Below are 52,676 nucleotides of genomic sequence, written 5' to 3' on the forward strand. Positions count from 1 at the left end.
GCCGCCGTCGAGATCAAGGGCCGGAAGGGCACGGAGACCTTCCTGCGCGACGAGGCTCCCCGTCCCGAGACAACGGCCGAGACCCTGGCCAAGCTGAGGCCTGCCTTTCGCAAGGACGGGACGATCACGGCCGGCAACGCGCCGGGCCTCAACTCGGGTGCCGCGGCAATGATCGTAGCCGAACGCGGCTTCGCGGAGGCCCATGGCCTCGACGCCTACGGTCGGCTCGTGGCCTACGGCGTCGGTGCCTGCGAACCGGGCCTGTTTGGGATCGGCCCCGTGCCAGCCGTCCGGCAGGCTCTGGAGCGCGCCGGCTGGTCCCTCGGCGACCTGGAGCGAGTCGAGATCAACGAGGCTTTCGCGCTCGTGCCCCTCACGGTCGCGAAGGAACTCGGCCTGCCGGAGGACATGGTCAACGTCGATGGCGGAGCCATCGCGCACGGTCATCCCATCGGGGCGACGGGCGCGGTCCTCGCGACCCGCCTTCTCCATGCCATGCGCCGCGACGGCGTCCGGCGCGGGCTCGTCACCCTTTGCATCGGCGGTGGCCAGGGTATCGCCTTGGTACTTGAATCCGCGTGAGCGGCGCGTATCGCGACCCTATCTCCTCGGACAACCCCTCCCTCTTTCGAGAACTGGCCGTCGCCGGACCGCTCTCTCGATCCACGTTTAGGGGATCGGCGAGTTTCGACCCAACCCAGCCGTCCGGACCGCCGTTGGAGCTTCCGGGAGGCAGCCATCCGCAGATTTCTGCCGCTCCGGATTGGGGCAGCGTGATGATCCTCATGGAAGAGGCGGGCGCGAGCCAAGAGCATCGGGAAGGATGCGGAGACCAACTAGCGCCCCATTAGCGGATGCTTGGCCGAGTTGCGCGTTCACGGCCGTGTTGACGAAAGCGCAGCCCCGGAACTTGGCGAGGCCGAATCAGGCTCGCGCCGCGTCGAGCACAAGCCCCAGGGGAGCCTCCCGGCGCTCTGCCTCGGACTGTGCGGTGCGAGACGACGATAGGGCCTCCTGGAACCATCCCATCCAGGCCGCATGCCGCCGCTCCAAATAGGCCCGGATGAGGTCGTCCTTGGAGGGGAGGTGCCGGTAGAACGTCACCTTCGTCACCCTTGCCTTCGCAATGAGCGGTCGATGCCGGTGGCGCGGATACCCTGTCGATGGAACAGGTCCTGTGCCGTACGCAGGATGCGTTCCCGCGCTGGCATGGGGGCCGAGGAGATCGGGTTCGACGTCTTCTCTCCTATGTCTGGCCTGCTGCCGGTTTCACGGACCCCCGGTTTGGGTGTGAGTTTCGTGATCAGAGCGGCGACATGTTTCCCTGTTGCGATTGGCGGGTCCTGTGGTCTGGGAATGCGTGCCAGGACCCGCCACCATCAAGGCGCGTCGGCTACGGCTTGTTGGCCGGAGCCGGATTTGTCGTCGTTGCCGGAGGCGCGGGGTTTGCCGGTGCAGTGCTTGCAGGAGGCGGAGGAGGCGTGGGGTTTTCGGCCTTCTTCTCGTCCTTGCAGGCCGTGAGCGCGAGCAAGCCGACGAGCGGCAGCAGATAGCGAATACGCATGAGCGTTCCTCCTGTTTGGCCTGTGTAGGCTGTGAGGAACGTCACTCGACCCCTGTTCGATCCGGCGCGCAGCTGATCTGCTTCCGGATCTGTAGTCTGCTGCGCTGGGCGGCATGGCGTGTCAATCACAAGAGGGTCTTCCACCTCTGCAAGCAAGCCGACCAACAACCCGCTGGTCGCGTCGTTCAATGGCCGACTGCGTGACGTGTGCCTGAACGCGAACTGGATCTTGTCGTCGGCCGATGCTTGGAGCAGGATCGAGGCGTGGCGGCGCCCGTACAACGAGAGCCGTCCTCACACAGCCCTGGGGTGGTTGACGCCTCAGGAATTTGCCGCGGCGGCCGCCGAGCAGGCCGCCAAATGACGCCCGGAGGCTTACCCTTCGGCCGGGCCAAGATCCGGCGGACCGTCACACAGTCCGCGACCTTGCATCGGTCGTGAACCACAAACGGGGTCAACTCCAATGGGCGCTCGGCGCATCAAGGCAGCTGAGGAAGATCCATCTCCTTGCGGAAACTCCTGTCGAAAGCGCCCGCCGGAACGAACCTGCGAAGGAAGCTGACCTGACGCGCCTTGGATCCGGCAGCGTAACGGCGCTTGGGCGTTGACGCCGTGGCAGCCTTGACGACGACCTTCGCAACGACGTCGGGCGCATCCGCGCTCTCCATGGCCTCGCTCAGGAAGCGATCCCGCGCCGCGCGTTCAACGTCGTAGACGTCAAGCGGCGCATCGGACCGGACGAGGTTCCGGTCGAACGCCGTGCGCGTGAAGGCGGGCTCGACGAGCACCACTCGCACGCCCTGGCCGCGAATTTCATGGTCCAGGGACTCGGAGAAGCCTTCGACTGCATGCTTGCTCGCGCCGTACAGCGCCATATAGGGCGCCGGGATCAGCCCCATGACCGAGCTGATGTTGACGATGCGACCGGCCTTCTGAGCCCGCATGATAGGTAAAACGGCTCGGGTCGTGCGGATGATGCCGAACAGGTTGACGTCGAACATGGCGTGGGCCTGCGCGATCGAGGATTCCTCCGCAGCCCCGCTGATGCCGAAGCCGGCATTGTTGACCAAGAGGTCGATCCGGCCCGTCTCATCGAAGACCGTCTCGATCATATGGGCGACCGACACGTCGTCGGTGACGTCGCAGGTGAGCATCCTGATATCGCCGCTCGCGGCGACGGCCGGCTTCCGGCTCGTGCCGAACACACGGTATCCGGCAGCCCGCAGGGCCTTGGCGGTTTCGAGGCCGATGCCGGAGGCCGCCCCGGTCACGATGGCGGTCTTGCTCGAGGTCTGGTTCACGATGCTCTCCTTCCGAGGGCCGCCTGCGGGCGACCCTCGCTTATAAATTACGAACATAATATATGATGGCAAGGCGCGAATTGCATTGGGGCGGGTTGTCCGGTGCGCCAGGGCACCGGAATGCGCATCCGCCCGTCCAAGTCCCCTCGACGGAGCATATGCTGCCACTGCATCTGGGGACCTCCCTTCCCCGCAGGCGCAGAGCATAATCCCGCCCACCGATAGCAGGGGGCGGCGGCCGGAACTCGGTCCTCATCGCCGTGTGGCCCCGAGGCGTGTACCGACGCCGCGCGTCAGGAGGCGAGCGCCGGGTCCGGTTCGGGCATCCCTGCGCACCAGCTCGTTCGGGGGCAGCCTCGGCCGAGAACAGTCTTCTCGCCGCAAAGGCCGTCGCGTTCACGCGGGCATGGTGATGATCCCCGCCGAAAGGGCAGCGAACATCCCCGCGACGCTGAGCGCCGCCGCGATCATGGCGCCACCGGGTGTGCCATGCCCATCCGCGGAAGGCTCCCGGCGAGCGGACAGCGAACGACGCGGCCTGCGCCCTGAGCCGCGAAGGACAGCCTGCAGAAGGAAGAGGAGCTGTCCGGCCGATGGCTTCCGGCAGGACCCCCGCCGCTGCTTGCAGTCGCCCGGCCCGGAAGGCCGATCGGGCGAAGGGCCGTCAGGGCGCGACGGAATCCTGCGCCGCCTGAAGGAGTTCCTCCGCCAGGGCCTCGTTATCAACGGCGCGCGCCAGGACGACCGCCCCGACGAGCGTCGCCATCGTCGCCAGGGCTCGCTGCCGACGGCGCTCCTTCAAGGCCCCGGGTGTCAGGCCAGCCAACAGGGACGCCAGTCGCTCCACGCCCTGCGTGAACCGCGCCCGGACGAGGCTGCCCGACAATTCGCGGGAGACATCGTTCGCCAGAGCCGCCAGGGGACAGCCCTTCCCGGGCGTCTGGACATGGCCCAGGGACAGGTAGTTCGCGACCACGGTATCCGTGGTGCCCCGGTGTTCCTCCGCGAGCGCCGCGTCGAACGCCTCGGCCGCCAGCGCATCCTTGTTGGCGAACTGGCCATAGAAGCCGCCATGGGTCAGTCCGGCGGCCGCCATGATGTCCACGACCCCGACACCGTGGAGTCCCCTCTCGCGGAACAGGGCCGCGGCGACCTCGACCACGCGTTGCCGGTTGATCCTGGCCTGCTCCTGCGAAACTCTCGGCATGGCCCGATCCCTCCGTGCGCCCGACACCAATATAGATGCGCGCCGTCATCTAAAGAAGGTCGTTCACATCGCGCGCGCGAGCGCGATCCCTGAGGGCAGTCGACCGGCCTGCGCGAGGGGGCGAAGCGCAGGCCGGTCGCCGTACCGGGCACGCACCGGGTGAGCGCCCGATCCTCCAAGGCCTCGGGGCCGGGGCGTCACGCTTGCGCGTGGTGCGGCACCGCGCCCGGACCGGCCGGAACGTCCGTTCCACGCGGCTCGCGTGCGACCCGGAACCAGAGGGCATAGAGGGCCGGCAGGAACAGCAGCGTCAGGAGCGTCCCGACCCCGACGCCGCCGATCAGCACGTAGGCCAGAGCCCCCCAGAACACGGAGTGGGTCAGCGGGATGAAGGCGAGCATCGCGGCGGCCGCCGTGAGGATCACCGGGCGGGCTCGGCGCACCGTCGACTCGACGATGGCCTCGTAGTCCGACAGCCCCGCCGCGCGGTCGTGGTGGATCTGGTCCACCAGGATCAGCGTGTTGCGCATCAGGATGCCCGACAGCGCGATCAGGCCGAGGATCGCGTTGAAGCCGAAGGGCTGGTGGAAGACGAGCAGCGTCGGGACGGCGCCGACGAGGCCGAGCGGCGCGGTCGCGAACACCATGAACATGGTGGTGAAAGAGCGCACCTGCAGCATGATGACCGTCAGCGTCACGATCAGCATCAGCGGGAAGACCGTCACCAGCGCCTTCATGGCCTTCTCGCTCTCCTCCACCGACCCGGCCGTGTCGATGCGGTAGCCGGGCGGCAGCTTCGCCCTGATCGCCGCGAGTTCAGGGACGATCTGGGCATGGATGTCCGGCGGCTGCTTGCCGTCGATCACGTCGCCCTGCACGCGGATGTAGGTCTCGCGGTTGTAGCGCTTGAGCACCGCATCCTCGGCGCGGCTCTCCAGGTGGGCCACCTGCGAGAGCGGGATCTGCCGCCCGTCCCTGGTGGCAAGCGTCAAGTCGCCGATGTCGCCGAGCGAGCGGCGCTCCGGGCCAGGGCTACGCAGGAGCACGTCCACGGAGCGCAGGTTCTCGCGCACCTGGGTCGCGGGGGTGCCGTTGAGGTAGCTCTGCAGCTGCTGGCCGGCCTCCTTCGGTGTCAGGCCGATCAGGCGAAGGCGCTCCTGATCGAGGGCGAGGTGCAGGGTCGGCGTTCTGTCACCCCAATCGAGATGGACGAGGCGCATATTGGGGTTGGCCATCATGACGTCGCGCACCTCCGCGGCAATGCCGCGGATGACGTTGAGGTCCGGTCCGACCACCCGGAAGGCGACGGGGAAGCGCACCGGCGGCCCGAACACGATCTGCAGCACGCGCACCCGCGCCTCGGGGAAGAGGCCGGCGTCGACGAGCTGGCGCACCTTGCCGCGCAACACGTCGCGGGCATGGGAATCCGCGGTCTGGACGACGATCTGCGCGAAGGCGGGGTCCGGCAGCTCGGGGTCGAAGGACAGCACGAAGCGCGGCATGCCCTGACCGATGTAGCTCGTAATCGCGCGCGCCTCGGGGAGCGCCCGCACGGCCGCCTCGACCTTTCTCACGCTGGCCTCGGTGGTCGCGAAGGCGGAACCGGTCGGCAGCGTCACCTCGACGATGAGTTCCGAGCGCTCCGAATTCGGGAAGAACTGCTTCTCGACCTTACTCATGCCGACCAYGGCCGCCGCGAACAAAGCCACGGTGATGCCGGCCGCCATCCACTTGTGGTCGACAGAGGCCCGCACCACGCGGCGCAGGCGCTGGTAGTTCCTGGTGGCGTAGATCGCCGCGTGGCCGCCCTCGACCGTCTTGATGTCGGGCAGGAGCTTGACGCCGAGATAGGGCGTGAAGGTCACGGCCACGATCCACGAGACGACCAGAGAGAACGCCACGACCCAGAAGATGTTGCCGGCATACTCGCCCGCCGTGGAGGCGGCGAAGCCCACGGGCAGGAAGCCCGCGATGGTGACGATGGTGCCGGTGAGCATCGGCGCGGCGGTGGCACTCCAAGCGTAGGTGGCCGCCGAGATCCGGTCGGCCCCTTCCTCCATGCGCACCACCATCATCTCGATGGCGATGATCGCGTCGTCCACGAGCAGACCGAGGGAGATGATCAGGGCGCCGAGCGTGATGCGGTCGAAGTCGCGGCCGGTGACCATCATCACCACGAACACCGCCGAGAGGGTCAGCGGCACGGCCAGCGCCACCACGATGCCGACCCGGAAACCCAGCGCCACCAGGCTCACGAAGATCACCACCGACAGAGCGGTGAAGAACTTCACCATGAATTCGTGGATGGCGTCGTCGATGACCTTCGCCTGGTCGGTGATCTTGGTGAAGGTCACGCCGGTCGGAAGCGCGTGGTGGATCGCCACCTCCTCGGCGTTGAGCGCCTCGCCGAGGCTGAGGCCGTTGAAGCCCGGCTTCATCACGAGGCCGAGCACCAGGGCCGGCTCGCCGTCGTTGCGGATCGCGAAGGCCTTCGGATCCTCGTAGCCGCGCTTCACTGCGGCGATGTCGCCGAGCTTGAGGCTGCGGTCGCCGGCCGCCACCGGCAGGTTGCGGATCGCGTCGAGGCCATCGATGGCTCCGTCGAGCCGCAGGTAAACGCGCGGCCCGTCGGCCTCGACGAAGCCCGCCGGCGTCACGTCGTTCTGGTTGGCCAAAGCGGCCAGGAGCTGCTGGCCGGTGATGCCGAGCGTCGCGAGACGCTGGTAGGAGACCTCGACGAAGATCTTCTGCGCCTGCTCGCCCAGGATGTTGATCTTCTCGACGCCGGGCACGCGCAGCAGCCGCTGGCGAAGGTCCTCGGCGCGCAGAACGAGGTGCCGGTGCGGCAGACCCTGCGCCTGGAGGGCGTAGAGGGCGAAGTAGACGTCCGAGAACTCGTCGTTGAACAGGGGTCCGAGCACGCCGCGCGGGAGGGTGGAGGCTTGGTCCGAGAGCTTCTTGCGCGCCTGGTAGAATTCCGAAGGGAGCTTGGCCGGCGGCATCGAGTCCTTGAAGAACACCTTCATCAGCATGAGGCCAGGACGGACCGTCGTCTCGACCCGGTCGTAGTAGTCGAGTTCCTGCAGGCGTTTCTCGAGCGGGTCGGCGACCTGCCGCTGGATCTCGTCGGTGGTCGCGCCGGGCCACGCGGCGGAGACCGCCATCGTCTTGACCGTGAAGGTCGGATCCTCTGCCCGGCCGAGCTTTTCGAAGGCGAAGATGCCTGCGGCGGTGACCGCGAGCAGGAGGAACAGCGTGACGGCGCGCTCGCGCACCGCCAGGGCCGAGAGGTTGAAGCGGGAGGCGGTCATCGGCCGGCCTCGGCCACGCTCGAGCCGGCCAGCCGGACCTTCTCCCCGGCCTTGAGGAGATGGGCGCCGAGGGAAACGATCCGGTCGCCCGGATTCAGGCCGGCGGCGACGTCCGCGCTCTCCTCGGACAGGCGCGTGACGGTGACGGGCTGCGCCGTGACCGTCTGAGTCCGGGCATCGTAGCGCCAGACGGCCGAGCCGCCGCCCTGATCGAACAGGGCGCCGAGCGGAACCGACACCGAAGCCGTCGCCTGCGGCTGGACGGGGCACAACCGGAGGGTGACCGTCGCCCCGAGCGGCGCGGTCTCGCCGCCGCCGGAGAGGATGTAGCGGGCGCGGTAGGTTCGGGTCGCCGGGTCGGCCGTGGCCGAAAGCTCCCGGAGCCGGGCCGGATAGGTGGTCTCCCCCTCCGCGTAGAGGGTCGCCGAAGCCGTGCCCTTCGCCCGCTGCCGGCTCCCTTCCGGCAGGAACACCTCCGCCTCGCGGGCGCCGTCGCGGGCGAGCTTCACCACCGTCTGGCCGGCGGCGACGACCTGCCCGGGCTCGCTGGGCACTTCCATCACGACGCCGTCGGCATCGGCCAGAAGCTCAGAATAGCCGGCCTGATTGCCGATCTGGCTCGCTTGTGCCTCGGCGTTGGCGAACTGGGCGATGGCCGCGTCCGCCGCGGCCTTGTTCTGATCGTAGGTCTGCTTGGAGGTCCAGCCGTCGCCGACGAGCTTGCGGCTGCGCTCCTCGTCGGCCTTGGCCTTGATCATCTGCGCGCGGGCCGCCTCGACCGAGGCGCGGGCCGCGTTGAGCGCGAGGGTGAAGTCGGTGCGGTCGAGCCGCATCAGGGACTGCCCGAGGCTCACGTGGTCGCCGGGATCGACGAGGCGCTCGAAGATCTTGCCGCCGACCCGGAAGCCGAGATTGCTCTCGGTGCGGGCGCGGATCACGCCGGTGTAGCGCGCGACGCTGCCCGCGGCGGGCGCGACCGCGATGGTCTGGACCAGCGGCGGCTCGGGCGTCACGGCGGTCTCGGCCGGGGAGCATGCCGCCAGGGCCAAACCGGCGAGCCCGATCATCCATCGCGCGTCCATTGCAGATTCCCGTCGCCGTCCGAGCATCATAAAAATTATGATCGTCATCTATTATGGTGCGGCGACGTCGTCAATGGCCCCCGCGGCCGACGTCGCCGACGTTGCCGATTTTAGCGGCCGAGCGGACGAACAATGGAGCGCTGACGACGCTCAAATCGCGTCCCGCGGGCACGAGCCATGCTAAGGTCGGTGCATCCTGCGTGTCTGGACGTGCCATCGGTGCGCCGCCGTTCTTGCGCGCATGTTCTGCAGGCAGCCATCGACCGGGACCGCAATCGCTATGACTGCAATCGCCGAACCGCAGGGAAAATCACTGCTCGAACGGATCCCGGCCGCTGTCATGGGCGCCAGCCCTACGATCTGGATCAATCCCGCCCTTGGCAGCAGCGCGTCCGTTTTGCCGAGCCTGGCGTTCGGTCATGCCGATGTCGAGCAGGCGGTGGCGCGCTGGCGGCGTTTCGCGCCCTTGCTGGCTCACCTGTTCCCCGATGAGGGCGCGGGCCGGATCGATTCGCCGTTGATCCCCATGGCGGTGGACCTGTCCGAGAGGATGATGCCGGGCGCCGCCATGGGGCGCGTGCTGGTCAAGGGCGACCACGCGTTGCCGGTGACGGGCTGCATCAAGGCGCGGGGCGGCGTGTACGAGGTTCTGGCCTACGCCGAGGTGCTCGCCGGCCGCGCCGGGCTGCTCGCGGAAGGCGGATCCTACGCGGCCTTCGCCGGGTCGGCGTTCCGCGACCTGTTCGCCCGGCATACCATCGCGGTCGGCAGCACAGGCAATCTCGGCTTCAGCGTGGGCCTGATGGGGCGTGCGCTCGGGTTCTCGGTCGAAGTGCACATGTCGCACGATGCCAAGGCCTGGAAGAAGGCACGCCTGCGCGCTCTTGGCGCCCGCGTCGTCGAGCATCGTGGCGACTACGGAGCGGCGGTGGCGGCAGCGCGGGCTGCCTTTTCCGGACGCGACGACGCGCATTTCGTGGACGACGAGAATTCGGTCGACCTGTTCCTCGGTTACGCCGCCGCCGCCCACGACCTGGATCGGCAACTCGCGGCGGCGGGGATCGCGGTGGAGCCCGCTCGCCCCCTGTATGTCTATCTGCCCTGCGGCGTCGGCGGCGCACCGGGGGGGGTCGCCTTCGGGCTCAAGCTGCTGTTCGGTGACGCCGTGCATCCGGTCTTCGTCGAGCCCGTCGCCTCGCCCTGCATGCTGGTGCAACTCGCCGCGGGCCTCGAACGGTCGGTGAGCGTCTATGACGTCGGCCTGGACAACCGGACCGCAGCCGACGGGCTGGCGGTCGCCACAGCCTCCATGCTGGTCGCGAGGACCCTCGAGAGGCTCGTCAGCGCCGTGGTCACGGTGACCGACGACGCGTTGTACCATTGGCTCAAGGTGCTCTGGACGGAGGCGAACATCCGTCTGGAACCGTCCGCCGCGGCCGGCTTCGCCGCCGCGGAGCGGTTCGCCGCACAGCTTCCGGCGGAGGCGCGCGCCGGCGCGACCCACGTGATCTGGACGACCGGTGGCGAACACCTCCCGGTCGGCGAATTCGAGGCTGCTTTGGCCCGGGGTTAGAGGGTGCCCCGACGGGTCCAGCTCTGCGAGTCCGTTGAGGCGATCCCTCGACGTCTCGTGGTCCAGGCCGCCCGCGCGACCGCGTGGCGTATGGCAGGGTGACCGGCTGACAGCCGCGTGCAGAGACAGGCGGGCGGCGACACGCCTGACCACAATCCTCTGGCCGGCTGAGATCACTCCATGAGATCGGTCAAGGCTCCGATCTCGTCGGCATTCTTCCACACCGTCTCGCAACCGATCACCTTGTCGGTGGCGTCGATGGTCAGCGTGAATTCGGACGGTATCCGCTCCGTGCCTACGAGCCGGAGCCGAACGCCCCACCGTGACATGTCATGCACCACGCAGGGGATCGCCGGGTGGCCTGCCACCGCGATCCGACCCTGCAGGTTGATGGCGACGCGCCGGGAAATCCGCTGGTTTTCCATATGTACAAAGCCCTAAAGCCACGCACGTTACACAGCGATCTTCAATGAGCCGTTGACGCGTAAGGCGAAATTGCGCGGAACAACCGGACACGACGGCTCGAATTGGATCATCCGGTCTGCCGGTTCGGCAGCCACCGGGAGACGAAGTGCAATGGACGCGCCACGCTGGCGCCAGCGCTGCCATCCCTGACGGGTTCGTCGTCGGGCACCAGCGACGCGATCAACCGCAACAGATTCTCCCGCTCCTCGCCGCTGAACAGCACGAGGAACGAACCCAGTTCCAATTCCACCTCCGGTTCGTCGTCTCCGGTTCGGTGCAGAACATAGGGTTGGCCGGTCTTCACATCGCGCGTCAGCGCCCATCGGTCGCCGGCGGCGCCAATGTGAAACTCCCGAACGACACGGGGCGCCTGTTCAATCATGCCTCAACCAACGCGCAGTCAATCACGCAACGCACGGCCGATTAGCACCAAATTACGGGCGCGAATATAATCTGCTTCCGTATTCCACAATCTTGCGTTTCAGGATCGTGCATCCAAGACGGCGTTGGCGGCCGCACGGTCTGTGATTCGAACTCGCTCGCGTGCCGTAGACGGCTTGAACCCGGTGCGGCCTCGGCAGATCTGCCGGGTGAAACGGCGGTCTCGCAAACCGGCATTGTCGATCGGCTTATCCCCTGTGAGATCCATTGAGAGAGTCGCTGCCGATCGGTCGCCGCCGTGTCTCTCGGCTAGGGATAGGCGTGTCTGCGTGAGCGCTCGAACGCATCCGCGCAGGGTTTGTCGAATAACCTGCAGGGCGGATCGGCGTCGCCCGGCTCTGCCAACAGCGGTTGTCCTCCGACGTCGCCGGTGGAATGACGCTGCGAATATCGCGATCTCGGATCGAAATAGGGGTCCGAGGTGTAGCTGTTCATGAACGCGCCGCCTGCAGGCATCTCGCTCTCGGCTCTGGCCATGCCGATCAGTCGTGGAATCGTAAGCGCGGCCATTGCAAGCCACAGGCATCGTCTGACCATTGGCTGGCCTCTCTTCGTGTCGGCATAAAGGACGGTACGGATCGGGATCGGAACAAATGTGTCGGGACAATAGAAAGATAATTGAAGCTGATAGAAATTCGTATGCGAGAGATACAACGCGGAATGATTTTTATCAGATTGAAAACTAGAGATTTGCCGTCGACTCAATCATTGAACTTAGAGAGTCAGTGCTGATGGATGGCGCCGCCGAAATCCATTCCGACAGGGACGCCAACGCACGTTCACGCGATCGAGAAAAGGTTGCGTCCGCCATAGATCACCGAACCCAGCGCCTCCGCACCACGCCGTAGAGACGCGACCTTCTGCGGCCTCAGACGGTCGTGGATCGCGCCGCATCCCTGACGTGTAGATCGCGTGAGTTTGGCGGCCATGACAATGAAACAACGATTTCTCAAGTAAAAATAATAATACTTCTTGAATAATATTTCAATTTCCAATCGTCGCGATTGCGAGGTTCGATCGAGTCCGACCGGCCGCTCGTCTCTGGCTTCCCCGACTTTATGAAACCGGGCGCGATTTTAAGTTTCTTAAAGACGCTTTTAGTTTATCGCGCCGAATTCATTCGAAGAGTGGTTTCGTGCGGACTATATCGCTTTCCAGCGGGGCCACCGCTCGGCGTCCTCTTAGCAAACAAAGCTCAATCCGCGCATAATCCTTGCGGCCCACTGGCCGAGGACATGCGCCGGATCGGGGTGGGACATCGGCTAGGTAGCATGGAACTCGTCCGGTTCGCTCTCAAGTTCCGCAAGAGCTTCTATGTTCTTGCCATCCTTATGTTCCTGTCCGGCGTCGGGTCGATCGCGGTGGCGCCCAAGGATGTTCTCCCCGCCGTCGATATCCCGGTTGTGGTGGTGGTCTGGACCTACAGCGGTCTCGACGCGACCGACATGGTTCAGCGCATCACGAACTACAGTGAGTTCTCGCTCTCCAGCAACGTGAACAACATCAGGCGGATCGAATCGACCTCGATCCAAGGCACTGTGACCGAGCGGATCTACTTCGATTCCGCCGTGAGCATCGATCTGGCGATGACCCAGGTCGACTCGGCCATGAACGCGATCCGCTCGCGCATGCCGCCGGGCGTGCAGCCGCCCGTGATCATGCGCTTCTCCGCCTCGTCGGTGCCGGTGATCCAGCTGGCCCTGTCCTCGTCGAAGCTGACGCTCACCAACGTCTTCGACTACGCCCAGTATCGGACACGCAGGCGGCTGGCCGAGGTGCCGGGCTCCACCCTGCCATCCCCCTATGGCGGTGCGCCGCGGCAGGTGATGGTCGATCTCGATCCCGCGAAGCTGCGCGCCCTCGGCATGACGCCGCTCGACGTTCTCGACGCGGTTCTGAAGCAGAATCTCGTGGTGCCCTCGGGTCTCGCGAAGATCGGGACACAACAATACACGGTCCGGCTCAATTCGAGCCCGCAGCTGGTCGACCAGCTCAATCGCATCCCGATCAAGGTCGAGAACAATCAACCGGTCCTCCTGCGCGATGTCGCCCATGTTCGCGACGGGGCGCCCCCGCAGATCAACATCGTGCGCGCCGACGGGACGCATTCCGTCCTGCTGCAAGTTTTGAAGAACGGCGCGGCCTCGACGTTGGACGTCGTGAACGCCGTGAAGGCGGCGCTGCCCGACATCCGCGCCGCCGCGCCAAAGGGCATGACGATTACCTCGCTCTTCGATCAGTCGGTCTTCGTCTCCGACGCGATCTCCGACGTGGTCCGCGAGGCGGTGATCGCGGCCGGCCTCACTGGCTTGGCGATCCTGCTGTTCCTGGGGTCTTGGCGCTCGACCATCGTGGTCCTCGTCTCGATCCCCCTCTGCATCCTGACCTCCCTGTCGATCCTGGTCGCCCTCGGGCAAACCATCAATGTGATGACCCTGGGCGGCCTCGCCCTGGCGGTTGGCATCCTGGTGGATGACGCGACCGTTGCCATCGAGAACACCTACCGGATGTTCGAGGAGGGCTTCCCGTTCCGGCGGTCCGTGGTCGAGGGGGTCGCCGGTATCGCCAAGCCCGCGCTGATCTCGACGCTGGCGATCTGCTCGGCCTTCTCGGCAGTCTTCTTCCTCACCGACGCGCCCCGCTACCTTTTCGTCCCACAGGCCGAGGCGGTGGTGTTCGCGATGCTCACTTCCTACCTGCTGTCGCGGACGCTGGTGGCGATCCTGATCGACGTCCTGGTCGCCCCGGAATATGCCCGGCATCACGGCGGCTCGCATCCGGATGTCAACGGGTCCGTGGCGCCCCGCCGACGCACGAGACTGGGTCGCCTGCTCGGTGCGGTGGCGTGGCCGGCCCTCTGGCTCCTCCGGATTCCGGTGCGTGGCGCCCTCGCCTTTCGGGCCGCCTTCGAGCGGGGCTTCGCGCGCTTCCACGCCGGCTATGTCGGGCTTCTCTCCGCCGTGCTCCACCATCCGCGCCGGGCTTTGCTCGGCGGGCTCTCCGTCGTCGCCGTGACCGCGTCGATCTTTCCCTTCGTCGGGCAGGATTACTTCCCGATGATCCAGTCCAGCCAGATGACGCTGCATATCCGCACCCGGCCGGGCCAGCGGATCGAAGAGGCGGAAAAGACCTTCGCGCAGGTCGAGGATGTCGTCCGGCAGGTCGTCCCAAAAGAAGAAATTGGCCTGATTCTCGACAACATCGGTCTCCCGGCATCGAACTATAATTTCGCCTTCATGGATGCGTCATTCGTTGCGTACAACGATGGGCAAATGCTCATCAACCTGAAGGGCGAGCACAAGCCGATCGCGTTCTATCAGAAACGCCTGCGCAAGGTCCTGCGCGACGCGTTTCCCGAGGACACCTTCTACTTCCAGCCGTCCGATATCATCACGCAGATCCTGAACTTCGGCACCGTTGCGCAGATCGATGTGCAGGTGGCCGGTCGGCATGATGACAAGGACCTCGCCGTCGCCCGCGACTTGGTCCGCCGGATCTCCGCGGTCCGAGGCGCCGTCGACGTCCACCTCCACCAGATCGTCGACGCGCCGCAGATGTACGTGAATGTCGACCGGAGGCTGGCGTCGGAGATGGGTGTCAGCGAGCAGTCCATTGCGCAGAACCTCAACGTCTCGCTCTCCGGCTCCTTCCAGGTCAGCCCGAACTTCTGGGCCGATCCGAAGTCCGGGATGCCCTATCAGCTCTGGGTTCAGACACCGGAATGGCGCAACGCTGATATCAATCAGCTCATGAACACTCCGGTCTCCGTGCACGCGACCACGCAGAACCGGCCCGGGATTCCGATCCTGCTGTCGAACATCGCGACGATGCAGCGTCAGCCGGAGCAGACGGTCATCAACCACGTCAATCAGCAGCCGACCTTCGATGTGCTCGCCAACGTTCAGAACGCCGATCTCGGCAGCGTGCGCACGGACGTAGAACGGATCGTGGCCGAGGAGCAGGCTCAGCTTCCGGCCCCGGACAAGATCCTGGTCCGGGGCCAGATCGAGAGCATGGAGAGCGCGTTCTCGCATATCGAACTCGGGCTCGGGATCGCGCTGGTGGCGGTCTACCTGCTCCTCGTCCTGAACTATCAGACCTGGGTCGATCCCTTCGTCGTCATCGCCGCGCTGCCGCTCGCCTTCTGCGGCATCGTGATGAGCCTGTTCATCACCAGCACCGCGTTCTCGATCCCGGCCCTGTTCGGGGCGATCATGTCGGTCGGCGTCGCGAGCGCGAACTCGATCCTGCTCGTCACCTTCGCCAAGGAGCATCGGGAAGCCACGGGCTGCTCGGCCCGTGAGGCCGCCCTGATGGCGGGCCATACCCGGCTCCGACCGGTCCTGATGACCGCCTCGGCGATGTTCCTCGGCCTGATCCCGATGGCGATCGGTGCGGGCGAAGGCGCCGAGCAGAATGCCGCCCTGGCCCGCGCGGTGATGGGCGGGATCGGGATGGGCACCGTCTCGACCCTGTTGTTCGTCCCCCTCCTCTACACCCTGCTCCGGCGCAGCCCGATCAAGCCCCTCGAGGATTATTGATGCACGCTTTCACCGACGCCCCCGGGAGCGGCGCCGAGGCTGCCGCGCGGGCGCACCAGCACGCGGTCGAGGTCGATCCGCTGCGGCAGGACAGGGCCGGCGAGGTGCTTGCCCATGCCTCACCTCCGCCGCCGCGCAAGCGGCCCTTCCTGGTGGCGCTGATCGCCCTCGGCAGCGCCCTAGGGCTCGGCGCCTGGCACCATTGGCAGGCCTATCAGGCCTCCCTGGAGACGCAGGCCGAGACCGTCAACTTCGTCCCCGAGGTCCGGACCGGGCCGGCCAAGGTGGAGGACGGCCCCCTTACCCTGACCCTTCCGGGCCAGACGGAGGCCTTCGACCACGCCGACATCTTCGCCCGCGCCACCGGCTACATCGCCGAACGCCGGGTCGACATCGGCTCGCGGGTCAAGAAGGGCGACCTTCTCATCCGCATCGCCGCCCCGGATCTGGACCAACAGGCGCGTCAGGCCGAGGCCCAGCTAGGCCAGCTTCGCGCCCAGCTCGCGGTCGCGAATGCGGACGTGCAGCAGGCCAGGGCCAACGTCACCCTCGCGAACGCCACGGACGCGCGCACCTCGACGTTGGCCGGTCAGGGCTGGGCCTCCAAGCAGAACGCCGATCAGACCCGGGCCGGGATGCTGACCGCCTCCGCGTCCCTGACGGCCGCGGAGGCGAAGGTGAAGGTCGCCGAGGCCAACATCACCGCGCAGCAGGCCACCGTCGACCGGCTACGAACGCTGACGACCTTCGAGAACGTCGTTGCTCCGTTCGACGGGATTGTCGTCGCCCGCAAGGTCGATGTCGGGGATCTGGTTCATGGCGATGCCGGCGGCGGGACGCCGCTCTTCTCCATCGACAGCACCGACGTCCTGCGCGTTGCCGTGCAGGTGCCGCAATCGGCAGCGGTTGGCATCCACGACGGCGTCAAGGCCCACGTGAAGGTTGCGCAGATGCCGGATCGCACGTTCTCCGGGACGGTGTCGCGGAGTTCCGTCGCCCTGCAATCGTCGGTGCGGACGCTGGAGACCGAGGTCGACGTCGCGAACCCGGAGGGCATCCTGCGACCCGGCCTCTATGTCGCCGTGACGTTCGAGGTGCCGCGCATACATCCGCGCGTGACGGTGCCGGCCGAAGCGCTGATCTTCAACGCGGACGGGACGCGCGTGGCCGTGGTCGGCGCGGACGATACCGTCCGTCTCCGTCCGATCACGATCGCGCGCGATCTCGGCACGCGGCTCGAACTGCGCAGCGGCCTGACCAGCGACGACACTGTCGTCCTCAATCCGCCCGCCGACCTTCGGGATGGCAGCCGGGTCATTCCCAAGGGCAGCGCCGCCGCCCGGAACCCTCAAGCCAAGCTCTCCGAGCAGGCGAGTGCGGAGTGAGGCGCATGGTCCATAGCCCTCGCCCCCCGGTAAGCTTTGCCGCACCTATGACGCCTTCCAGCAGCCGCGGTCGGAGCCCATTTGACTCCGGGACAGAAGAGGATATTTCCGGCGCTCCCTCCGGGCCGCAGGAGACCAGACAAAGCCGGCGAATACAAAATAAGAAGGAAAAACGGATGGCTAGCGTATTGGTTGTAGAGGACGACCGCCGCGTTGCAGCCGAGATCGGGTCCGCGCTCGCGGAATACGGCTTCCAGGTGGATGAGGCGCCGAGCGGCAGCATCGGACTACGCAAGGCCATGGACGGTAACTTCGACGTGATCGTTCTGGATCGTATGCTGCCGGAGATCGACGGCCTGTCGTTGCTGACGAAGCTGCGTGCCGCGAAGGTCTCGACGCCGGTTCTCATCCTGAGTGCGCTGTCGGCCGTCAATGAACGCGTGGACGGCTTGCGAGCAGGCGGTGACGATTATCTCGCCAAGCCTTTCGAATTCATCGAGCTGACGGCCCGCGTTGATGCGCTTGCCCGGCGCAAGATGGCTGCGGAGGCGGTCAGCGAGCTGGTGGTCGGCGATCTCCGGCTCGACCTGATCGAGCGTGTGCTCGATTGTGCCGGCCGCGAGATCGAGTTGCTGCCCAAGGAATTCGCGATCATCGAGTTCCTGATGCAGAATCCCGGCGTCTTGGTCAGCCGAAAGATGATCTTCGAGTCGGTGTGGGGTTACAGCTTCAACCATCAATCGAGCGTGATCGATGTCCATATCGGCAAGATCCGCAAGAAGCTGGACCCCGACGGCCTGAATCCGCGGATCCATACGGTGCGCAACACGGGCTTCATCCTCCGTGCGCCTTCTTGAGGTCCGGCGCACGAGCGGCTTCCGGGTTGCGGGCCTGTTCTTCGCGACTTTCGGAACGGCATCGCTGGCGCTGTCGGCCTTCCTCTACATCGACACGCGCAGCTACGGGCGCAAAGCCGCGTTCGAATGGGTCGAGTGGGAATCGAAGCATCTTCTGAGCCTCTCGCCTCGGGCGCTGCGCGAGCGAATCGACGCCTCCGAGGACTTCGCCGAAGGCGGGCGTCCCCTGGTCCTCTTCGGCCCCGATCACGAACGCCGGGCCGGAGCGCCGATCGCCTATCCGGCCGCGGCGCCCCTTGGCCGGCCGTTCGTCCTGTCGCAGCCGATGGATCGCGGCACCCGGACCCTGTTCAGCCAGCTCACCGAGCTTCCGAGCGGCGAGTACGTGCTGGTGAGCCGCTCGGCCCAGGATCTTCAGGCCCTCGAGAAGGCGCTGGTCGAAACCTTCGTCTGGGGCATGGCCGCCACGATCATCATCGGCCTCGTCGGCGCCGTGATCTTCGGGGCCGGCTCGCTGCGGCAGAACGATGCGATCACCAAGGCGGTCGAGCGGATCATGCGCGGCGACCTGAGCGAACGGCTGCCGACACGCGGCGTCTCGGCCGATCTCGCGCACCTCACGCGCGTGGTCAACGACATGCTCGATCAGCTCCAGCGGCTGATGCTGGAGATCAAGGGCGTCAACGAGAACATCGCCCACGACCTGCGGACGCCCCTGACCCGGGTTGTCGGAACTTTGGAGCGGTCCCTGCGCAAGGCCGACAGCGTGCAGGCCTTCCGCACATGCAACGAAGACGTCTTGGCCGAGGTCAAGAACATCGTCATCCGCTTCTCCGCACTGCTGCGCATCTCGGAGATGGAAGACCGCCTGCGCCGTTCCGGCTTCACCGAGGTCGATCTGGGGCGGCTGTTGGAGGACGCCGTCGAGTATTACGAGCCCCTGGCCGTCGAGCGCGGCATCGAACTCCACTGGGACCGGCCGGAACCCTCCTGCATGGTCGAGGGGGATCGAAGCCTCATCTTCGAGGCGGTGAGCAACCTGATCGACAACGCGCTCAAGTTCACACCGACGGGTGGTGAGGTCACCGTGACGCTCCTGCGGAACCCCGCGGGCATCCGGGTCACCGACAGTGGGTGTGGCATACCGCCGGAGGAGCTGGGGGCCGTCCGTGCGCGATTCCGCCGCGGCGCGCTGAAGACCGACAACAGCGGTTTCGGAATCGGGCTGAGCTTGGTGGACTCGATCGCCCGGCTGCATAGTGCCGCCTTCGACATCGTCAGCGACGGCGCCGGCTGCTGCGTCACCCTGCGCTGGACTCACAGGCATGTGGAGGCGGCACTCGTAGAGCCTGCGCCGGTGCCCGCTCACTGAGCCCTGCGGTGAGCGGAACGGCCGCCGGGACGTCCCGTCCAGCCTGCCCGGCATCCGCAGCCATCGAGGCGGACACCGGGCGCCTGTCTGTTTCAGACGAGGTTGCTCAGTCCGACCGGCCGCTGCGCCGACGCTCGCGGGTATTGAAGCGGCTCCACTGCCGGTTGGTTGGGACGGTCCCCACCGAGGCCGGCTGCTGAAGGGACGAGCTGTATCCCGTCGCACCTTCCCACATCCCGCCCGAACGGTCGTTGCCCTGGGCGTAGGAGTCCGCATCGAGGCCACTGCCGTGGGTGCGGATGATGAGGCTGGGATCGATCGTGGCGCCCCCATCCTGTGCGAAGGCAGGGCCGGCAAGCAACATGGCGCCCACCGAGCAGGCCAGGACGATGCTCTTCATAGTGATCTCCCGTTTTCGAGCTGTCGCGAACCGGCGACGTGGGAGTAAGATGCAGCTTTGACGGTTTAAATTCTATATTTTATTGCAGAATAATTGTTTCGCTCTTTGGTCGACATTCAATCTTTGAATGATTCTTTGGATTTCGCCGCCGCGATCGGCCAGGGCCAGCCGATGCGCTGCGCCGATGCCCATCCCTCGGGCGGCGTATGTCGCCTGGCGATCGGGTCGTCCGTCTGCTCCATGTCCGCGTGGAGGCTCATGTGCGAAACGAAAAAGCCGACCGGTTGCCCGGTCGGCGAAGTCTTATGGGTCTGAAGCTTTGGATCAAACGAGGCGAACTCTGGTACCCGAGCCCGCCGGATCTGAAACCATAGCATCCGCTCGGTCGACGGCGAAGAAAGCCGCTGAAGAGCTGATGTCTTTGTACCTGATCCTGCGTATCGTGCAACAAAAACATTTTTTATTTGTTGAATGTCATCGGTCAAACTTCGATGTTTATGAATATGTTCCAAAATAATAAGCCCAGCCTGTTGGCTGGGCTCGGTATTTCAAGACCAAGTTGAGAAATATTTCTCTCTGGGTTCAAAAATCCCGCTGCACGCGGAAGCGGACTTGCGCCGCATCCTGCGAATTCACGTAGCGCAGGGAGTTTTTGGAGATGTCCGGCGTCACGCCACTGTTCAGCGCTGTGCGGATATACTCACCCTCGACGCCGATATCGAGGTCCTTGACGGGCGTCCAGATCAGGCTCGCGCCTGTGATCACCTGGTTGTTTCCCCTCAGAACCGGGCTGGTGGCGAAGGCCAGCGCGTTGGCGGCGCTGGCGCCAGACGGTGCGAAGCCGAAACCGAGAAGGCCGAGCGCGTTGCGACCCTTCGAATTGTAATCGATCTGCGCGTAACTCCCAAAGAAGGCCGACCGCCAGCTCGGAGCCCAGTAGTGGAGCAGTGATGCCACGGCGGAGAAGGACGTCGACAACTCCAGCCGCCCAGTCGTGGGGTTCAGTACTGCATCGGCATAGTATTGCGCGAATGAGCCGCCGCCGACGGATGCGGCACCGAGGGCGTCGTACGGCGCCGTGTAGTTCGAGATGCCGGTATACGTGATGGCGCCCTGGCCGTAGGCACCCTGCAAATAGAGGGTGTCGCCGGTCGCGATGAAGGGCAGATTGACCTTCAGGCCCCCCTGGACCGCCCAGCCATAGGCGTTCGAGGCGCGTCCGGTCGGCGAGATGCCGAGGCCGGCGGTCGCCGTCGTGATGCCCCCCACCGTGCTTCCGGCATCGCCCGCGTTGATCTCGTGGACCGCTGCGGAGAGCTGCGCGGAGCCCCAGGCCTGATCGATCCGCGCGACGCCGACGACGTCGGGCATCCGGCTCTTCTGTGTGACATCGACGAAGGCGACATTGCCGGGGCCGACGACGATCGGTGCCAGCCAGGTCGAAGGCGTGAAGGGATTGAACGCGTTGCTGTAGCCCGCGAAGCCCCCGCCCGCCGTGAACGCGCCGGCAGCCGCGCCCGTGCCGAAGATCGGGAAACGCCGGTAGGTCGGATCCTCCATGGAGGCGGTCAGCGTGATGCCGTTACCGAGCGTCGCCGAGTAGGCGAGCAGATTGGTGCTGAACGTGTCGGATCCGGCTGTGCCACCGATCAGCTCGAAATCATGAGCGTAGAAGTCGAAGAACGACGCCGCACGGCCCGCGGTGAGACCGGCGAACTGGATGAACGCCTTGTCGGCGTTGACGTAGGTCTGCGTCCGACCGAAGGCGTCGGCCCCAAGCCCGGCAATGGCCAAGCTCTCGCGCTGCCGGGATCCTGAGGTGAGGAACGGGCCGCTGCGATTGGCGATGTCGATCCGCAGGAAGGCGCGCAGGGTGCCGTAATCGGTCTGCGTGCGCGAATCGAGGTTCAGCCGCATCAGGCCCAGATAGCCGGTTACATCGCCGCCGGCCCCGGTGCGGACCTTGCTGGTCTGGTACAGGAAGTCATACCGGGCTCTGCCGGAAATACGGATACATGTATCGCCGCCAGGAATGTAGAAAAAGCCGGCACCATAGGCATTGCAAACGCGTACATACTCGACTGGGGCAGCCTTCATGGTCGGGAGATCGGCGGCTCGCGCGCTTCCGAACGGGATCAGCAAGGCTGAAGAGCCAAGTAACAGCGCCTTGAGTCTGGTCATGGTGTCCCCGCATCAAACGCCGTGGGCATGAATCCGCCAGCGTCAACCCAATGATCCGCGTTCACGTCAGGTCTCGGTTCCCGCTTGAGACCAACGCCGCAGTGAATTTGAGATTTGGCCGACCTATCGACCGGCAGCTTGACCGTATCTATCAAGAGATGATTTTACAAATAAATTGCGATTGCATTTTATAATTGGAATTGAGTTCATTAAATTTGTTTTTGTATTTGAATTGTCCAAAGCGGCGCGCGCTGAAGCCGCTTCGTTTCGCGACCCCGGATGGGTCGGCCGTTCGGGCGGGTGATTCGGTCCGCGCGTCACTCCCCGTCCCGCGCGCCGGCGCGAAAGCCGGACGGTCGCACCCGTGCAGCGCGAGGGCATCGAGCCTGCGGGGTGGGGCGGACCGGATGCGTCTGGTGGCGGGTTGTTCCGAGACCCAAGGGGCGTCTCGCCCCCGTCTGCGATGCGGCGTCGGGACCGGATCCCGTGCGATCGCGCAGGCGCGGCCGCGCTGCCGCAGATCAGCGCCGCGCTTTCAGCTGCAGGCGCCGATCAGAGCGCTCGCCTTTTCGGCAATCATGAACACCGCCGCCTGCGTATTCCCCGAAACGATGCTCGGCATTACCGAGGCGTCCGCCACGCGCAGCCCCGTAACCCCGCGCACGCGCAAGTCTGGATCCGTGACGGAACCGGGATCGGCGCCCATGCGGCAGGTGCCGCAGATGTGGTAGATGGTCTGGCCGTCGCGGCGGGCGAAGTCGAGCCAGTCGGCATCCGTCCGGCAATCAGGTCCCGGGTTGAGTTCGGGGCCACGGAAACGGTCCATCGGTGCCTGTTCGACGATGTGCCGGGCGATCTTCATCCCCTCGACCATCGCGCGACGGTCCTCCTCGGTGGCGAGGAAGTTCGGCCGGATGGCAGGGGCCTGAAGCGGATCGGGCGAGATGGCGTGGATCGTCCCGCGCGATTCGGGCCGCAGCTGCGTGACGCCGATCGTCATGCCGGGCAGGCGGTCGAGCTTGCGCTCGGCGGCGTTGGCGTAGCTCGCGTGCATGAAGAAGTACTGGACGTCAGGCCCTTCGAGACCGGGGCGCGTCCGTACGAAGCCATGGGCGAGGCCGGTGCCGAGCGACAGGATTCCCTGCCCCGTGGCGAGGTAGCGGGCCGCCGCGAGGCCGAGGCTTAAGCCGCGGGTCTGCTCGTTCAGCGTCACCGGCAGACGCACCCGCCAGTTCATCCGCGTGCAGTAATGGTCCATGTAATTGGCGCCCACTCCGGGCGCCGCGCGGCGGATCGGAAGACCGAGGCGGGTCAGGATGTCGGGATCGCCGATACCGGACAGCTCCAGGATCTGGGGGGTCTGGGCCGCGCCGGCGGCGAGGATCACCTCTCCGCAGCAGCGAAACAGCCGCTCGCGCCCTCCGACCAGCGCGGCGACACCGTTCGCCCGATCCCCATCGAAAGTCAGCCGCAGGACGTGCGCGTCGGTGACGACGGCGAGGTTCGCGCGCGGAAGGGCAGGTTTCAGGTAGGCATCGGCGGCGCTGATCCGCCGCCCGCGCCGCTGGTTGACTTGATAATAGCCGACGCCGTCCTGGCGCGCCGCATTGTAGTCCGGATTACGCAGGTGGCCGGCCGCCTCCGCCGCAGCAATGAAGGCCTCCGCAATGTCCGGCTGCTCGCCGACCTCGGTGAGCGGCAGCGGGCCGCCGCGGGCGCGCAACGGATCGGGCGGTCCGTCGAAATCCTCCACCCGTCGGAAATAGGGCAGTACGTCCGCAAAGCCCCAGCCGCGGCACCCGGCCTGCGCCCAGGCATCGTAATCCTGTGGCTGTCCGCGCACGTAGATCATGCCGTTGATCAGCGTTGATCCGCCGAGGCCCTTGCCGCGCGGCACCGCGATCACCCGGCCGCCGGTCGCCGCCTCCGGCTCGGTCCGGAAGCGCCAGTTGTAGGCCGGATGCTGAAGGAGACGGCTGAAGCCCGCCGGGATCGCGACCCAGGGGCTGCGCGCCCGACCCCCGGCCTCGAGCAGCAGCACCCTGCGCGTCCCGGACTCGGTCAGCCGGTTGGCCAGAACGCATCCCGCCGTGCCGCCGCCCACGATCACGTAGTCGAAGTCAGCCGCCGCGATGGCGTCGATGTCGATCCGTCGCACAGATCTCGCCTCAGAGTGCGCCCATGTGGTGGGCCATCAGCGCGATCTGGCGCTCCAGCATCGGCAGGCCCTTCTGGATGCGGCATCCGGCCGCCGACGCTGCGGCGAGCAGCGGCGTCGTCTCGGGATCCATGATCGCCTCGGCGACGAACTGGCCGCCGTGGAGAGCGGTCAGATCGAAGGGCGCGGCGTCCCCCGGGCGCATTCCGAGCGACGTACCGTTGACGAGGATGTCATGGTCCACTTGGCTCCCCTCCGCGGCGACCGCGAGGGCGGGATACGCGGCGCGCACGCGCGCGATCAACGCCTGCGCGCGGTCGAGGGTGCGGTTGAGGATCGTCAGGCGCGCGACGCCCGCCTCCGCCAGCGCGAAGGCGATCGCACTGGCGGCACCGCCAGCGCCTGCCAGCGCCGCGTCCCGGCCGCGGGGCTCAACGCCCGAGGCGCGCAGCGCATCGACGAAGCCGATGCCGTCCAGCATGGTGCCGACCATGCGTCCGTCCGCCTCGCGCCGGACGCAGTTCACCGCCCCGATCTGCTCGGCCTCGCGGGTGAGCGCGTCGCACAGATCCGTCATCGCCGTCTTGTGCGGAACCGTGGCGATGAAGCCGCCGAAATTGCGCACCTGCCGAAGCCCGTCCATCACGGCGGCCAAGCCGTCCGCCGGCACGTGCAGCGGAACGAGCACGCCGTCCACGCCGTGACGGGCGAAGAGCGCACCCATCACCTCGGGCGCCTTCACGTGGTAGATCGGGTCCGCCAGGATCCCGTAGACCCGTGTCCGACCGGTGATCCCGACCGCGGTGGCCGCCCCGTCCATGGCCGTCCTCTCGTCCATCCGCCGTCCTGATTGCGACCGGCTCACGTCATGTACAAGCCGCCGGCCACGTCGACAGTCTGGCCGGTCACGAAACTCGCCTCCGCGGAGGTGAGGTAAAGGGCGAGGTCCGCAACTTCCTCCGGCGATCCGAGGCGGCCCATCGGCGTCAGGCGGACCTGCGCGTCGTTGACCGCACTGCCCACCGCCCGGACCATCGGGGTCTCGATGCGTCCCGGGGCGATCGCGTTGACCCGGATGCCGAACGGACCGAGTTCGGCCGCCAGATGCTTGGTGAGGCCGATCAGCCCCGCCTTCGAGGCCGCGTAATGGCAGGCGACGATCGGCGAGTGGGTCTTTCCCGCCACCGAGGACAGGTTCACGATGAACCCACGCCCGGCCGCCCGCATCGCCGGCACGAGCGCCCGGACGGTGTTGAACGCCCCTGTGAGATTGACCGCGACTACGCGGTTCCACTCGGCCGGATCCATCTCCCAGACGCGGTGAGCCACCCCGTCGTGCTTGGGCGAGATGCCGGCATTGTTGATCACGGTATCGAAGGCCCCGCCCATCGCGGCGGCCGCCTCGGCCAAAGCAGTCTCGACCGCCGGATAGTCGGCCACGTCGAGCCGCAGCGGCAGGGCTCGCCCGCCCGCTTCCTCGATGAGCCCGACGGTCGCCGCCACGTCCTCCTGGGTGACGTCGGCGACGCCGACCAGGGCCGCGCGCGCTCCAAAGCCCTCCGCGATCGCCCGGCCGATCCCGCAGCCGGCCCCCGTGACGAGGACGCGTCGGCCGGCATGGCTCGGCCGGCGGGCGATGGCATCCGGGTTGGTCTCTCGCTCCGTCATCTCGGATCCTCCGATCGGCGCACCTCACAGAACCGCGGCCGTGGCGCGCCCGGATGGTGTCGGCCAGGATGTCCGCGCCAATCTCCACCACGGAGCGCCGGTTTGCGACCCGCAGCGGTGGGGGATGTTCCGAAGGTCGAGGACACTGCGCAGGTCGGTCCGGCCGATGCCGAGTCCCCTGCCGGACTGCGTTCCGCGCTTGCGCCGGCCCAGCCGCCGGGGTTCCCGGGAGCCGGGCTGGGCTGCGCCGTTAAGCATGTCCGCGGTCGATTCAAGATTGCGGAGCTCGGGTATATGCCGATCGTGGCGTTATGTTTTACAAAGTTCTAACGCATCTCGGCCAATTTGAGTGGGTATTGCGGAGGATCGAATGTCGGAACCGCTGACCCTCTCGTCGCATCCGCTTTCCAGCGCCGAGGTCGTCGCACCACGGCGCGCCGATGCGTCCGCCCGCGCCGAGCGCCGTCCGCGCACCGATACGGGTACGATCGTCATCCACTGGGTCGTCGCCATCGCGATGGTCGCGAGCCTGCTCACAGGGCTTCGGATCTCGGCCGACGCACCCATCGCCCGAACCGCAAAATTCCTCGCACCACTGCTCCCGCAGGGCGAGGTCTGGACGGTTCATTTCGTGGCCGGCCTGACCCTGTTCTTCGGCATCACGGCCTACCTGGTTTATCTCGTGCGCGGGAGGCTCACCGATCGCAACGGCATGACGCGCCTGCGCGCGATTCTGGTCGGCGGCCGGACCAAGGCGGCGCGCAAGGCGCGCTGGGGCGGCGTCAACGTCGCGCTGCACTGGCTGATCTACGCCGTTACGCTCGTCCTGACGGGGACCGGCATCGCGCTCTATCTCGGCTATGGCGGCTGGGTGGTGTGGCTCCACGCCACCTGCGCTCTGGTCGCCCTCGCCTACATCGCCGTTCATACCGTTGCGCATTTCATGTATGGCGGCCTGTGGCAGCTCCTGCGCCTGTTCCGTCCGGCTCCACTGTCCGACGGCGCGGTGCGTCGACGCCGGCCGCTCCTCGCGGCCGCGATCCTGGGCATCCCGGTCGTCGGAGGCCTGGCCTGGGCCGACGTGAAGGGCCGGTCCACTCTGGTGGTGGACAAGGTCGCGGTCGGACCCGACCTCGGAAAGCTCCTGGACGATCCGGTCTGGCGCACCGCCCGTCCGGTTTCGGTCCGGACGATGCAGGGCGCCAATTTCGGAGGCACCGGCGAGACGACCGTCGAGATCCGCGCGGTGCGCGACGCAGCGAACGTCTACTTCGCCTTCCGGTGGTGGGATCCGTCGCGGTCGCTGAAGCGCGTCCCGCTGGTCAAGAAGGATGACGGGTGGCATGTCCTCGACGCCGAAGCGGCCCATGCCGACGTGACCACCTATTACGAGGACAAGCTCGCGGTGATCTTCTCCCGCTCGGACGCTTTCGGCAGTGGCGGCGCCACCCATCTCGGCGCCAGAACCCTGCCTGACGCGCCCGCGCCCCTGAACGGCCGCGGCTACCATTACACCACCGACGGCAGCTACATCGACATGTGGCAATGGAAGTCGGCCCGTGGCGGCATGCTGGGCGTCCTCGAGGATATGCATATCGGGCCGCCGACCGATCCGACAGCGGCCGAGCGGGCGGTCAAGGGCCGCTATCAGGCGGGCTACTGGGGCGACCCCGGCACCAGCGCCTACCGCTACAATTTCCGGTTCGAGGGACCCGGCGGATACACGGGTTCCGTCGAGCCGCTGCGGCTGCCCAAGGACTGGCGCGCCACCGTGGCCAAGCTCGGCACCGTGGATCTCACGCCCGATGCGAGCGCCTCGAAGGGCTCGGCCTGGTGGATGGTCGAGAAGACCGAGACCGTTCCGTATTCCACGGCCGTCGATGCGGAGATTCCGGTGGGCACCGTCATACCGGGTGTACTGCTGACCGACGGCTATACCGGTGACCGGGCCGGCATCTCGGCGGCCGCCGACTGGGCGGACGACCATTGGACGGTCGTGGCCTCGCGCAAGATCGCGACCGGCAGCAAATACGACGTCGATTTCCTGCCCGGCAACACGTTCTACCTGTACGTTTCCGCATTCGACCACACGCAGACCCGCCACACGCGGCACATGCGGCCGGTCGAAGTCCTGCTGCGCTGAGGCGGTCCCGCGGCATGGTCGATCCGGTCGCCCTCGTCATCAATGGCCGGCGCATCAGTGCCAGCGCTGGCCAGACCCTGCTCGATGCCGGTCTGGCGGGTGGCCGGGCGATCCCGCACGATTGCGCGACCGGCCAGTGCGAGACCTGCCGGGTCCGGATCTATGACGGTTCGGTGGACGATGCCGGTACGCGGATCGGCGATACCGTCCTGGCCTGCCGGGCGCGTCTCACCGCCGACACGGTCATCGAATTCGATGAGGTGCCCGACATCGTCCGGCGGAGCGGAACGGTCGACACCGTGACCGAACTGACCGCCGACATCGTCGAAGTCACGGTCGCGATGCGCAGACGGCTGTCCTACCTTCCCGGGCAGTACGTGCGGGTCGCCTTCGCGGGCCTGCCGCCGCGCGACTACAGTCCGACCCTGCGCGCCGATGGATCCGGCGAGCTGAACGAGCTGATCTTTCAGATCCGTCGCCAAGCCGGCGGCGCGGTGTCGCCGCATCTCGGCGGGCGGATCGGGCTCGGGACGGCCGTGAAGGTCGAGGGTCCCTTCGGGAGCGCTTTTCACAGACTCGGGCGCGGTCGCCTCGTCGTCGTCTCATCCGGCGTCGGATGGGCGCCGGCTTGGGCCGTCGCCCGCGCGAGCCGCCTGCGCGAGCCCGACCGTGACCTCGTCGTCGTGGCCGGCGCGCGTAACCCGCAGAATCTCTACATGCGTTCGGCACTGGATTGGCTGCGCGACCGGGGGGCGACGACGATCCTGACCTGCAGCGGCGGCTATCCCCCCGCCGATGCACGCTCCGGGCGGCCGACGCTCCATCTGCCGATGCTCACGCGGGACGATACCGTCGTCGCCGCAGGGGTTCCGGACATGGTCGCCGCCGTCCAGTTCCTGGCAGCGGCCGCCGGTGCGACCTGTTACGCCGATCCATTCTACGCGGCTGACCGCAGCCTTGAGGCGGCCGAGCCGTCTGAAACAAACTTCTTTCAGCGCTTTCTACAGCGCGTGACAGGTAATCGGACCGCTAAAACGGATCCAGTCGCCTAGCAAATCGTCAACCACAGCTTGATTGCGATGTATCCGGTGACTCGAAGTTAAGCATTCGAGTCTCATTATGCCGGAATGTCAACGCTGTCCTTCGGTCTTCGGCGTCTCTCGGCAGTCGCCCTCGCCCTCCTCCTCCAGTCGATCGCCGTCCGGGCGGAGGAGCTTCCAATCGTTGGGACCGGTGACGGAATCGAGATGCTGCAGGCTGTCGCGACCGCCTACAATGCCCAGGCCGGCGAGGCCCGCGTGTCGGTGCCGCCGAGCATCGGCTCCGGCGGCGCCGTGGCCGCCGTTGGTGGCGAGCGCCAGAGGCTCGGTCGGGTCGCGCGCCCGCTCACTGAGGCGGAAAAGGCGCAGGGGCTCGTCGAAGTTCCATTGATCCGCATACCGTCCGCGGTCTTCGTGCATCGCGGTGCCGGCGTGACCAACCTGACGAGCGACCAAGTCGCGGCCATTTTCGCGGGCAAGACGGAGAATTGGAGCGCGCTCGGCGGCTCCGATCTCAAGATCCGGGTGGTTCGCCGCGAGGACACGGACAGCACGCTCTCGGTGCTCCGGTCCACCATGCCGGGCTGGCGTGACCTCGTCCTGACCAGCCGTTCGAAGACCGCGACCACCACCCAGGACGCGATCGAGACCGTTCGGCAGACGCCCGGGGCGATCGGCTTCGGACCGTTCTCCCCGGCCCTGTCGGACGATCTCGTCGTCCTGTCGATCGACGGAAGGGCGCCGCGCGATCCGGCCTACCCGAGCGCGGTTACCCTGGCCCTCATCTACAAGCTCGCCACCCGGGATGCTGCAACCTCCGCCTTCCTCGCCTTCGCCACATCCGATCGCGCGGCGCAGGTGATGGCGGAGCGGGGTGGCGCCCCGCTCAAGCCGTGACGGGCACCGTCTTCTCGCGATCTCTGCGCGCGCGCCTCGTCGGCGCCACGCTTTCCACGGCTGCCATCGCCCTCGCAGCCCTGGTCTTCCTCGTCGTTCTCAGCTCGGGGCAGACGCTGCGGGACCAGGCCCAGGAGGTCTCGAACTGGTCGGAGGCTCAGTTGTCGGACCGCCTCCTGAGCGATGCCAAGCTGGCCGCCGCCCGGCTCCAGATGCAGCGAGAGGACGTGGAGCGGCGCTTCGCCACCATGGCGAAGCGCTGGGATGTGGCCAATGCGGTCTTCTCGGGCAACACGGTGGCGGCGTCCGAACTGATGCGGCCCGCCCTGGCGCTGGCCGATCTGGACGGCGCGATCGCGTTCGACCTGAACTTGCGCGCCCTGACGGCCGACCGGGTCGATGCGGACCTGCTCGCGGCCAACACGGCACTCGGCACGATCCCCCTCGCCGCTTCCTTGCGCACCATGATGGCGCGCAACGACCGCGATCATGCGGACGGATTCGTGTCGTCCCTCCGGTGGGACCACACCTTGGCGCGCGCGCTGGCGGCCGATGAATCGGGCGCGGTCGCCGACATCTTCGGGCAGCCGCTCTTCGACGAGTTCGGCGAGGTGATCGGCGGGTTGATCGGCTATCGCATCCTGCGCGCCCGCGAGCCGATCCTGGCGGCCTTCTCGGCGCTGAGCGGGCGCGACGTGCTCATTCTGGCGGGCCAGCGCCTCCTGTCCTCGTCCGGCGCCGCCACCGCCGGCGCTTGGCTCGGCGATGTGTCCCGGGCCGAACTGCATCCTGTCGTCGGTTCTGAGAAGGTTGCCCGCTGTCTTCCGCAGGTGCCGGACATCCGGCTCTGCGTCGCGGCGCCTCTCCGGGAACTGCAACAGCTCACCGGCAAGGTCGTCGGAATTGGAGAAGAGAGTTCCCGCTCGCTCCTGAAGACGCTCAGCATCGTCGCCGGGCTGACGCTTTGCCTGGTCGCGGTGGTGCTGCTCATCCTGTCCAGCCGGATCACCCGCCCGCTGGTGCGCATCACACAGACCGTCTCCGAGGTGGCGCGCGGGAATTGGCACGTCAGCGTGCCGGATGTCGACCGCGAGGACGAAGTCGGCGACATCGCCCGCGCTGTCGTCGTGCTCGAACAATCCCTCTCCGAGCGAGACCAGCTGCGCAACGATGTGTTCCGGAAGAACACCATCCTGACGGAACGCGAGCGGCAGCTCCAGGAGCAGAATGCCCGCTTCGATGCGGCGTTGAACAACATGTCGCAGGGGCTGTGCATGTTCGGCGCCAGTGGGCGCCTCAAGGTCTTCAACGCGCAGTTCTGCCGGATCTACGGGATCGCGCCGGACGCGCTCGAGACCGAGCCGACCTACGCCGAGGTGCGCCGGCTGGCCGGTCTCGCGGATCAATCCGGCGTGGAGATCGGTCCCCACGGACGGACCATCACCAAGACCCTCGCCGACGGCCGGTGCGTCGAGATCACCGTCGAGCCGATGACGGACGGAGGCTGGGTAGAGACACACGAAGACGTCACGGCGAGCGTCACCGCTCAGGCCCGCATTACCCATCTGGCGACCCACGATGCCCTCACCGGGCTCTCGAATCGCGCGCTCCTGGCCGACCGCTTGGCGGCGGCCTTTTCGGATCGTGCCCGCGGCGGCCGGCCGGTCACCGTGGTCTGCCTCGACCTCGACGACTTCAAGGGCATCAACGACACCCTCGGGCACCCGGCCGGCGACGAGCTGCTCCGGCAGGTGGGCCAGCGCTTGACCACTCTGTGCCCGCCCGGCGGCACCGTCGCGCGTCTCGGCGGCGACGAGTTCGCCCTGGTCCTGTGCGAAGGGGATCGCTCGGAGAGGGTGCTCGCGCTGGCGGAGGAGATCCTGGCGCAACTCAGGCGCCCGTTCCTCCTCGCCGGCCAGTTCGTCTCCGTCGACGGCAGCCTCGGGATCGCCGCTTCGGCCCCGGAGGATGCCGACGGCGACGATCTCCTCCGCCGGGCCGACGTCGCCCTCTACGTCGCCAAGGCGGAGGGCGGCCGGCGCGTCCGCACGTTCGAGCCGGAGATGGAGGAGCGCCAGAACCAGCGGCGGTGGCTGGAGCGTGAGCTGCGGCTCGCGATCGGCGCCCAGCAGATCGAGCTTCACTATCAGCCGCTGTTCGACCTCGCGACGAACGCGGTGACGAGCTTCGAGGCCCTGGCCCGCTGGAACCACCCCGAGCGGGGGATGATCTCGCCGGGCGAATTCATTCCGGTCGCCGAGGCGACCGGGCTGATCGACGACCTCGGCGCCTACGTCCTGAAGCGCGCCTGCGCGGACGCGATGGGATGGCCGGGAAACCTGCGCGTCGCAGTCAACATCTCGCCGATCCAGTTCCGCGAAGGCAATCTCGACCAGTTCGTCGAGGAGGTTCTGCGTGCGACCCGGCTGCCGAGCCAGCGCCTCGAACTCGAGATCACCGAGTCGGTGATCCTGAGCCAGGACCAAACGAGTTTCGACATGCTGACGCGGCTGCGCCGCCTCGGCGTGCGGTTCTCCATGGACGATTTCGGGACCGGCTATTCGTCCCTCAGCTCGCTCAACACTTTCCGCTTCGACAAGATCAAGCTGGATCAGTCGTTCGTCCGGAATTTGCTCGAGAAGGACGAAGCGGCCGCGATCGTCCACGTCGTGGCCGAACTGGGCCGCAGCCTGAAGATCACCACCACCGCCGAGGGCGTCGAGACGCCGGAGCAGCTTGCACGTCTGCGGGCGAGCGGGTTCTCCGAAGTGCAGGGCTATCTCCTGAGCAGGCCGATCCCCGCCGCCGGCGTAGCGGCCTTCATCCTGGCGCAGGACAGGCACAACGCCGCCGCATAGTTTGAGCGTACGGAGGCCGATCCGACGGGGGATCGAGCGCGGATCAGTCTGCTGCGACAGGTCGACGCCACAGCCGCACCGACCCTGCAGAGCCCCGAAAGCTGCTGTCGACCCGCGGGACCGTCAGACCGCGGGCTTCGGTATCGGCGAACGGTCGGTCGAGCCCTGTCGATCCGGGACGCCTTCGAACGATCTCGGTCCTCTCCCGCCCGGGACGCATCGGTGCCATGCCCGGGATGGACGTGGCGCGCGTACAAGAAGGTGTATCCTCCGTGAAAACGGAGGAAATGATGGCCTACAAGATCACTTTTCGCCGGGGAAAACGCGAAAGCTTCACCAAGCTGTGGCCGTGCGACCTCGAGGCGGCGACGGCGTACGCGCTGGCACAACTCCCTGTCCAGAATCGGGAAAACGGCGCGACATCGGTGAGCGTCGTCTGCGAGCGGACCGGCGAAGTCGTGTTCAGCTCCACCGAGCAGCCCGAGCCCGCGACGGCGTAGGGCGGATTCCGGTCGCATCGTGACCGGGAGCCAAGGCCGGTATCCCGTGCGAAGAGCCGCGGGATCAGGTCCGACGGACGGGCCGCAACGGAGGAGACCGCATCATGCCGTCAGACCCGGCCCGGCCGCCCGAGCCTCCTGCCGCAACCTCGGGCAAGGACGACCTCGTGTTCGGCGCGTACAGCTCCCCACCCTGCTTCCTGCACGAACTCGATCCGAGCTACCTCAGTCCGGCCGACGCGGCCGCCGCAGAATCGCGGACGACCGCAGCGGATGCCGCCGGTCCGTTTCCTGATGACATCCCTATGCCGGACGGCCCTCGGTCGTCTTGGTCCCTCACGGCCGACGCGGAAAGGATCGCGCCATCGGGCACCGGCCCGGATGGAGCCTCCGCATGCAGACCGTCCGCCACATCCTCGCCGCGTGCGGGGCCGACCGCGCCTTCGCGCTGACGATCGTCGCGCTCGGCGCGTGGTCAGCCTTGTCTCTCGGGCTACTTGCCCTGAACACCTTCGAACCCACGCTCGTCCCTTGAGTGCCAGAGCGTCGGAGGTCGATCCGCCGTTTGCCTCGCGCGCGCCGATCGCCCGTACTGCTTCCGAGCCAATCCCCTGCCTTATCGAACCCGTCGAAGGCCGCTGCGAGATTTGCGGCTTGGGCTTTGGCGGTGTCCGGGGGCGAGCCGCAGGTGTCGTCCGGGTGGGCCGCGCCCAATGGCGTGACCTTTGTCCGGATGCGGCCCGGCTGACGGCGCCGGCAGCCTGCCCCGGTCTGCGGACGAGCTTCCGCGGAGAGGCTCACTCCTAACACGTCCCTTATAAGTTCCGGCGCGGCCCTCGCTCGAACCCTAACGCGGTTCCCGGCCACAAGCATGGTCGGCCAAGCCCGGTCGCGGAGCCTCCGCGGCCGGTGCGCCGAACGGACCCGACCACCATGCTCGACATCGTCTTCCTCGCCGGAGGGCTCGCCTTCTTTACGGCCGCAGCCGGCTACGCGGCCGCCTGCGAGCGGCTCTGAGAGAGGCCGCCATGACCCTCGACCTCGCCCTCGGCGCCCTCGTGACCGCGGGCCTCCTCGTCTACCTCACCTACGCCCTCGTCCGCCCCGAGCGGTTCTGAGCGGCCCCTGACGGACCTCCCCCCATGACCCTCAATGGCTGGATCCAGATCGCGCTTTACGGCGCGGTCGTTCTGGCGCTCGTGAAGCCGCTCGGGGCCTACATGACCCGCGTCTTCACCGGAGAGCGCACTGTCCTCTCGCCCGTGCTCGGACCGATCGAGCGCGGGCTCTACCGCGTGTCCGGAATCGATGCCCGCCAGGAGCAGCATTGGCTGGCCTACACGGGCGCGGTCATCCTGTTCCACGTGCTGGGTTTCGCGGTGCTCTACGCGATCCTGCGGCTGCAGGCCGTCCTGCCGCTCAACCCGGCCGATCAGACCGCGGTGGCGCCGGACCTCGCGTTCAACACCGCGACCAGCTTCATCACCAACACCAACTGGCAATCCTACGGGGGCGAGACCACGCTCTCGTACCTGTCGCAGATGTTGGGGCTGACGCACCAGAACTTCCTGTCGGCGGCGACCGGCATCGCGGTGGCGGTGGCGCTGATCCGTGGGTTCGCCCGCGCGTCCTCCGGCACGATCGGCTCGTTCTGGGTCGATGTGACCCGCGCGACCCTCTACGTGCTCCTGCCGATCTGCGTGCCCTACACGCTGTTCCTCGTCTGGCAGGGCATGCCGCAGACGCTCTCGCCCTCCATCGACGCGACGACGCTGGAGGGCGCCTGGCAGACCATCGCGCTGGGGCCGGTGGCGAGCCAAGTGGCGATCAAGATGCTCGGCACCAACGGCGGCGGCTTCTTCAACGTCAACGCCGCCCACCCGTTCGAGAATCCCACCGCCCTGTCGAACTTCGTCCAGATGGTCTCGATCTTCGCGATCGGCGCCGCCCTCACCAACGTCTTCGGCCGCATGGTCGGCGACGAGCGGCAGGGCTGGGCGATCCTCGGCGCCATGGGGATCCTGTTCCTCGCGGGCGTCGCCGTCACCTACTGGGCCGAGGCCCACGGCAGCTCGGTGCTCAACGGCTTCGGGCTGACCGGCGGCAACATGGAAGGCAAGGAAGTCCGCTTCGGAATCGCGGCCTCGGCGCTGTTCGCGGTGATCACCACCGCGGCGTCCTGCGGGGCCGTCAACGCCATGCACGACTCGTTCACCGCGCTCGGCGGCCTGATCCCGCTGCTCAACATGCAGCTCGGCGAGATCATCATCGGGGGCGTCGGCGCCGGCCTCTACGGCATGCTGATCTTCGTGATCGTGGCGATCTTCGTTGCGGGCCTGATGGTCGGCCGCACCCCCGAATACCTCGGCAAGAAGATCGAGGCGAAGGATGTGAAGATGGCCATGCTCGGCATCCTCTGCCTGCCGCTGATGATGCTGGGCTTCACCGCCCTCGCGACCGTCCTGCCGGCGGGGCTCGCCGGCCCGGCCAATGCCGGCCCGCACGGCTTCACCGAGATCCTCTACGCCTACACGTCGGCGGCGGCCAACAACGGCTCGGCCTTCGGCGGGCTGTCGGCCAACACGCTATTCTACGACAGCACCCTGGCCATCGGCATGCTGGTGGGTCGATTCTTCGTGAAGATCCCGGTCCTGGCCATCGCCGGCTCGCTCGCCGCCAAGAAGACGGTCCCGGCTTCCGCAGGTACGTTCCCGACCCATGGCGGCCTGTTCGTCGGGCTCCTTGTCGGTGTGATCCTGATCATTGGCGGCCTGACCTTCTTCCCGTCGCTGGCGCTCGGCCCCGTGGTCGAGCACCTCGCGGGCGCGGCCGGCCAGACCTTCGCGACGGGAGGCTGAGATGCCGCGCGCGCTCTCCTCCCGACGCATGCCGCGCCATCACCTCGCGCTGCACCGGCCGCCGTCCCGGCGGGGCCGGGCCGCGCCGCAGCCGGTGCGGACCTCCGACCTCGTGCTGGCGCTCCTCGGCGTCGTGCTGCTCGGCGGCTTCGCACTCCTGGCGGCTTACGGTCTGACCCTCGGTCCGCCGGGGGGCTGAGCCTCACCTTCGTCATCGCGAGCGCAGCGAAGCGACCCGAGCCGGCTCGACGCCGCCGAACGTGACGCTGCCCTGGATTGCGTCGCTCCGCTCGCAAGGACGGCGAGCCCCACTTCAATCTTCCCTTCGGACATCCCCCATGTCGCGCCAGACATCATCCCTCTTCAGTGCCGCCTTGATCGGGCCGGCCCTCCTCGGCTCCGTCAGGAAGCTCGATCCCCGCGCCATGATCCGCAACCCGGTCATGTTCGTGGTCGAGGTCGTGGCGGCCCTGACCACGGTCCTGTTCGCCCGCGACCTCGTCACCGGCGGCAGCGATCTCGCCTTCTCCGGCCAGATCATCCTCTGGCTGTGGTTCACCCTGATCTTCGCCAACTTCGCCGAGGCGCTCGCCGAGGGCCGCGGCAAGGCCCAGGCCGACAGCCTGCGGCGGACGCGCACCGAGATGACCGCCAAGCGCCTCAAGGGTCCCGGCGGCGCCTACGAGACGGTCCCCGGCACCGCTCTCAAGGTCGGCGACGTCGTTCTGGTCGAGGCGGGTGAGCTCATCCCCTCCGACGGCGAGGTGATCGAGGGCGTGGCCTCCGTCAACGAGGCCGCGATCACGGGCGAGTCCGCCCCGGTGATCCGCGAATCCGGCGGCGACCGCTCGGCGGTGACCGGCGGCACCCAGGTGCTGTCGGACGCCATCAAGGTCCGCATCACGGCCGCGGCCGGTTCAACCTTCGTCGACCGCATGATCGCCCTGGTCGAGGGCGCGTCGCGCCAGAAGACGCCGAATGAGATCGCTCTCAACATTCTGCTCGCCGGGCTGACCATCGTGTTCGTCTTCGCGGTGGCTTCGATCCCGAGCTTCGCGAGCTACGCGGGCGGCGCTATTCCCGTGATCGTGCTGGTGGCCCTGTTCGTCACCTTGATTCCGACGACGATCGGCGCGCTGCTCTCGGCGATCGGCATCGCCGGCATGGACCGGCTGGTGCGCTTCAACGTCCTCGCCATGTCGGGCCGCGCCGTCGAGGCGGCGGGCGACGTCGACACCCTGCTCCTCGACAAGACCGGCACGATCACGCTCGGCAACCGGCAGGCCACCGAGTTCCGCCCGGTCTCGGGCGTGACCGAGGCGGAACTCGCCGACGCAGCGCAACTCGCCTCCCTGGCGGACGAGACGCCGGAGGGACGCTCAATCGTCGTGCTCGCCAAGGAAAAGTACGGCATCCGCGCCCGCGACATGGCCGCGCTCAACGCGACCTTCGTGCCGTTCACCGCGCAGTCCCGCATGTCGGGCGTCGACCTGGAAAGCGCGTCGATCCGTAAGGGCGCGGTGGACGCGGTGATCGCCTCGCTATCGGGCCAGCCCGTGGCGAGCCGCGGCTCGAATGCCGCACTCGCCTTCCAGCCGGCGCCGGAAACGCCGGCGGTTCGGGAAATCCGCGCCATCGCGGAGGAGATCGGCAGGGCCGGCGGCACGCCCCTCGCGGTGGCCCGAGACGGCCGGCTCCTCGGTGTCGTCTACCTTAAGGACATCGTGAAGGGCGGGATCCGGGAGCGTTTCGCCGAGCTGCGCCAGATGGGCATCCGCACGGTGATGATCACCGGCGACAACCCCATGACCGCGGCCGCCATCGCGGCGGAGGCCGGGGTCGACGACTTCCTGGCCCAGGCCACACCCGAGGACAAGCTCGCCCTGATCCGCGCGGAGCAGGCACACGGCAAGCTCGTCGCCATGTGCGGCGACGGTACCAACGATGCCCCGGCCCTGGCTCAGGCCGACGTCGGCGTCGCGATGAATACCGGCACGGTGGCGGCCCGCGAGGCCGGCAACATGGTCGATCTCGACAGTGACCCGACCAAGCTCATCGAGATCGTCGGCATCGGCAAGCAGCTGCTGATGACCCGCGGCGCCCTGACCACCTTCTCCATCGCCAACGATGTGGCCAAGTATTTTGCCATCATCCCGGCGATGTTTTTGGGTCTCTACCCGCAGCTCCAGGCGCTCAACGTCATGCACTTGGCCTCGCCCCAGAGCGCGATCCTGTCGGCGATCATCTTCAACGCGCTGATCATCGTGGCGCTGATCCCGCTGGCACTCCGCGGCGTCACCTACCGCGCCGTCGGCGCCGCCGCGCTCCTGCGCCGAAACCTGCTGATCTACGGGCTCGGCGGCGTCCTGGTGCCCTTCGTCGGCATCAAGGCGATCGACCTCGCCGTCAGCGCCCTTCACCTCGTCTGAACCGGTCCATCGGAGACCCGCCATGCTGAAACAGCTTCGCCCCGCCCTGGTCCTGCTCACCGCGCTCACGGCGATCACCGGCCTCGCCTATCCCCTCGCCATCACCGGTCTCGCCGGCGCCATCTTCCCCGCCAAGGCCGCCGGCAGCCTGATCGAGCGCGACGGCACGGTCATCGGCTCCAGCCTGATCGGCCAGACCTTCACTGGCGCCGGCTACTTCCACGGCCGGCCCTCCGCGACGACGGCCCCGGATCCTGCCGACGCCGCCAAGACGGTACCGGCGCCCTATAACGCGTCGAACTCTTCGGGCTCGAATCTCGGCCCGACCAGCGCGGCACTCGCCGAGCGCGTGAAGGGCGACCTCGTCGCGCTGAAGGCCGAGAATGGGGGGGCGCCCGTCCCGGTCGATCTCGTCACGGCGAGCGGCTCGGGTCTGGACCCGGACATCTCGCCGGAGGCCGCCTACTTCCAGGTTCCCCGGGTCGCCGAAAACCGCAAGATCCCGGAGGCGAAGCTGCGCGACCTCGTAACCTCGCGTATCGAGGGCCGCATGCTGGGCATCCTGGGTGAGCCACGCGTCAACGTCCAGACGCTCAACCTCGCCCTCGACGCCCTCGCCCGCCCCTGAGCGGCGTCCATGTAGAGGGACCATGCCGGAGACCGGTCGCGACCCCACTCGTCCCTCGCCCGAGGCGCTCCTCGAGGCGGCGCGCCGGGAGGAACGGACGCGCGGCCGGCTCAAGGTGTTCCTCGGCGCAGCCCCGGGCGTCGGCAAGACCTACGAGATGCTCACCGTCGGCCGTGCCCGGCTGAAGGTCGGGACCGACGTCGTCGTGGGCGTCGTCGAGACCCATGGGCGGGCCGAGACCGAGGCCCTCCTCGACGGGTTCGAGGTGATCGCGCGCCGCCCCGTGCCATACCATGGCACGGTCCTGGAGGAGATGGATCTCGACGCGCTCCTCGCCCGCCGCCCGGCCCTGGCGCTCGTCGACGAATTCGCCCACACGAACGCGCCCGGGTCGCGGCACCCCAAGCGCTATCAAGATGTCGAGGAGCTGCTCGACGCCGGCATCGACGTCCTCACGACGTTGAACATCCAGCATGTGGAGAGCCTCAACGACGTCGTCGCCGCGATCACCCGCATCCGGGTCCGCGAGACCGTGCCGGACGGGATGCTCGACCGGGCCGACGACATCGAGGTGGTCGACCTCAATCCGGACGACCTGATCCAGCGCCTGAAGGACGGGAAGGTCTATGTCCCGACCAATGCCGAGCGGGCGCTGAAGCACTACTTCTCCCGCGGAAACCTGACCGCCCTCCGGGAACTGGCGCTCCGGCGGACGGCAGACCGGGTCGACGACGAGTTGCTCGGCCACATGCGGGCCAACGCCATCGCCGGACCCTGGGCGGCCGGGGAGCGCGTCCTGGTCTGCGTGAACGAGGATCCGCGCTCGTCCGGCTTGGTGCGCTACGCCAAGCGGCTCGCCGATCGCCTGCACGCGCCGTGGACCGCCCTCTCGATCGAGGGGCCGCGTGCACCGTTTCGCAGCGAGACGGAGCGCGACCGGATCGCCGAGGCGCTACGGCTCGCCGACCGTCTTGGGGGCGACGCGGTGACCCTGCCGGGCGGCCGGCGCGTCGCCGACGACGTGATCGACTATGCCCGGTCGGCCAACGTGAACCATATCGTGGTGGGCAAGGCGAACCGCTCGTGGCTGTTCGAACTCCTGAACGGGTCCGTGGTGCACGACCTCGTTCGCCGCAGCGGCAACATCAGCGTGCACGTGGTCCCCGGCGAGGCGGTCCCCGACGAGCAGGCGCCGCGCCGCGCCGTGACGACGGCGATCCCGCGCCCGGGATTCGAGGCGCTGCCCTACGGGATCGCGATTGCCGCAATCGGCGCCGGACTCGGGACTGCGCTCCTGGCCGAGCCCTATGCCGGCGTCGAGAACGCCGATCTGTTCCTGCTCACCGCCATCGTGGCGGTGGCGGTCCGATGGGGCCGGGGACCAGCCCTCGCCGCCGTGGTCGCGGCCTCGCTCGCCTACAACTTCTTCTTTCTGCCGCCGGTCTACACGCTCACGATCGCGGACCCGACGAACGTCGCCGCATTCCTCCTCTTCACCCTGGTGGCCGTTTTGGTCTCCAACCTGGCCTCGCGCGCCCGGGGGGTCGCCGTCATCAGCCAGGGACGCGCCCGGGCGACGGAGCGTCTGTTCGGCTTCTCACGGAAGCTCGCCGCCTGCGGCAGCCTCGACGACGTGCTCTGGGCCACCAGCGCCCAGGTCGCGGCGATGCTGAAGGTCCGCGTCGTCCTCCTCCTGCCCGATGGCGAGGCGGTCTCCGTGATGGCCGGCTACCCGCCGGAGGACCGGCTGGACGCCGCCGACGTGGCGGCCGCGCAGTGGGCCTTCGACAAAGACAGGCCGGCCGGGCGCGGCGCCGACACGTTGCCAGGCGCCAAGCGCCTGTTCCTGCCGATGCGGACCGGGCGTGGCACGATCGGCGTGATCGGCCTCGATGTGGACGGCTCTGGGCCGATCCTGACACCCGAGGGCCGGCGCCTGCTCGACGCCCTGGCCGACATGGGCGCCCTTGCGATCGAGCGGGTGCGGCTGGTGGAGGATCTCGACCGCGCCGAGCGCGCCGCGGAGACCGACCGCCTGCGTCAGGCGCTGCTCACCTCGATCAGTCACGACCTGCGCACGCCCCTCGCCTCGGTCCTGGGTGCGGCCAGCACGCTGCGCGACCTCGACGCGGCGCTGCCGCCCGAAGCCAAGGCGGAACTCCTGGCCACGATCATCGACGAATCGGAGCGACTCAACAGGTTCATCGCCAACCTCCTCGACATGACGCGCCTCGAGGCCGGTGCGGTGGCGCCGAACCTCTCCGCGCAGGACGTCGCCGAGACCGTCGACACCGCCCTGCGACGCACACAGAAGGTCATGTCTGAGCATCGGGTCGTCGTGGAGGTGGCCGCGGACCTGCCGCCGCTGGCCCTCGATCCGGTCCTGTTCGAGCAGGTTCTGGTCAACCTCCTCGACAACGCCGCCAAATACGCCCCCGAAGGCTCCACCGTGACCGTGCGGGCGCGCCGCCAAGGCGACCGGATCCTGATCGCGATCCTCGACGAGGGCGAGGGCCTGCCGGAGGCGGATGTCGAGCGGGTCTTCGACAAGTTCTACCGCGTGCGGAAGGGCGACCGCGTCCGGGCCGGCACCGGTCTGGGCCTCGCCATCTCGCGCGGTTTCGTCGAGGCGATGGGCGGCACCGTCACGGCCGGGAACCGCCCAGACCGGAGCGGGGCTTGTTTCACCGTCAGCCTGCCCGTTCCGGCCGGAGGCACGCTGGAGGTGACAGCCGCATGAGGCTCGCGATGCGAACCCCAGGGTCCTGAACGTCGGCGACGGGGCGTCGTGTCACGCGGGGCTGCGCGCGCCGCGGCCACCGGTCGTGAGCGGCCCTGCACGCCGTTCCGGCCGTCAATGCGCGCCGCCCGTCGCGACGAACCGGAACAGGAAGATCGCGGCGATCACCCAGACGATCGGCTTCACCTCCCGGGCGCGGCCCGCGAGCAGCTTTAGTGCCGCGTACGTGATGAACCCGCAGGAGACGCCGGTGGCGATCGAGTAGGTGAAGGGCATGAGCAGCGCCGTTACGCAGGCCGGAACGACTTCGGTGAGATCGTCCCAGTCGAGCGCCACCAGTTCGCGGAGCATTAGGCAGGCCACGTAGAACAGGGCCGGCGCCGTGGCGTAGGGCGGGACCGCGGCGGCCAAGGGTGCAAAGAACAAGCAGGCAAGGAACAGCACCGCCACGGTGGCGGCCGTGAGGCCGGTGCGGCCCCCCTCCTCCACGCCGGAGGCACTCTCGAGGTATGCGGTGGTGCTCGACGTGCCCAGGAGCGATCCCGCGAAGACCGAGACGGAATCGGCCATCAGCGCCCGGTCGAGGCGGCGCATCCGGCCGTCTGTCAGGAGGCCGGCACGGCTCGCCACCCCCATCAACGTGCCGGTGGCGTCGAACAGCTCGACCAGGAACAGCACGAGGATCACGTTGAGCAGGCCCGCCGAGAGGGCGCCCGGGAGGTCGAGGGCGAACAGTGTCGGGGCGATCGAGGGCGGCAGGGATACGATCCCCTGGAAGGTATTGTCCGCGCACACGAAGCTCAGTGCCGTGACGGTCAGGATGCTGGCGAGGAGCGCCGCCCGCACCTTCCGGGCTGAGAGGGCGGCGACCATCAGGAAGCCGATCACCGCCAGCACGGTTGCGGGCTTGTGCAGATCGCCGAGGGTCACGAAGGTTGCCGGGCTCGCCGCGACGAGGCCGGCGTTCTTGAGGGCGATGATCGCCAGGAACAGGCCGATTCCCACCGTGATGGCGATGCGCATCGAGTGCGGGATCCCGTCGACGATGAGCGCGCGCAGGCCGGTGAGGGTGACAACCAGGAAGCACAGGCCTGAGATGAACACCGCGCCGAGGGCGGCTTGCCATGTGAAGCCCAGTCCCTGGACGACCACGTAGGTGAAGTAGGCGTTGAGCCCCATCCCGGGCGCGAGGGCGATCGGGTAATTGGCGTAGAGCGCCATGATCAGCGAGCCCAGCGCCGCCACGAGGCAGGTCGCCACGAACACCGCGCCACGGGGCATGCCGGCGTCCGCCAGGATGCTCGGGTTGACGAAGACGATGTAGGCCATCGTCAGAAAGGTGGTCAGTCCCGCCAGGATTTCGGTGCGTACGGTGGTGCCGTGCTCGGCCAGGCGAAAGGTGCGCTCGAGGAAGCCGGACGGGCCTGGGCCGCGCAGAGCCGCAACCCGCTTCATGTCCATGACGGCGGCCCGCTGCGCTCAATGCCCACGGCCCGGTAGATCCTGTCCGCCGCGAAGGGCGTGGCCGTCAGGCGCGCGCCGGTCGCGTCGCGGATGGCGTTGCCGAGCGCCGCCGCGACCGGGTTGAAGGGCGATTCACTCATCGACTTGGCGCCGAGTGGGCCGACGCTGTCGTGGGTGTCGGCGAACAGAACCTCGGTGTCCGGCACGTCGGCGCAGGCGGGGATGTGGTAGTCGCGGAAGGTCTGCGTGCCGACGCTGCCGTTCGCGGCGATGCGGACGTCCTCGTAGAGCGCGGCCCCGATCGCCTGTGCGACGCCGCCCTCCACCTGGCCACGGCATTGCATCGGGTTGATCACCCGTCCGGCATCGGCGGCGTGGACGCTCCTCAGGATGCGCACAACCCCGCTCGTCGGGTCGACCGCCACCCGGAAGGCGTGAACGTTGAACGCCACCGAGCGCGGGCTGCCGTCGGCACGGCCGCGCGCCTCCAGCGGGCCGATCGCGGTCAGCGCCACAGAGCCGTCCGGCACGTCGACGGCGTCGGCGGCGAGGCGGCAGGGATCCGGGGCTGCGCCCGAGATCTCCGCCGCCCGCGCACGGATCCGGGCCGCGAGCGCCTCGGCCGCCCGGAGCGTCGCGAGACCCGCCACCACGGTGCCGGTGCTGCCGTAGGCGCCGGTATCGTGGCCGACCGCGTCGGTGTCCGCGTCTGCGATGCGAACCCGATCGGGCGTGGCACCGAGCGCCGAGGCCGCGATCTGCCGATGCACCGTGCTGGTGCCGTTGCCGAATTCCGCCGTGCCGACCCGAACGGTGTAGCGCCCGTCGACGTCCAGGCTCACCCGCGCCTCGGCGTGGTGGCCGCGGGGCGGGATCGTGTCGATCATCGCCATCGCCATGCCTGTCCCGACGCGCCAGCCCGGTTCCGGCTCGAGCCCCGGATCGGCCCGCAGCGCCGCCTCCACGAGGGTCAAGCACTGATCCAGACCGTAACTGCCGAAGACCACGTCGTGCGGCTCAAGACTGTTCGACACCATCGCGTCGCCGGGCTTGACGGCGTTGCGGCGGCGCAGGGCGAACGGGTCGAGCCCGAGCCCGCGGGCGACCTCGTCGAGGGCCGATTCGAGAGCGAAGATCGTCTGGCTCAGACCGTAGCCGCGGAAGGCGCCGGCCGGGACCGTGTGGGTGTAGACCGCGCGGCCGTCCACCCGCTTGTTCGGGCAGACATAGGCGGCCAGCACCTCGTTGCAGCCGTGATGGATCACGCCGCCCGCGTGGTTGCCGTAGGCGCCGGTATCCGAAAGGACGTCGAGGCTGATCGCCGTGAGCGTCCCGTCCCGTTTGGCACCGACCTTCACGGCCACCCGCATCGGGTGACGCGTGGTCGTTGCCGCGAACTGTTCCCGACGGGTCAGTTCCCAGCGCACCGGACGCCCGGTGCGCAGGACGGCCAGGGCGACGAGATCCTCGGTCAGCATCTCCTGCTTGCCTCCGAAGCCGCCGCCGACCCGGCCGCAGACCACGCGCACGGCGTCGCGCTCAAGGCCGAACAGGTCGCACAGGGCGTCGCGGGTGAGGAACGGGACTTGGCTGCTCGTCCGGATCGTCAGGCGCCCGTCATCGGCGCGCCAGCCGATGCTGGCATGGGTCTCCATGGCGGCGTGCTGGAGGCGCTGCGACTGGAACGTCTCGTCGTAGACGAAGTCCGCCGCTGCGAAGCCCGCCTCCACGTCGCCGACGGCTCCGTGCACCTCGGCGGCAAGGTTCGGGTGGCGGTCGCGGGGCGGCGCGCCCTCTCCGGGGCCATCGCGGGGATCGTGAACCCGGGGCGCTTCGGGCAACAGGGCCAGATCCGGATCGAGAAGCGCCGGGCGGACCTCATAGGTCACCGTCAAAGCCCGACAGCCGGCCTCCGCGGCCGCTTCGGTCTCGGCAACCACCGCGGCGACCCGCTGGCCGACGAAGCGGAGGATCGGGTCGAGCACGCGCGTATCGGCCGCGTCGTCCCGCGGATCCTCGTGACGGGCCGTGGAGAACCGGCGCGGCGGCGCGTCCGCGTGGGTCAGCACAGCCACGACGCCCGGCACGGCGCGGGCCGCCGCGGTGTCGATCGCCACGATGCGGGCATGGGCATGGGGCGAACGCAGGACCTTGAGATGGAGCGCGTCGGCGAACGGCCCGTCGAGGGTGTAGCGGGCGCGTCCCGAGACGACGGGCCCGGCGGCCGGCGCTGCGAGGTTGCGCCCCACCGGATCGCCCCCGGAGCTCTCGTCGACCGCATGCGTGCCGCCGATGGCATCCCGGACGGCGCGATAGCCGGTGCAGCGGCAGAGGTTGCCCTTGAGGGCCGTGCCGAGATCCTGCCGCTGTCCCTGGTCGAGGGCGGCGGCCGTCATGATCATGCCCGGCGTGCAGAAGCCGCACTGGAAGCCCTGCGCGGCCAGGAAGGCCGCCTGCACCGGATGAAACGCTGCGGGCTCGCCGTCGTGCTGCTGGCAGGGACCCGCGAGGCCTTCGATCGTGGTCACGCTGCGTCCCTCGGCGCGGAACGCCGGGATCAGGCAGCTGTGTACCGGCTCGCCGTCGAGATGCACCGTGCAGGCTCCGCAATCGCCGGCATCGCAACCCTTCTTGACGCCGAACCAGCCGGCCTCGCGCAGATAGGTCCGCAGGCACTGACCGGCCCTGGCCGCAGCCTCGTGCGCGCTGCCGTTGACGGTGAGTCTCATGACGCGGCTCCCGGCTCCGCGTCGAGCGTCCCGCGGATCTCCTCGGCGAACTGCCGGGTCACGTGGCGCCGCCAGTCGGGGCGGCCGTGGACGTCGTCGTGGTAGAGCGCCTCCGGGATCGCATCGTCGATCGCCTGCACCAGCGCTCGTCCGGTGGGCAGCGCGTCGAAGGCGAGGCGGACCGGGCGCCGGACGGAGGCGGTGACGGTCAGCGCGAAGGCGCCGTCGGAGGCCCGCGTCCCGATCAGGAGCGCACCGGAGCGGCCGTTCGGGCTGAGGCTGATGCGGCGGAAGGCCGTGCGGCGCACCAAGGCCGCAACCGGTATCGACAGGCTCCGCAGGATGTCGCCCGGTCCCAGGGCGGTTTGCTGCGGACCCACCACGAAGTCGGGGACGGATATGGCCCGCTCGGCCCCGTGGGGCGACCAGATCGTAAGGGTGGCTTCGAGGGCGGTCGCGAGGGCGATCATCGGACCGGCCGGCAGGGCAAGGCAGAGGTTGCCGCCGACCGTGGCCACGTTCCAGATCTTGAACGAGCCGAGCAGGGCGCGGCAGCATTGCCCGACCAGCGGCGCGGCGCTCCAGTCGGACGGCAGTTCCAACCGGTCGAGCTGCGCAATGGTGCACGTTGCCGCGAGTGTCAGGCCGCCCGCGTCAATCGCGTGCGGCGGCCAGTTCAGCGTCCCGAGATCCACGAGGCGCCGTAGGCCGACCTGCGGCTCGGAGAACAGCCACGTGCCGCCTGCCAGGCAGGCATCGCCATCCCTCCAGGCGGGGAGTTCGATCCGACTGCGGGGTCTGAGAACGGTCTCGATGGTGTTGAGGTCCATGCCCGCTCGTCAGCCCGAAGCCGGTTCGGTCCGGCGACGCACTATGCCTGCCGATGAGAGGTCCCGGTCAAGCCGCTGCGATGCGGCCGCGGTTGGAGCCTCGAACCGCGTGGCCCTAGGATCGGTCAGGCGCGTCGAGACGTGCCGGCTTTGACCAGCTGGAGACCCTCATGACCCTGACGGCATCGCGTTACGGCAAGGAACGGGTCCGGGTGATGCGCCTCGCCCGCGACGGCGATCACCACACGCCGCGCGAAATGACCCTGTCGGTCATGTTGACCGGGCGCTTCGACGCGGCCTGGACGGACGGCGACAACCGGACCTGCATCGCCACGGACAGCATCAGGAACATCGTCAACGTGACGGCCGCCGGGAGCCTTGCCCTCGATGCGGAGGGTTTCGTCGCGGCGATCGCCCGGGTGCTTCTCGATACCTACCCGCAGGTCGAGTCGGTCGCGATCGAGGGCGACGAGATCCGCTGGTTGCGCCACGGCCTCATCGGTGCGCCGCACGGGCATACCTTCACCCGGGATGGAAACGGCTCCGGCTTCGTGGCGCTGGCCGCCGATCGCACCGGGTCCACGCTGCGCTCCGGCCTGCGCGGCTACACCTTCATGAAGACCACGCAGTCGGGCTGGTCTGGCTTCGTGGCCGACCGATACCGGACACTGCCGGACACGACCGATCGCATCGCGGCGACGAGCATGGATGCGACCTGGACGTGGTCGACGGCGCCCGCCGATTACAGCGACGCCAATGCCCGCATCCTCGCGACGCTGCTGACGGTGTTCGGCACGACCTACAGTCGCGGGGTGCAGGACAGCATGTACCGAATGGGCGAGGCCGCCCTCGCTGCCGTTCCTGAACTCGCCCAGATCAGCTTCGTCATGCCCAACAAGCATTACCTGCCGATCGACCTCTCGCCGTTCGGCATCGATAATCCCGGCACCGTTTTCCTGCCGACGGACGAGCCCTCCGGCCGCATCGAGGCGACGATCGGCCGGATCGGGTGACGCGCGGTCTCGATCGAACCGTCGATGCGGGTGGGTTCTGCGATCGCGGCGGCGGACAGGGCTCGGGCCGAAACCGAAGGCCCATCGGCGGTTACCGAATGGTTTATGCAACTCCAGGATCGTGCCCGACGGTCGTGTCTCCGCTGAACGCAACCTGCCGCTGAAGCCGACGGCGAGAAATATTGAACCCGATACGCCGCGATGCAATCTCTGCGCGAGCCGTTGCGTTGTCGGAAAAATTCCCCGGACAACCGTAAGTATCTGACCGCATCATAATAGCCACTCTTAACTTCGGTGAAACTTCGGCTGTCTACGAAACACGTCAATCATCATGGGTGTCGACAGATGCCTGACGAAGTCCTTGTCGCTGTGAAGCGCGGAACTTCGGAAAAAACCTGATCCGGCCGTGAAAGTGTGCGCTTCTGTCGCGCCGCGGTGCAGATCTGCGGAGGGACCGATGTTCGAGAGGCGCCTGCGTCGAAGGGATGAGACAGCCAAGCTCGCTGCATTGAGCCGGTCCCTCGCCACGATCGAATTTGCCCTCGACGGTACGATCCTTGACGCCAACGAGAATTTTCTCGTGACCATGGGTTACGCGCGGGACGAGATCCTGGGCCGTCACCACAGCCTGTTCGTGGAGCCGGCCACGCGAGAGACCGAGGCTTATCGCCAGTTCTGGGAGAGTCTTCGCCGCGGCACCTTCCAGTCCGCCGAATACAAGCGCCTCGCCAAGGACGGACGCGAGATCTGGATTCAGGCCTCMTACAATCCGGTGCTCGATGCGGCGGGTCAGCCGGTCAAGATCGTCAAGTTCGCCACCGACGTGACGGCGCAGAAGCTGCGCACCCTCGATCTCGAAGGACAGATCGGCGCCCTGCACCGCTCGCAGGCGGTGATCGCCTTCTCGCTCGACGGCACCATCGTGAACGCCAATCCCAATTTCCTGGCGGCCGTGGGCTATCGGCTGGAGGAGATCGTCGGGCGCCACCACGGCCTGTTCGTCAGCGAGGCCGAGCGCGCCAGCGAAGCCTACCGGCAATTCTGGGCTGCGCTCGCCCGCGGCGAGTTTCAATCCGGAGAGTTCGAGCGGACCGGCAAGGACGGCCGTCAAGTCTGGATCCAGGCGACCTACAATCCGATCACCGACGCGGACGGGAAGCCGGTCCGGGTCGTCAAGTTCGCCACCGACATCACCGCTCAGTTCCATGAGCGGCAGCGCCGGGCCGCGGCGCAACGCGCCATCGGCGATGATCTGGATGCCATCGGCGACGCCGTGGCGGATGTCACGCGGCAGACCAACGAAGCGGCCCAGCGCGTGGTCCGCGTGTCGGACGAGATCCGGTCCGTCGCCACCGGCGCGGAGCAGCTCTCCGTCTCGGTGGACGAGATCAGTCAGCAGGTGAGTCACGCGGCCGGGATTGCCGGCCGGGCGGTGGAGCAGGCGCAGCGCACAGGTGAGATCGTGACCGGCCTCAGCGCGCAGGCCACGCAGATCGGAGACGTTCTCGGCCTCATCGCGGGCATCGCCGCCCAGACGAACCTGCTGGCCCTCAACGCCACCATCGAGGCCGCCCGCGCCGGAGAGGCCGGCCGCGGCTTCGCGGTGGTGGCCACCGAGGTGAAGACCTTGGCGGCGCAGACCGGCCGGGCGACGGACCAGATCCGCAGCCAGATCGCGTCGACCCAGTCGGCGACCCGCGAGGCCGTGGACGCCATCGACGTTATCCACGGCACGATCCGGACCCTCAGCGCCGTATCCTCCACCATCGCGGCGGCGGTGGAAGAGCAATCCGCGGTGACCCGGGAGATGTCGGGGAGCATGCAGACCGCGGCGCACGGCATCTCCGCGATCTCGGCCGGTATGGACACGATCGCGCAGGCGAGCGTCCGCGCGGACCGGGCGACCTGTCAGGTCCGCGAACTCTCGCGGGCCTTCGGGTGAGGCGATCGGGGCGGCGCCCGGTACCAGTTCAATCCGGGTCGACGGTTCCGTCGCCGGACAGCGCTTCGAACAGTCGCCCGATCCGCGGAACAAGGGGGCAGCGGAGGGTGCAGCGCAGGCCGTCAGCCTCGAAAGCGAGGGCGACGGCGCCGCCGAGTTCGTAGCTCAGCATCTCCGTGAGGACCTGCATGCCGAACCCGCGGCGCGTCGGTGGGGTGACGAGCGAGCCTCCCCGCTCCTTCCAGACCAGCATCAGGGCATCGGCGGCGTCGGCGCTCTCCCTGGTGACGCCCCAGGCGACGTCGACAGCGCCTTCCGACAGACCGAAGGCGCCGTGCTCCACCGCGTTGCTGCAGAGTTCATGCACCGCGAGCGCGATCAACTGCGCGGGCTTCGGCCTGAGGCGAACCGTCGGGCCATCGATCGCGGCCTGCTCGCCTTCGCGGATGAGATGTACCATCAGCTCGTCGGAGATCAGCGTGTGCAGGCTGACCTCGCCGAAGCGATCCGCTGAGACCCGAGCCCGTGCGATGGCGTCGAGCCGGCCTTCGAGATGGGTCGCGTAGCCCTCGACGCTCTCGGCCGTCTCGGCCGACAGGCGCAGGACCGCGCGCAGCATGGCCAAGGTGTCGCGCAGACCGTGGCGCAGGCCATCCGGCGTCCCGGCCTCGTCCAAGAGGCGGCGCAGACGCGCATTGTCCGCTTCAAGCTGCGCGAAGCGCGCCGCGGTTGCTCCAGCCTCTTCCATTCTTGCTCTCTCCGCGCCGAACGCCGGGAGGGTCCGTTCAGATCAGATAACGTGCGGTGGCCCGGGCCAGCATCACAAGCTGGAGAAAATCGCCTCTTCGAATCGATCAAGCTCATCCTTCGCATTCGGCGGACACCACAGGCCCGAGGCGGTTCGATTCCGCAGCCGGCAACATTTGGAATCGCGCACAGGACGACGCTAGAGTGCGAGCATTCCGACCAGCAAAATCGGATTTAATTTTCTTTGACCCCATCTTTGAATGAAAAAATCTGTTATTGGCCGTGAACTTGAATTATTCATGGCACGAATTTGACGAATTAATCAACAATAATGCAAATCAAAGTTCGACATCGGACCAGGCATGACTTTGAAATCGTGATTTCCCTGCGCTAAGGACGGAGCAGCAACAAAAATCGCGTCTGATGTGCGCATCGCGAAGGCTTTGCGGTATGAACAAATTCGGCCAGACCATCTGCCTATCGATGATCGTCAAGAATGAGGCGCCGGTCGTTCGCCGTTGCCTCGATTCTGTTCGTCCCATAATCGACCATTGGGTTGTCGTCGATACGGGATCAACCGACGGCACGCAGGATATCATTCGAACCGCCTTGGCCGGCATCCCCGGGACGCTCCTGGAGAGGCCGTGGGTCGATTTTGCCCATAATCGCAACGAGGCGCTGAGGCTGGCGCGCGCCCATGGAAGCTACGCGCTGATCATCGACGCCGACGATGAGTTGCTGATCCCGGCCGGTTTCATGTTGCCGAAGCTGAATGCGCCTGGATACGAATTCACGATTGTGGATGAATGCATGCGTTATAGTCGCGTGCAACTGATCCGCAGCACTTTCAATTGGTATTACCGGGGTGTAGTTCACGAGTATCTCGAGTGCGAACAGCCGTCTTGGAGAGCGCCGCTACCCTTGGCGATGCGTCGTGGCATTGATGGAGCGCGTCATCGCGACGCAACGACCTATCGGCGTGACGCGGAAGCCCTCGAGAGGGCTTTGGCCGAGGAAAAAGATCCGTTCCTGATCGCACGATACACTTACTATCTGGCGCAGAGTTACCGCGACTGCGGCGAAGCGCGTAAGGCCTGCGATCTATACCTCCGGCGCGCCGATCTCGGGTACTGGGAAGAAGAGATTTATATCAGTCTCTTTGGAGCAGGCCTTCAGATGGAGGCGCTGGGCGATGCGGTCGAGCGGGTGCTAGCCGTCTATGACCGGGCCATTTCGACTCGCCCGGAGCGGGTGGAGGTTCGCTACGCCGCGAGTCGATACTGTCGACAAAAGGGTCGGCACGTGGACGCCCTGCGCTACGCCGAGGCCGGCCTCAACCTCCGTATGCCGAGCGAGGCGCTGTTCCTGCAATCCTGGATGTACAGTTACGGCATTCGAGACGAGTATGTGATCGCGGCCTACAACACGGGCCAATACCGCGCGTGCCTCTACACTTGCTTGACCACCCTCGATCAAAGCGATCTGCCGGCCGATGTCCGCACACGAATCATCATGCTGGCCCGTGAGGCGCTTGGTAAGATGCTGGATCCGGTCTGGGGGTTCGATCGCTCATCCTATCGATCGGAATTCGTGCCGCTCTGGCGGCTTTGACGGCGCTGCATCAACGGATGGCACCGCACGCCGCTCGCATGAGTGGCTGGCGCCAGCGGTGCATTCATGCGAGCCGTTCCGAAAAAGCTGGAGCGGCCGATCGCTGGAGCGAATACCGGGGTGGCGTTCGGTGGGGTGCTGCCCGCCCATGCCTAGGGGAAGGTTCATACGCCAAGCGCCGAGTCCCGGCTCGACCCTTGTCTCGATCCGTTTAACCCCTCGTCGATCCGTCCCTGTAGCGGACGCGGATGCGGCAAGTAGGGACGTCCGTCGAGCCTTGGGTCGTTCGACGACCCCGTCCGTCGTCGGAGCCATCTCCTTGAGAGTTCGGTCGGCGGCGCGGCACCACTGTTGACCGCATCCGCCTCAAACGCGGCCTGACTCCGTTCGCCGGTGAAAAGCCCGAACCGTCGCCGTCGGGACCGGGGTCCCCGCGCGCCGCATCGAGACCGAACCGTACCGCCTTGAACGTCCGCGCGGCCTCCCTCAGCCGGGTGTCTGCCAATGGGGGTAGCGTGCGCGTGCTTAGGCCGCGACATTCGATGGGTTACCCCTGCACGAGCGGGATGGCGGTCGATTCAGGGCTTGACTAATTCCCGATCCGAGACGCGATGTTTTCCGTTTAAGTTCTCAATTCGGCGCGAAAACGTGAAATAAGCGATCCGATCCAGTTTTCGCAGCGAGCTCAGAAGTCAATCTAATCTAGTTCGATGTTGATTTTGCACGCATTGATATTTTATG

General features: G+C 67.5%; 38 protein-coding genes and 2 pseudogenes (1 of these 40 only partly in view). 22 read left to right on the forward strand and 18 right to left on the reverse strand.

The window, feature by feature from the left end; translation table 11 throughout:
• Positions 1–582, forward strand: a pseudogene (locus tag ACXJKQ_RS05025) (thiolase family protein) (it extends 603 nt beyond the left edge of the window).
• 342 nt (positions 583–924) lie between these two features.
• Here ACXJKQ_RS05025 and ACXJKQ_RS05030 read toward each other — a convergent pair.
• Complete coding sequence (locus ACXJKQ_RS05030) at positions 925–1,113, reverse strand: hypothetical protein (protein ID WP_457104666.1); 189 nt, start codon at positions 1,111–1,113, stop codon at positions 925–927.
• A 280-nt stretch (positions 1,114–1,393) separates the two neighbouring features.
• Positions 1,394–1,564 (reverse strand): hypothetical protein, encoded by a 171-nt coding sequence (locus tag ACXJKQ_RS05035; RefSeq protein ID WP_457104667.1) that lies wholly within the window; start codon positions 1,562–1,564, stop codon positions 1,394–1,396.
• A gap of 154 nt (positions 1,565–1,718) precedes the next feature.
• Between ACXJKQ_RS05035 and ACXJKQ_RS05040 the strand changes: the two are divergent.
• A pseudogene (locus tag ACXJKQ_RS05040) lies at positions 1,719–1,928 on the forward strand (integrase core domain-containing protein); the annotation flags it as partial.
• A gap of 115 nt (positions 1,929–2,043) precedes the next feature.
• Here ACXJKQ_RS05040 and ACXJKQ_RS05045 read toward each other — a convergent pair.
• The 4 genes from ACXJKQ_RS05045 to ACXJKQ_RS05060 all read right to left on the reverse strand — a co-directional run bounded on the left by ACXJKQ_RS05045 (position 2,044) and on the right by ACXJKQ_RS05060 (position 8,465).
• Entirely contained in the window at positions 2,044–2,865 is an 822-nt protein-coding gene (locus tag ACXJKQ_RS05045; RefSeq protein WP_457104705.1) for an oxidoreductase, read from the reverse strand.
• Positions 2,866–3,529: 664 nt separating this feature from the next.
• Entirely contained in the window at positions 3,530–4,072 is a 543-nt protein-coding gene (locus tag ACXJKQ_RS05050) for a TetR family transcriptional regulator (RefSeq protein ID WP_457104668.1), read from the reverse strand.
• A 197-nt stretch (positions 4,073–4,269) separates the two neighbouring features.
• Positions 4,270–7,383, reverse strand: coding sequence for an efflux RND transporter permease subunit (locus tag ACXJKQ_RS05055; RefSeq protein WP_457104669.1), 3,114 nt, complete (start codon positions 7,381–7,383; stop codon positions 4,270–4,272).
• Positions 7,380–8,465 (reverse strand): efflux RND transporter periplasmic adaptor subunit, encoded by a 1,086-nt coding sequence (locus ACXJKQ_RS05060; protein ID WP_457104670.1) that lies wholly within the window; start codon positions 8,463–8,465, stop codon positions 7,380–7,382. Before ACXJKQ_RS05060 ends, ACXJKQ_RS05055 begins: the two co-directional genes overlap by 4 nt.
• A gap of 241 nt (positions 8,466–8,706) precedes the next feature.
• Between ACXJKQ_RS05060 and ACXJKQ_RS05065 the strand changes: the two genes are divergently transcribed.
• Positions 8,707–10,038, forward strand: a complete 1,332-nt coding sequence (locus ACXJKQ_RS05065; RefSeq protein ID WP_457104671.1) for a D-serine ammonia-lyase — start codon at positions 8,707–8,709, stop codon at positions 10,036–10,038.
• Positions 10,039–10,211: 173 nt separating this feature from the next.
• On the opposite strand, the gene ACXJKQ_RS05070 is transcribed toward ACXJKQ_RS05065, so the two are convergent.
• Both ACXJKQ_RS05070 and ACXJKQ_RS05075 read right to left on the reverse strand, forming a co-directional pair.
• A complete protein-coding gene (locus tag ACXJKQ_RS05070; RefSeq protein WP_457104672.1) occupies positions 10,212–10,463 on the reverse strand; it encodes a PilZ domain-containing protein in 252 nt (83 codons plus the stop codon).
• A gap of 107 nt (positions 10,464–10,570) precedes the next feature.
• Entirely contained in the window at positions 10,571–10,885 is a 315-nt protein-coding gene (locus tag ACXJKQ_RS05075; protein WP_457104673.1) for a hypothetical protein, read from the reverse strand.
• A 1,330-nt stretch (positions 10,886–12,215) separates the two neighbouring features.
• On the opposite strand from ACXJKQ_RS05075, the gene ACXJKQ_RS05080 reads away from it, so the two are divergent.
• The 4 genes from ACXJKQ_RS05080 (at position 12,216) to ACXJKQ_RS05095 (ending at position 19,099) form a co-directional block, all read left to right on the forward strand.
• Positions 12,216–15,485 (forward strand): efflux RND transporter permease subunit, encoded by a 3,270-nt coding sequence (locus ACXJKQ_RS05080; protein ID WP_457104674.1) that lies wholly within the window; start codon positions 12,216–12,218, stop codon positions 15,483–15,485.
• On the forward strand, positions 15,485–16,870 hold the full coding sequence (locus ACXJKQ_RS05085; protein ID WP_457104675.1) for an efflux RND transporter periplasmic adaptor subunit: 1,386 nt from the start codon (positions 15,485–15,487) through the stop codon (positions 16,868–16,870). Before ACXJKQ_RS05080 ends, ACXJKQ_RS05085 begins: the two co-directional genes overlap by 1 nt.
• A gap of 176 nt (positions 16,871–17,046) precedes the next feature.
• Positions 17,047–17,727, forward strand: coding sequence for a response regulator transcription factor (locus tag ACXJKQ_RS05090; protein WP_457104676.1), 681 nt, complete (start codon positions 17,047–17,049; stop codon positions 17,725–17,727).
• On the forward strand, positions 17,714–19,099 hold the full coding sequence (locus ACXJKQ_RS05095) for a sensor histidine kinase (protein WP_457104677.1): 1,386 nt from the start codon (positions 17,714–17,716) through the stop codon (positions 19,097–19,099). Before ACXJKQ_RS05090 ends, ACXJKQ_RS05095 begins: the two co-directional genes overlap by 14 nt.
• A gap of 106 nt (positions 19,100–19,205) precedes the next feature.
• Here ACXJKQ_RS05095 and ACXJKQ_RS05100 read toward each other — a convergent pair whose 3' ends face one another.
• The 6 genes from ACXJKQ_RS05100 to fabG all read right to left on the reverse strand — a co-directional run bounded on the left by ACXJKQ_RS05100 (position 19,206) and on the right by fabG (position 25,506).
• Positions 19,206–19,499, reverse strand: coding sequence for a hypothetical protein (locus ACXJKQ_RS05100; RefSeq protein WP_457104678.1), 294 nt, complete (start codon positions 19,497–19,499; stop codon positions 19,206–19,208).
• 116 nt (positions 19,500–19,615) lie between these two features.
• Positions 19,616–19,984 (reverse strand): hypothetical protein, encoded by a 369-nt coding sequence (locus ACXJKQ_RS05105; protein ID WP_457104679.1) that lies wholly within the window; start codon positions 19,982–19,984, stop codon positions 19,616–19,618.
• Positions 19,985–20,081: 97 nt separating this feature from the next.
• The gene (locus ACXJKQ_RS05110; protein WP_457104680.1) at positions 20,082–21,680 is read right to left on the reverse strand and encodes a porin; all 1,599 of its coding nucleotides are present in this window, start codon (positions 21,678–21,680) and stop codon (positions 20,082–20,084) included.
• 535 nt (positions 21,681–22,215) lie between these two features.
• Positions 22,216–23,829 (reverse strand): GMC family oxidoreductase, encoded by a 1,614-nt coding sequence (locus ACXJKQ_RS05115; protein ID WP_457104706.1) that lies wholly within the window; start codon positions 23,827–23,829, stop codon positions 22,216–22,218.
• A gap of 19 nt (positions 23,830–23,848) precedes the next feature.
• Entirely contained in the window at positions 23,849–24,676 is an 828-nt protein-coding gene (locus ACXJKQ_RS05120; protein ID WP_457104681.1) for a shikimate dehydrogenase family protein, read from the reverse strand.
• A 23-nt stretch (positions 24,677–24,699) separates the two neighbouring features.
• Positions 24,700–25,506: a 3-oxoacyl-ACP reductase FabG gene (gene fabG, locus ACXJKQ_RS05125; protein ID WP_457104682.1), complete on the reverse strand. Its 807-nt coding sequence runs from the start codon at positions 25,504–25,506 to the stop codon at positions 24,700–24,702.
• Positions 25,507–25,876: 370 nt separating this feature from the next.
• On the opposite strand from fabG, the gene ACXJKQ_RS05130 reads away from it, so the two are divergent.
• From ACXJKQ_RS05130 to ACXJKQ_RS05185, 12 genes are all read left to right on the forward strand, one after another.
• The gene (locus tag ACXJKQ_RS05130) at positions 25,877–27,649 is read left to right on the forward strand and encodes an ethylbenzene dehydrogenase-related protein (RefSeq protein WP_457104683.1); all 1,773 of its coding nucleotides are present in this window, start codon (positions 25,877–25,879) and stop codon (positions 27,647–27,649) included.
• Positions 27,650–27,663: 14 nt separating this feature from the next.
• On the forward strand, positions 27,664–28,701 hold the full coding sequence (locus ACXJKQ_RS05135; RefSeq protein WP_457104684.1) for a 2Fe-2S iron-sulfur cluster-binding protein: 1,038 nt from the start codon (positions 27,664–27,666) through the stop codon (positions 28,699–28,701).
• Between the two features lie 75 nt (positions 28,702–28,776).
• Positions 28,777–29,586, forward strand: a complete 810-nt coding sequence (locus ACXJKQ_RS05140) for a PstS family phosphate ABC transporter substrate-binding protein (protein WP_457104685.1) — start codon at positions 28,777–28,779, stop codon at positions 29,584–29,586.
• Positions 29,583–32,444 (forward strand): EAL domain-containing protein, encoded by a 2,862-nt coding sequence (locus ACXJKQ_RS05145; protein WP_457104686.1) that lies wholly within the window; start codon positions 29,583–29,585, stop codon positions 32,442–32,444. The genes ACXJKQ_RS05140 and ACXJKQ_RS05145 overlap by 4 nt, the downstream gene beginning before the upstream one ends.
• A 290-nt stretch (positions 32,445–32,734) precedes the next feature.
• Positions 32,735–32,944, forward strand: a complete 210-nt coding sequence (locus ACXJKQ_RS05150) for a hypothetical protein (protein WP_457104687.1) — start codon at positions 32,735–32,737, stop codon at positions 32,942–32,944.
• Positions 32,945–33,338: 394 nt separating this feature from the next.
• Complete coding sequence (locus ACXJKQ_RS05155) at positions 33,339–33,479, forward strand: hypothetical protein (RefSeq protein ID WP_457104688.1); 141 nt, start codon at positions 33,339–33,341, stop codon at positions 33,477–33,479.
• A gap of 493 nt (positions 33,480–33,972) precedes the next feature.
• Positions 33,973–34,062: a K(+)-transporting ATPase subunit F gene (locus ACXJKQ_RS05160; protein WP_017484418.1), complete on the forward strand. Its 90-nt coding sequence runs from the start codon at positions 33,973–33,975 to the stop codon at positions 34,060–34,062.
• A gap of 24 nt (positions 34,063–34,086) precedes the next feature.
• Positions 34,087–35,802: a potassium-transporting ATPase subunit KdpA gene (gene kdpA / locus ACXJKQ_RS05165; protein WP_457104689.1), complete on the forward strand. Its 1,716-nt coding sequence runs from the start codon at positions 34,087–34,089 to the stop codon at positions 35,800–35,802.
• A 1-nt stretch (position 35,803) separates the two neighbouring features.
• The gene (locus ACXJKQ_RS05170) at positions 35,804–36,001 is read left to right on the forward strand and encodes a hypothetical protein (protein WP_457104690.1); all 198 of its coding nucleotides are present in this window, start codon (positions 35,804–35,806) and stop codon (positions 35,999–36,001) included.
• A 139-nt stretch (positions 36,002–36,140) separates the two neighbouring features.
• Entirely contained in the window at positions 36,141–38,231 is a 2,091-nt protein-coding gene (gene kdpB / locus ACXJKQ_RS05175) for a potassium-transporting ATPase subunit KdpB (protein WP_457104691.1), read from the forward strand.
• Positions 38,232–38,253: 22 nt separating this feature from the next.
• A complete protein-coding gene (locus tag ACXJKQ_RS05180) occupies positions 38,254–38,859 on the forward strand; it encodes a K(+)-transporting ATPase subunit C (protein ID WP_457104692.1) in 606 nt (201 codons plus the stop codon).
• 22 nt (positions 38,860–38,881) lie between these two features.
• Entirely contained in the window at positions 38,882–41,599 is a 2,718-nt protein-coding gene (locus ACXJKQ_RS05185) for an ATP-binding protein (RefSeq protein WP_457104693.1), read from the forward strand.
• Positions 41,600–41,713: 114 nt separating this feature from the next.
• Here the strand turns inward: ACXJKQ_RS05185 and ACXJKQ_RS05190 are convergent, their stop codons facing one another.
• Genes ACXJKQ_RS05190 through ACXJKQ_RS05200 form a run of 3 tightly spaced genes read right to left on the reverse strand, consistent with a single transcriptional unit; the run spans position 41,714 to position 46,622 of the window.
• Entirely contained in the window at positions 41,714–43,060 is a 1,347-nt protein-coding gene (locus tag ACXJKQ_RS05190; protein ID WP_457104694.1) for an NCS2 family permease, read from the reverse strand.
• Positions 43,051–45,792: a molybdopterin-dependent oxidoreductase gene (locus ACXJKQ_RS05195; RefSeq protein ID WP_457104695.1), complete on the reverse strand. Its 2,742-nt coding sequence runs from the start codon at positions 45,790–45,792 to the stop codon at positions 43,051–43,053. The genes ACXJKQ_RS05190 and ACXJKQ_RS05195 overlap by 10 nt, the downstream gene beginning before the upstream one ends.
• Positions 45,789–46,622 (reverse strand): FAD binding domain-containing protein, encoded by an 834-nt coding sequence (locus ACXJKQ_RS05200; RefSeq protein WP_457104696.1) that lies wholly within the window; start codon positions 46,620–46,622, stop codon positions 45,789–45,791. Before ACXJKQ_RS05200 ends, ACXJKQ_RS05195 begins: the two co-directional genes overlap by 4 nt.
• 170 nt (positions 46,623–46,792) lie before the next feature.
• On the opposite strand from ACXJKQ_RS05200, the gene pucL reads away from it, so the two are divergent.
• Positions 46,793–47,635 carry a factor-independent urate hydroxylase gene (gene pucL, locus ACXJKQ_RS05205; RefSeq protein ID WP_457104697.1) on the forward strand — a complete coding sequence of 281 codons (843 nt, stop codon included), beginning with the start codon at positions 46,793–46,795 and terminating at the stop codon, positions 47,633–47,635.
• Positions 47,636–48,092: 457 nt separating this feature from the next.
• Positions 48,093–49,577 (forward strand): methyl-accepting chemotaxis protein, encoded by a 1,485-nt coding sequence (locus ACXJKQ_RS05210; RefSeq protein WP_457104698.1) that lies wholly within the window; start codon positions 48,093–48,095, stop codon positions 49,575–49,577.
• Between the two features lie 28 nt (positions 49,578–49,605).
• Here ACXJKQ_RS05210 and ACXJKQ_RS05215 read toward each other — a convergent pair whose 3' ends face one another.
• Positions 49,606–50,325, reverse strand: a complete 720-nt coding sequence (locus tag ACXJKQ_RS05215; RefSeq protein WP_457104699.1) for an HWE histidine kinase domain-containing protein — start codon at positions 50,323–50,325, stop codon at positions 49,606–49,608.
• Between the two features lie 449 nt (positions 50,326–50,774).
• Between ACXJKQ_RS05215 and ACXJKQ_RS05220 the strand changes: the two genes are divergently transcribed.
• Positions 50,775–51,935, forward strand: a complete 1,161-nt coding sequence (locus ACXJKQ_RS05220; protein ID WP_457104700.1) for a glycosyltransferase — start codon at positions 50,775–50,777, stop codon at positions 51,933–51,935.
• Positions 51,936–52,676: the final 741 nt, after the last annotated feature.

This window comes from Methylobacterium sp. P5_C11 (assembly GCF_054049775.1).

Excerpts from the sequence above, each read along its gene's own strand:
- fabG (WP_457104682.1), bottom strand. The coding sequence starts at position 25,506 with ATGACGGAGCGAGAGACCAACCCGGATGCCATCGCCCGCCGGCCGAGC.
- ACXJKQ_RS05180 (WP_457104692.1), top strand. The coding sequence starts at position 38,254 with ATGCTGAAACAGCTTCGCCCCGCCCTGGTCCTGCTCACCGCGCTCACG.
- ACXJKQ_RS05170 (WP_457104690.1), top strand. The coding sequence starts at position 35,804 with ATGCCGCGCGCGCTCTCCTCCCGACGCATGCCGCGCCATCACCTCGCG.
- ACXJKQ_RS05185 (WP_457104693.1), top strand. The coding sequence starts at position 38,882 with ATGCCGGAGACCGGTCGCGACCCCACTCGTCCCTCGCCCGAGGCGCTC.
- ACXJKQ_RS05195 (WP_457104695.1), bottom strand. The coding sequence starts at position 45,792 with ATGAGACTCACCGTCAACGGCAGCGCGCACGAGGCTGCGGCCAGGGCC.
- ACXJKQ_RS05190 (WP_457104694.1), bottom strand. The coding sequence starts at position 43,060 with ATGGACATGAAGCGGGTTGCGGCTCTGCGCGGCCCAGGCCCGTCCGGC.
- ACXJKQ_RS05100 (WP_457104678.1), bottom strand. The coding sequence starts at position 19,499 with ATGAAGAGCATCGTCCTGGCCTGCTCGGTGGGCGCCATGTTGCTTGCC.
- ACXJKQ_RS05130 (WP_457104683.1), top strand. The coding sequence starts at position 25,877 with ATGTCGGAACCGCTGACCCTCTCGTCGCATCCGCTTTCCAGCGCCGAG.
- ACXJKQ_RS05060 (WP_457104670.1), bottom strand. The coding sequence starts at position 8,465 with ATGGACGCGCGATGGATGATCGGGCTCGCCGGTTTGGCCCTGGCGGCA.
- ACXJKQ_RS05155 (WP_457104688.1), top strand. The coding sequence starts at position 33,339 with ATGCAGACCGTCCGCCACATCCTCGCCGCGTGCGGGGCCGACCGCGCC.
- kdpB (WP_457104691.1), top strand. The coding sequence starts at position 36,141 with ATGTCGCGCCAGACATCATCCCTCTTCAGTGCCGCCTTGATCGGGCCG.
- kdpA (WP_457104689.1), top strand. The coding sequence starts at position 34,087 with ATGACCCTCAATGGCTGGATCCAGATCGCGCTTTACGGCGCGGTCGTT.
- ACXJKQ_RS05110 (WP_457104680.1), bottom strand. The coding sequence starts at position 21,680 with ATGACCAGACTCAAGGCGCTGTTACTTGGCTCTTCAGCCTTGCTGATC.
- ACXJKQ_RS05220 (WP_457104700.1), top strand. The coding sequence starts at position 50,775 with ATGAACAAATTCGGCCAGACCATCTGCCTATCGATGATCGTCAAGAAT.
- ACXJKQ_RS05090 (WP_457104676.1), top strand. The coding sequence starts at position 17,047 with ATGGCTAGCGTATTGGTTGTAGAGGACGACCGCCGCGTTGCAGCCGAG.
- ACXJKQ_RS05135 (WP_457104684.1), top strand. The coding sequence starts at position 27,664 with ATGGTCGATCCGGTCGCCCTCGTCATCAATGGCCGGCGCATCAGTGCC.
- ACXJKQ_RS05050 (WP_457104668.1), bottom strand. The coding sequence starts at position 4,072 with ATGCCGAGAGTTTCGCAGGAGCAGGCCAGGATCAACCGGCAACGCGTG.
- ACXJKQ_RS05085 (WP_457104675.1), top strand. The coding sequence starts at position 15,485 with ATGCACGCTTTCACCGACGCCCCCGGGAGCGGCGCCGAGGCTGCCGCG.
- ACXJKQ_RS05080 (WP_457104674.1), top strand. The coding sequence starts at position 12,216 with ATGGAACTCGTCCGGTTCGCTCTCAAGTTCCGCAAGAGCTTCTATGTT.
- ACXJKQ_RS05215 (WP_457104699.1), bottom strand. The coding sequence starts at position 50,325 with ATGGAAGAGGCTGGAGCAACCGCGGCGCGCTTCGCGCAGCTTGAAGCG.
- ACXJKQ_RS05150 (WP_457104687.1), top strand. The coding sequence starts at position 32,735 with ATGGCCTACAAGATCACTTTTCGCCGGGGAAAACGCGAAAGCTTCACC.
- ACXJKQ_RS05120 (WP_457104681.1), bottom strand. The coding sequence starts at position 24,676 with ATGGACGAGAGGACGGCCATGGACGGGGCGGCCACCGCGGTCGGGATC.
- ACXJKQ_RS05160 (WP_017484418.1), top strand. The coding sequence starts at position 33,973 with ATGACCCTCGACCTCGCCCTCGGCGCCCTCGTGACCGCGGGCCTCCTC.
- ACXJKQ_RS05140 (WP_457104685.1), top strand. The coding sequence starts at position 28,777 with ATGTCAACGCTGTCCTTCGGTCTTCGGCGTCTCTCGGCAGTCGCCCTC.
- ACXJKQ_RS05075 (WP_457104673.1), bottom strand. The coding sequence starts at position 10,885 with ATGATTGAACAGGCGCCCCGTGTCGTTCGGGAGTTTCACATTGGCGCC.
- pucL (WP_457104697.1), top strand. The coding sequence starts at position 46,793 with ATGACCCTGACGGCATCGCGTTACGGCAAGGAACGGGTCCGGGTGATG.
- ACXJKQ_RS05065 (WP_457104671.1), top strand. The coding sequence starts at position 8,707 with ATGTTCTGCAGGCAGCCATCGACCGGGACCGCAATCGCTATGACTGCA.
- ACXJKQ_RS05035 (WP_457104667.1), bottom strand. The coding sequence starts at position 1,564 with ATGCGTATTCGCTATCTGCTGCCGCTCGTCGGCTTGCTCGCGCTCACG.
- ACXJKQ_RS05070 (WP_457104672.1), bottom strand. The coding sequence starts at position 10,463 with ATGGAAAACCAGCGGATTTCCCGGCGCGTCGCCATCAACCTGCAGGGT.
- ACXJKQ_RS05200 (WP_457104696.1), bottom strand. The coding sequence starts at position 46,622 with ATGGACCTCAACACCATCGAGACCGTTCTCAGACCCCGCAGTCGGATC.